The sequence below is a fragment of the Marinobacter xestospongiae genome (genome assembly GCF_023156385.1).
GTDB classification, from domain to species: domain Bacteria; phylum Pseudomonadota; class Gammaproteobacteria; order Pseudomonadales; family Oleiphilaceae; genus Marinobacter; species Marinobacter xestospongiae.
Map to the genome: position 1 here is coordinate 1 of NZ_JAKZAK010000023.1, position 54,617 is coordinate 54,617.

The 54,617-nt window shown below is 57.4% G+C and carries 61 protein-coding genes (1 of these 61 running past the window's edge); 38 read left to right on the forward strand and 23 right to left on the reverse strand.

Annotated elements, in window-relative coordinates; genetic code table 11:
* The 3 genes from MLD24_RS16105 to MLD24_RS16115 form a co-directional block, all read left to right on the forward strand.
* The coding region (locus MLD24_RS16105) for a hypothetical protein (protein WP_248167975.1) at window positions 1-469 on the forward strand (469 nt) is incomplete at its 5' end.
* Window positions 470-785: 316 nt separating this feature from the next.
* A complete protein-coding gene (locus MLD24_RS16110; protein WP_248167977.1) occupies window positions 786-2,048 on the forward strand; it encodes a dicarboxylate/amino acid:cation symporter in 1,263 nt (420 codons plus the stop codon).
* Window positions 2,049-2,383: 335 nt separating this feature from the next.
* Window positions 2,384-3,637 (forward strand): tetratricopeptide repeat protein, encoded by a 1,254-nt coding sequence (locus tag MLD24_RS16115; protein ID WP_248167978.1) that lies wholly within the window; start codon window positions 2,384-2,386, stop codon window positions 3,635-3,637.
* Window positions 3,638-3,940: 303 nt separating this feature from the next.
* Here the strand turns inward: MLD24_RS16115 and MLD24_RS16120 are convergent, their stop codons facing one another.
* From MLD24_RS16120 to MLD24_RS16135, 4 genes are all read right to left on the reverse strand, one after another.
* Window positions 3,941-4,192, reverse strand: coding sequence for a hypothetical protein (locus tag MLD24_RS16120; protein WP_248167979.1), 252 nt, complete (start codon window positions 4,190-4,192; stop codon window positions 3,941-3,943).
* A gap of 213 nt (window positions 4,193-4,405) precedes the next feature.
* Window positions 4,406-4,720 carry a type II toxin-antitoxin system RelE/ParE family toxin gene (locus MLD24_RS16125; protein WP_227174564.1) on the reverse strand — a complete coding sequence of 105 codons (315 nt, stop codon included), beginning with the start codon at window positions 4,718-4,720 and terminating at the stop codon, window positions 4,406-4,408.
* Between the two features lie 2 nt (window positions 4,721-4,722).
* A complete protein-coding gene (locus tag MLD24_RS16130) occupies window positions 4,723-4,959 on the reverse strand; it encodes an addiction module protein (protein WP_227174566.1) in 237 nt (78 codons plus the stop codon).
* A gap of 368 nt (window positions 4,960-5,327) precedes the next feature.
* A complete protein-coding gene (locus MLD24_RS16135) occupies window positions 5,328-5,969 on the reverse strand; it encodes an NAD(P)-dependent oxidoreductase (RefSeq protein WP_248167981.1) in 642 nt (213 codons plus the stop codon).
* Window positions 5,970-6,081: 112 nt separating this feature from the next.
* On the opposite strand from MLD24_RS16135, the gene MLD24_RS16140 reads away from it, so the two are divergent.
* The 3 genes from MLD24_RS16140 to MLD24_RS16150 all read left to right on the forward strand — a co-directional run bounded on the left by MLD24_RS16140 (window position 6,082) and on the right by MLD24_RS16150 (window position 8,482).
* Window positions 6,082-6,969 (forward strand): LysR family transcriptional regulator, encoded by an 888-nt coding sequence (locus tag MLD24_RS16140; RefSeq protein ID WP_248167983.1) that lies wholly within the window; start codon window positions 6,082-6,084, stop codon window positions 6,967-6,969.
* A 254-nt stretch (window positions 6,970-7,223) separates the two neighbouring features.
* Window positions 7,224-7,616: a hypothetical protein gene (locus MLD24_RS16145; RefSeq protein ID WP_248167984.1), complete on the forward strand. Its 393-nt coding sequence runs from the start codon at window positions 7,224-7,226 to the stop codon at window positions 7,614-7,616.
* Between the two features lie 197 nt (window positions 7,617-7,813).
* A complete protein-coding gene (locus tag MLD24_RS16150) occupies window positions 7,814-8,482 on the forward strand; it encodes an HAD family hydrolase (RefSeq protein WP_248167986.1) in 669 nt (222 codons plus the stop codon).
* Between the two features lie 37 nt (window positions 8,483-8,519).
* On the opposite strand, the gene choX is transcribed toward MLD24_RS16150, so the two are convergent.
* Complete coding sequence (choX, locus tag MLD24_RS16155; protein ID WP_248167988.1) at window positions 8,520-9,467, reverse strand: choline ABC transporter substrate-binding protein; 948 nt, start codon at window positions 9,465-9,467, stop codon at window positions 8,520-8,522.
* A gap of 416 nt (window positions 9,468-9,883) precedes the next feature.
* Here choX and MLD24_RS16160 point away from each other — a divergent pair, with 416 nt between their 5' ends.
* The 3 genes from MLD24_RS16160 to MLD24_RS16170 all read left to right on the forward strand — a co-directional run bounded on the left by MLD24_RS16160 (window position 9,884) and on the right by MLD24_RS16170 (window position 12,427).
* Window positions 9,884-10,762, forward strand: a complete 879-nt coding sequence (locus MLD24_RS16160; protein ID WP_248167990.1) for a hypothetical protein — start codon at window positions 9,884-9,886, stop codon at window positions 10,760-10,762.
* A 227-nt stretch (window positions 10,763-10,989) separates the two neighbouring features.
* A complete protein-coding gene (locus tag MLD24_RS16165) occupies window positions 10,990-12,078 on the forward strand; it encodes a hypothetical protein (protein WP_248167992.1) in 1,089 nt (362 codons plus the stop codon).
* Window position 12,079: 1 nt separating this feature from the next.
* Window positions 12,080-12,427, forward strand: coding sequence for a hypothetical protein (locus tag MLD24_RS16170; RefSeq protein WP_227174590.1), 348 nt, complete (start codon window positions 12,080-12,082; stop codon window positions 12,425-12,427).
* Between the two features lie 145 nt (window positions 12,428-12,572).
* On the opposite strand, the gene MLD24_RS16175 is transcribed toward MLD24_RS16170, so the two are convergent.
* The 3 genes from MLD24_RS16175 to MLD24_RS16185 all read right to left on the reverse strand — a co-directional run bounded on the left by MLD24_RS16175 (window position 12,573) and on the right by MLD24_RS16185 (window position 14,017).
* On the reverse strand, window positions 12,573-13,064 hold the full coding sequence (locus tag MLD24_RS16175; RefSeq protein ID WP_248167993.1) for a hypothetical protein: 492 nt from the start codon (window positions 13,062-13,064) through the stop codon (window positions 12,573-12,575).
* A gap of 139 nt (window positions 13,065-13,203) precedes the next feature.
* Window positions 13,204-13,653: a hypothetical protein gene (locus MLD24_RS16180; RefSeq protein WP_248167995.1), complete on the reverse strand. Its 450-nt coding sequence runs from the start codon at window positions 13,651-13,653 to the stop codon at window positions 13,204-13,206.
* 91 nt (window positions 13,654-13,744) lie between these two features.
* The gene (locus MLD24_RS16185; RefSeq protein WP_248167996.1) at window positions 13,745-14,017 is read right to left on the reverse strand and encodes a hypothetical protein; all 273 of its coding nucleotides are present in this window, start codon (window positions 14,015-14,017) and stop codon (window positions 13,745-13,747) included.
* A gap of 146 nt (window positions 14,018-14,163) precedes the next feature.
* On the opposite strand from MLD24_RS16185, the gene MLD24_RS16190 reads away from it, so the two are divergent.
* The 3 genes from MLD24_RS16190 to radD are packed head-to-tail and all read left to right on the forward strand — an operon-like array spanning window position 14,164 to window position 17,315.
* On the forward strand, window positions 14,164-14,583 hold the full coding sequence (locus MLD24_RS16190) for a MarR family winged helix-turn-helix transcriptional regulator (RefSeq protein WP_248167998.1): 420 nt from the start codon (window positions 14,164-14,166) through the stop codon (window positions 14,581-14,583).
* Window positions 14,584-14,604: 21 nt separating this feature from the next.
* Entirely contained in the window at window positions 14,605-15,489 is an 885-nt protein-coding gene (locus MLD24_RS16195) for an alpha/beta fold hydrolase (RefSeq protein ID WP_227174599.1), read from the forward strand.
* Window positions 15,490-15,533: 44 nt separating this feature from the next.
* Complete coding sequence (radD, locus tag MLD24_RS16200) at window positions 15,534-17,315, forward strand: DNA repair helicase RadD (RefSeq protein ID WP_248168001.1); 1,782 nt, start codon at window positions 15,534-15,536, stop codon at window positions 17,313-17,315.
* A 100-nt stretch (window positions 17,316-17,415) separates the two neighbouring features.
* Here the strand turns inward: radD and MLD24_RS16205 are convergent, their stop codons facing one another.
* Window positions 17,416-17,823 carry a hypothetical protein gene (locus MLD24_RS16205; RefSeq protein WP_248168003.1) on the reverse strand — a complete coding sequence of 136 codons (408 nt, stop codon included), beginning with the start codon at window positions 17,821-17,823 and terminating at the stop codon, window positions 17,416-17,418.
* Between the two features lie 145 nt (window positions 17,824-17,968).
* On the opposite strand from MLD24_RS16205, the gene MLD24_RS16210 reads away from it, so the two are divergent.
* Window positions 17,969-18,751 (forward strand): helix-turn-helix domain-containing protein, encoded by a 783-nt coding sequence (locus MLD24_RS16210; protein ID WP_248168005.1) that lies wholly within the window; start codon window positions 17,969-17,971, stop codon window positions 18,749-18,751.
* 1 nt (window position 18,752) lies between these two features.
* On the opposite strand, the gene MLD24_RS16215 is transcribed toward MLD24_RS16210, so the two are convergent.
* Window positions 18,753-20,375, reverse strand: coding sequence for a sterol desaturase/SRPBCC family protein (locus MLD24_RS16215; protein ID WP_248168007.1), 1,623 nt, complete (start codon window positions 20,373-20,375; stop codon window positions 18,753-18,755).
* A gap of 156 nt (window positions 20,376-20,531) precedes the next feature.
* Here MLD24_RS16215 and MLD24_RS16220 point away from each other — a divergent pair, with 156 nt between their 5' ends.
* The 3 genes from MLD24_RS16220 to MLD24_RS16230 all read left to right on the forward strand — a co-directional run bounded on the left by MLD24_RS16220 (window position 20,532) and on the right by MLD24_RS16230 (window position 22,640).
* Window positions 20,532-21,578 carry a helix-turn-helix transcriptional regulator gene (locus MLD24_RS16220; RefSeq protein ID WP_248168009.1) on the forward strand — a complete coding sequence of 349 codons (1,047 nt, stop codon included), beginning with the start codon at window positions 20,532-20,534 and terminating at the stop codon, window positions 21,576-21,578.
* A gap of 84 nt (window positions 21,579-21,662) precedes the next feature.
* Window positions 21,663-22,145: an FKBP-type peptidyl-prolyl cis-trans isomerase gene (locus MLD24_RS16225; RefSeq protein WP_227174613.1), complete on the forward strand. Its 483-nt coding sequence runs from the start codon at window positions 21,663-21,665 to the stop codon at window positions 22,143-22,145.
* A 27-nt stretch (window positions 22,146-22,172) separates the two neighbouring features.
* Window positions 22,173-22,640, forward strand: a complete 468-nt coding sequence (locus MLD24_RS16230) for a P-loop NTPase family protein (protein ID WP_248168011.1) — start codon at window positions 22,173-22,175, stop codon at window positions 22,638-22,640.
* A gap of 16 nt (window positions 22,641-22,656) precedes the next feature.
* Here MLD24_RS16230 and MLD24_RS16235 read toward each other — a convergent pair whose 3' ends face one another.
* The gene (locus MLD24_RS16235; protein WP_248168013.1) at window positions 22,657-23,229 is read right to left on the reverse strand and encodes a hypothetical protein; all 573 of its coding nucleotides are present in this window, start codon (window positions 23,227-23,229) and stop codon (window positions 22,657-22,659) included.
* Window positions 23,230-23,448: 219 nt separating this feature from the next.
* Between MLD24_RS16235 and MLD24_RS16240 the strand changes: the two genes are divergently transcribed.
* The 6 genes from MLD24_RS16240 to MLD24_RS16265 all read left to right on the forward strand — a co-directional run bounded on the left by MLD24_RS16240 (window position 23,449) and on the right by MLD24_RS16265 (window position 30,163).
* Window positions 23,449-24,426 carry a Solitary outer membrane autotransporter beta-barrel domain gene (locus MLD24_RS16240; RefSeq protein ID WP_248168015.1) on the forward strand — a complete coding sequence of 326 codons (978 nt, stop codon included), beginning with the start codon at window positions 23,449-23,451 and terminating at the stop codon, window positions 24,424-24,426.
* A gap of 61 nt (window positions 24,427-24,487) precedes the next feature.
* Window positions 24,488-25,447 carry a lysozyme family protein gene (locus MLD24_RS16245; RefSeq protein ID WP_248168017.1) on the forward strand — a complete coding sequence of 320 codons (960 nt, stop codon included), beginning with the start codon at window positions 24,488-24,490 and terminating at the stop codon, window positions 25,445-25,447.
* Entirely contained in the window at window positions 25,447-26,178 is a 732-nt protein-coding gene (locus tag MLD24_RS16250; protein WP_248168019.1) for a hypothetical protein, read from the forward strand. Before MLD24_RS16245 ends, MLD24_RS16250 begins: the two co-directional genes overlap by 1 nt.
* A gap of 146 nt (window positions 26,179-26,324) precedes the next feature.
* Window positions 26,325-27,908, forward strand: a complete 1,584-nt coding sequence (locus MLD24_RS16255; RefSeq protein ID WP_248168022.1) for an aldehyde dehydrogenase family protein — start codon at window positions 26,325-26,327, stop codon at window positions 27,906-27,908.
* A 234-nt stretch (window positions 27,909-28,142) separates the two neighbouring features.
* Window positions 28,143-29,108, forward strand: a complete 966-nt coding sequence (locus tag MLD24_RS16260; RefSeq protein WP_227174627.1) for an ABC transporter substrate-binding protein — start codon at window positions 28,143-28,145, stop codon at window positions 29,106-29,108.
* 104 nt (window positions 29,109-29,212) lie between these two features.
* Window positions 29,213-30,163 carry an adenosine deaminase gene (locus tag MLD24_RS16265; RefSeq protein WP_248168024.1) on the forward strand — a complete coding sequence of 317 codons (951 nt, stop codon included), beginning with the start codon at window positions 29,213-29,215 and terminating at the stop codon, window positions 30,161-30,163.
* Between the two features lie 9 nt (window positions 30,164-30,172).
* Here MLD24_RS16265 and MLD24_RS16270 read toward each other — a convergent pair whose 3' ends face one another.
* The 5 genes from MLD24_RS16270 to MLD24_RS16290 all read right to left on the reverse strand — a co-directional run bounded on the left by MLD24_RS16270 (window position 30,173) and on the right by MLD24_RS16290 (window position 32,939).
* Complete coding sequence (locus tag MLD24_RS16270) at window positions 30,173-30,439, reverse strand: hypothetical protein (protein ID WP_227174630.1); 267 nt, start codon at window positions 30,437-30,439, stop codon at window positions 30,173-30,175.
* An 11-nt stretch (window positions 30,440-30,450) separates the two neighbouring features.
* Window positions 30,451-31,641 (reverse strand): RtcB family protein, encoded by a 1,191-nt coding sequence (locus tag MLD24_RS16275; RefSeq protein WP_248168025.1) that lies wholly within the window; start codon window positions 31,639-31,641, stop codon window positions 30,451-30,453.
* 330 nt (window positions 31,642-31,971) lie between these two features.
* A complete protein-coding gene (locus tag MLD24_RS16280; RefSeq protein ID WP_227174634.1) occupies window positions 31,972-32,148 on the reverse strand; it encodes a DUF1328 domain-containing protein in 177 nt (58 codons plus the stop codon).
* Window positions 32,149-32,412: 264 nt separating this feature from the next.
* Entirely contained in the window at window positions 32,413-32,703 is a 291-nt protein-coding gene (locus MLD24_RS16285) for a hypothetical protein (protein ID WP_248168027.1), read from the reverse strand.
* 50 nt (window positions 32,704-32,753) lie between these two features.
* Window positions 32,754-32,939 (reverse strand): hypothetical protein, encoded by a 186-nt coding sequence (locus MLD24_RS16290; protein WP_227174638.1) that lies wholly within the window; start codon window positions 32,937-32,939, stop codon window positions 32,754-32,756.
* Between the two features lie 132 nt (window positions 32,940-33,071).
* Here MLD24_RS16290 and MLD24_RS16295 point away from each other — a divergent pair, with 132 nt between their 5' ends.
* From MLD24_RS16295 to MLD24_RS16320, 6 genes are all read left to right on the forward strand, one after another.
* On the forward strand, window positions 33,072-33,323 hold the full coding sequence (locus MLD24_RS16295) for a hypothetical protein (RefSeq protein WP_248168029.1): 252 nt from the start codon (window positions 33,072-33,074) through the stop codon (window positions 33,321-33,323).
* Window positions 33,323-33,871, forward strand: coding sequence for a substrate-binding periplasmic protein (locus MLD24_RS16300; protein WP_248168031.1), 549 nt, complete (start codon window positions 33,323-33,325; stop codon window positions 33,869-33,871). Before MLD24_RS16295 ends, MLD24_RS16300 begins: the two co-directional genes overlap by 1 nt.
* Before the next feature lie 61 nt (window positions 33,872-33,932).
* The gene (locus MLD24_RS16305) at window positions 33,933-35,579 is read left to right on the forward strand and encodes a Na/Pi cotransporter family protein (protein WP_248168033.1); all 1,647 of its coding nucleotides are present in this window, start codon (window positions 33,933-33,935) and stop codon (window positions 35,577-35,579) included.
* A 249-nt stretch (window positions 35,580-35,828) separates the two neighbouring features.
* Window positions 35,829-36,842, forward strand: coding sequence for a DctP family TRAP transporter solute-binding subunit (locus MLD24_RS16310; RefSeq protein ID WP_248168035.1), 1,014 nt, complete (start codon window positions 35,829-35,831; stop codon window positions 36,840-36,842).
* A gap of 60 nt (window positions 36,843-36,902) precedes the next feature.
* Window positions 36,903-37,397 (forward strand): TRAP transporter small permease, encoded by a 495-nt coding sequence (locus MLD24_RS16315; protein WP_227174645.1) that lies wholly within the window; start codon window positions 36,903-36,905, stop codon window positions 37,395-37,397.
* Window positions 37,387-38,691 carry a TRAP transporter large permease gene (locus tag MLD24_RS16320; RefSeq protein ID WP_227174647.1) on the forward strand — a complete coding sequence of 435 codons (1,305 nt, stop codon included), beginning with the start codon at window positions 37,387-37,389 and terminating at the stop codon, window positions 38,689-38,691. The genes MLD24_RS16315 and MLD24_RS16320 overlap by 11 nt, the downstream gene beginning before the upstream one ends.
* 140 nt (window positions 38,692-38,831) lie before the next feature.
* Here MLD24_RS16320 and MLD24_RS16325 read toward each other — a convergent pair whose 3' ends face one another.
* The 3 genes from MLD24_RS16325 to MLD24_RS16335 all read right to left on the reverse strand — a co-directional run bounded on the left by MLD24_RS16325 (window position 38,832) and on the right by MLD24_RS16335 (window position 42,467).
* Window positions 38,832-39,500, reverse strand: a complete 669-nt coding sequence (locus MLD24_RS16325; RefSeq protein ID WP_248168037.1) for a glutathione S-transferase family protein — start codon at window positions 39,498-39,500, stop codon at window positions 38,832-38,834.
* A 10-nt stretch (window positions 39,501-39,510) separates the two neighbouring features.
* Window positions 39,511-40,473 (reverse strand): DUF6635 family protein, encoded by a 963-nt coding sequence (locus tag MLD24_RS16330; protein ID WP_248168039.1) that lies wholly within the window; start codon window positions 40,471-40,473, stop codon window positions 39,511-39,513.
* 254 nt (window positions 40,474-40,727) lie between these two features.
* Entirely contained in the window at window positions 40,728-42,467 is a 1,740-nt protein-coding gene (locus MLD24_RS16335) for a beta-propeller fold lactonase family protein (protein ID WP_248168040.1), read from the reverse strand.
* A gap of 155 nt (window positions 42,468-42,622) precedes the next feature.
* Here MLD24_RS16335 and rrtA point away from each other — a divergent pair, with 155 nt between their 5' ends.
* The 3 genes from rrtA (at window position 42,623) to MLD24_RS16350 (ending at window position 45,415) form a co-directional block, all read left to right on the forward strand.
* Window positions 42,623-43,324, forward strand: coding sequence for a rhombosortase (gene rrtA, locus MLD24_RS16340; RefSeq protein ID WP_248168042.1), 702 nt, complete (start codon window positions 42,623-42,625; stop codon window positions 43,322-43,324).
* Window positions 43,325-43,447: 123 nt separating this feature from the next.
* Complete coding sequence (locus tag MLD24_RS16345; protein WP_248168044.1) at window positions 43,448-43,879, forward strand: DUF3010 family protein; 432 nt, start codon at window positions 43,448-43,450, stop codon at window positions 43,877-43,879.
* 153 nt (window positions 43,880-44,032) lie between these two features.
* On the forward strand, window positions 44,033-45,415 hold the full coding sequence (locus MLD24_RS16350) for an FAD-binding oxidoreductase (protein WP_248168046.1): 1,383 nt from the start codon (window positions 44,033-44,035) through the stop codon (window positions 45,413-45,415).
* A gap of 99 nt (window positions 45,416-45,514) precedes the next feature.
* Here MLD24_RS16350 and tenA read toward each other — a convergent pair whose 3' ends face one another.
* Entirely contained in the window at window positions 45,515-46,183 is a 669-nt protein-coding gene (tenA, locus tag MLD24_RS16355; RefSeq protein WP_248168048.1) for a thiaminase II, read from the reverse strand.
* A gap of 76 nt (window positions 46,184-46,259) precedes the next feature.
* Here tenA and MLD24_RS16360 point away from each other — a divergent pair, with 76 nt between their 5' ends.
* Window positions 46,260-46,994 carry a ZIP family metal transporter gene (locus MLD24_RS16360; RefSeq protein ID WP_248168050.1) on the forward strand — a complete coding sequence of 245 codons (735 nt, stop codon included), beginning with the start codon at window positions 46,260-46,262 and terminating at the stop codon, window positions 46,992-46,994.
* Window positions 46,995-47,002: 8 nt separating this feature from the next.
* On the opposite strand, the gene MLD24_RS16365 is transcribed toward MLD24_RS16360, so the two are convergent.
* Together MLD24_RS16365 and MLD24_RS16370 are read right to left on the reverse strand one after the other, a co-directional pair.
* Window positions 47,003-47,512 carry an MOSC domain-containing protein gene (locus MLD24_RS16365; protein ID WP_248168052.1) on the reverse strand — a complete coding sequence of 170 codons (510 nt, stop codon included), beginning with the start codon at window positions 47,510-47,512 and terminating at the stop codon, window positions 47,003-47,005.
* 24 nt (window positions 47,513-47,536) lie between these two features.
* Window positions 47,537-47,908: a VOC family protein gene (locus tag MLD24_RS16370; protein ID WP_248168053.1), complete on the reverse strand. Its 372-nt coding sequence runs from the start codon at window positions 47,906-47,908 to the stop codon at window positions 47,537-47,539.
* A gap of 342 nt (window positions 47,909-48,250) precedes the next feature.
* On the opposite strand from MLD24_RS16370, the gene MLD24_RS16375 reads away from it, so the two are divergent.
* The 4 genes from MLD24_RS16375 (at window position 48,251) to MLD24_RS16390 (ending at window position 50,876) form a co-directional block, all read left to right on the forward strand.
* Complete coding sequence (locus MLD24_RS16375; RefSeq protein ID WP_248168055.1) at window positions 48,251-48,649, forward strand: hypothetical protein; 399 nt, start codon at window positions 48,251-48,253, stop codon at window positions 48,647-48,649.
* A 205-nt stretch (window positions 48,650-48,854) separates the two neighbouring features.
* Window positions 48,855-49,628: a crotonase/enoyl-CoA hydratase family protein gene (locus MLD24_RS16380; RefSeq protein WP_248168057.1), complete on the forward strand. Its 774-nt coding sequence runs from the start codon at window positions 48,855-48,857 to the stop codon at window positions 49,626-49,628.
* Window positions 49,629-49,690: 62 nt separating this feature from the next.
* Window positions 49,691-50,425, forward strand: coding sequence for a spermidine synthase (locus tag MLD24_RS16385; RefSeq protein WP_248168058.1), 735 nt, complete (start codon window positions 49,691-49,693; stop codon window positions 50,423-50,425).
* A gap of 61 nt (window positions 50,426-50,486) precedes the next feature.
* Window positions 50,487-50,876, forward strand: coding sequence for a DUF2750 domain-containing protein (locus MLD24_RS16390; RefSeq protein WP_227174679.1), 390 nt, complete (start codon window positions 50,487-50,489; stop codon window positions 50,874-50,876).
* 65 nt (window positions 50,877-50,941) lie between these two features.
* Here the strand turns inward: MLD24_RS16390 and MLD24_RS16395 are convergent, their stop codons facing one another.
* A complete protein-coding gene (locus MLD24_RS16395) occupies window positions 50,942-52,123 on the reverse strand; it encodes an AAA family ATPase (protein WP_248168061.1) in 1,182 nt (393 codons plus the stop codon).
* 436 nt (window positions 52,124-52,559) lie between these two features.
* On the opposite strand from MLD24_RS16395, the gene MLD24_RS16400 reads away from it, so the two are divergent.
* Both MLD24_RS16400 and MLD24_RS16405 read left to right on the forward strand, forming a co-directional pair.
* Window positions 52,560-53,396: a formate/nitrite transporter family protein gene (locus MLD24_RS16400; RefSeq protein ID WP_227174683.1), complete on the forward strand. Its 837-nt coding sequence runs from the start codon at window positions 52,560-52,562 to the stop codon at window positions 53,394-53,396.
* 23 nt (window positions 53,397-53,419) lie between these two features.
* Window positions 53,420-54,617, forward strand: partial view of a bifunctional protein-serine/threonine kinase/phosphatase gene (locus MLD24_RS16405; RefSeq protein ID WP_248168128.1) — the 5' portion only. The gene runs 554 nt beyond the window's last position; 1,198 of the gene's 1,752 nt are visible here — the first part of the coding sequence; the start codon lies at window positions 53,420-53,422; its stop codon lies beyond the right edge, outside the window.

The following is a 54,617-nucleotide window of genomic DNA, read 5'->3' on the forward strand; positions in this document are numbered from 1 at the left end:
GGATGCGGAATCAAACAGCGCAAGCAGGTTCAGTTCGGCAATCTGGTCGGGTGAAAACGGCATGGCATGTCCTCTGTATTGTTTTGGCTTGGAATTGTTATTGGTTCCTCGTTATCGAGGTGGGTTTACAACAGTTGTATACGAGGCAGCGGCATCAGACAAAGTTTATTTACGCTGGTCCTGCCCGCTGATGCCCAGGTTCCAACTGAACCGAACCAAGCAGATCTATTTTTCAGACCAGTTTTTGACCAATTTGGACCCTCATCCCGGCAGGATTCAAGTGAGCAGCCAGAATAGCGCCTATCTGGCTGGGAATGGATTCTGGGCTTTCGCTCTGCAATGGCAAGGAGAACCCAATGCCCCGTCAGGCTCGGGTTATCGTGCCCGGTCTCCCACATCCACATTGTTCAACGTGGTCGTAATCGTCAGCCGGTGTTTGTTGAGGATTACGGAAAGCGCGACAAAGTAGAAATAGGCCTGTCACGGTTTTTAATGGCTAAAATTCCTTTCTCCCTCAACTGGCGTTTGTATGACTTCAGAGATCAATCATTCATATACATATAGCCGGCACGCATAGCCGGTTTCTTTGCTGAATCTCTCTATCCATTGTGCCACAAGAGATCTGGTCGTTTGTCTCTGGGCTTCCAGCAACATTTCCTGCAGTTTCTCTGAGTAACGTACGTGGCAATACCGGTTTACCTCGGTGCTGGTGGTCACCAGAATCCTCGTCTTTGACGTTTTTGAACGCCTGTTCATGAACGAGCCGAAATGGAGTGGGGGCCTCGATGAGAGCTTTACTAAATGCCTATCTGAATACTTCTCTGGTGTTGCGCATTGGCATTGCGCTTGTACTGGGTCTGGTTGTTGGGCTGGTGGGTGGGCCCGCCGTGGTCGGGTGGCTGGCCCCTCTGAGTGAGTTGCTGCTGCGGTTGTTGAAATTTCTGATCGTGCCGATTGTGCTGTTTACCCTGATGGTGGGGATCAATCAGGCCAACCTGGGCAGCATGGGGCGCGTGGGTTGGAAACTGTTGGGCTTTTACGTGCTCACCTCGGCCCTGGCCATCTCGGTGGGTCTGCTGGTGGCTACCGCCTTCTCTCCCGGTAGTGGCCTGGAGCTGACCTCGTCGGAAACGGTGAAGGTGCCGGAGAATCCGGGCTTCATTCAGGTGCTACTGAACATCGTGCCTACCAACATTGTTGGGGCGTTTGCTGAGCCCAACCTGTTGGGGGTTATTTTTACGGCGGTGGTGTTTGGCATCGCACTGATGAAGTTGCGGGAATCCGAGGCTCATGGCGAAATGGCCGAGCGGCTTTATGGTGTGGTCTCTGCCCTGAACGAGGTCACCATGAAAGTGATGGCCGGCGTGTTGCAATATGTGCCGATAGGTGTGTTTGCCATTGTGGCCCACACCGCTGGTAAACAGGGTACCGCCACGCTGTTGGCACTGGGCGACATGGTGATGGTGTTGTACATCGCGCTGGCGGTGCAACTCGCGGTTTATGCGGTGCTGATGCGTCTGAATGGTGTGAATCTGGTGAGCTTTGTGCGGGAGGCCCGGGTGCCGGTGGTCACAGCATTTGCCACCCAGAGCAGTTCAGGTACGTTGCCGCTGACCCTAAATGCGGCTCGCCGGCTGGGCATTCCCCAGCGTATCTATGGTTTTAGTTTGCCACTGGGTGCAACCATCAACATGGACGGAGCCGGCATTCGTATCGCCATTTCAGCGGCCTTTGCCGCCAACGTGGTCGGCGTGCCGCTGGATGTTGTCACCATGCTGGAGATTGTTCTGATCGGGACGCTCGCTTCCATCGGGACTGCCGGCGTTCCCGGAGCCGGTATTGTGATGATTGCCACGGTGTTTGCCCAGGTTGGGCTACCGATCGAAACGGTTGCTCTGCTGGTGTCTATCGATGCCCTGGTGGGCATGGGGGCAACGGCCATGAACGTGACCGGGGATCTGGTCTGTACCTCGGTGATCGCCCGCTCCGAAGAAAAGTACGAAGCGGGCGAGGATCGCTTGGCCATACCGTCAGAACAACATTCCTAGAAAACGGACCGAAACAGGGCAAGGTTTCCGCCTGGCCTGTTTCGGTCCTGCTCCTTCCTCATTCCCGCCACGTGCCCCCTGCGTACCCTGAATTAGCGCCCAGCGAGCTACTGGAATGCGCTTCTGTGCCTTGGCACAGAGTCCGGACTTCAGTTTTTGCCGACGGCCCGGGCTCCCCAAATTTTTGCCTCGTTTCTCCGCCAATACCGCGAATTGGGTCTAATCTAACTCGGGAGGCATTTGGATGCAGTAGGATAGTTAACCGGCCCCGGTGGCTTGAACGGTGCCTTAACCCGTTATGGATTCAGAAAGAGGGAGCTTTGATGGTTAAGGCAATGACGTTCCTGCTGCTGGTATTGCAGGGCTTTAGTCCGGTATTCGCACAAAATCAGGATATTGATGAGTCGGAAAGCCGGCGTGGCCAGTTTCAGTTTGCCCTTCACTACGATAATGAAATCCGCTATGGCGGTTCCAAGACGCCGTTTACGGCCGGAAGTGAATTGTCCCACGGAGATAAAGTTGTTGTTGTCACCCATGTAAATGGCAGTCCCTCCCGGACCAACGGCGGGCACTTCACCTATAAAAAGCTGGCAGAGCAGAATCTCAGTGTCACCAGGTCGATTGTGCGCAATCTCGGTGTGAGTATTGATCATTTTGTTTTCTATACGGAAAAGGACGATGGTCGATCCAGCTATTACGACCCATTTATGACGGTGTTGACGGCGTTCAACGAAGACCGCGAATCGGCCCTGCCTACCGAGGAATTTGATGTCATTGCCTCGGTTTTCTTCAGGTCGGAGCATGTGGGTGATATTGCCAGCCTCAAAGGCCAGACGACGGAGTGGACGCCAGACCGGTACAGAAACTTCCTCATATCGAGCTGGGCCAGGGATGTTCTGATCGATATGGCAGTCATGGCGATGAGGAGCGGTGACTACGAGTTGTCGTCCCGCTTGCTGGAACCTGCCATTTCGGTGGATCACCCACCCGCGATGTATTTGATGGCGGCCATACAGGACAATCTTGGAGATAAGGCAGGCTCGGTAAGCTGGTTAAAGAAAGCCAGTGATGAAGGGCATAGGCAAGCCACGTACATGCTGGCCCTGAGACTGGAGTCGGGTGCTGGTATTCCCCAGAACCACGACGAATCCATCCGCCTGCTGACGGTTGCGGCGGAGGCTGGCCACAGCCAGGCGGCTTTCCGTTTGGGCAGGCATTACCTCGACGGCAAAATTGTGGAGCAAAACTCAGAGGAAGCCGCTCGGTGGCTGGCGGTCGCGGAGGCGGGCGGAATTGGTGAGGCGTCGCCGTTTAAAGGAAAAGCCGAGCATCTCTTGGACCTCGAACGTCAAATGGGGACCCTGAGAGAGGAGACGGATCAGCTAACGGAGCAACTCGCGGCACTTAATGAAGCTTCGGCTATTCTTGAGGTCAATAGCAATCACCCTCTGAACCGTCTTTCCCACGATCAATGGAAGGTGCTTACCATAAAAATGCAAGAGAACAGGAGTTATTACGACGACGTTGAGGGCATTGTTTATTGGCGCAGGGTCGAGGCACTTGCCCGTCAGCTGGGGTTCTTTGAATAGGACAAATGGGGCCGATGTGTTTGTCGGTGGAAATAGGTCTGTTTAGGTTTTTGCCGATCTGCGTCCTTCCTGGGTCCCTCCTCGAGTTAATTAACTATATGAAATATAAAACAATATTAACGGGTTGCATCAAGTTTACGTCTGATACTCTCGAGCGGATCATAGAGCTGACAAGTGCCTGATGGGACCGAGGCGATGGCTTCATTCTCGTCATGCTGGGTCAGCCAGACCACCTGAATGAGGGTATTCAAATTGATGAATATGAAGTTACTGCTCGCTTTTCTATCTCTGATTGGGTCCACCTCAGTGCGCCTCCAACAGCATCACCCGCCATTGGTAACTGTCTTCATAGTCGCCGTCAGCCTTGATCACAGCAGAAGCAAGGAGCGTATCCTGGTCATCGGGCAGCACCTTGCAGGCTGATGCGACCAGGTATTCAACGTTTAATTCCGTCTTGAGAGAATTGAGTGCGCCAGGTGGGCAGGGCTGTTCCTCGCCGGCGTGGCCCACAAGAGCGGTGCCAAGCAGTACAAGCAATACGATAAGCTGGTTCATCGATGTCCTATTTGTGGCTTACAGGATGCCAATGCCTCTTTATCTCGGCTGGTCAATAAAGAATCGAAATGCCCGGTGAGCCGGAAGAGGGTGAGTTTCCAGATTCATTTCCCACCGTCCACTCTAGGGCTGTGAGTCTGAGTTGTCGTTGCGTGTTTCGGAGAGCGTGATTATTAGCTGATGAGTCTCCAAGCCGGGTATAAGCCCAGAAACCTAAAGCATGCTGCGTTCTCGCCAATAGCCAGGCTTTCTGGACTGATGAGCAACGGCGACTATGATGGTTTCCTCGAGCATCTCAATTGCAACGATATCGTACGGAAACCGGTCAATAATCAGTCGTTTTGCACCAGTATCGTCAGCTTGTTCAGGAAGGGGAGATAGGGGGCTCAAGTTTTCTTCAATAATATCAATGGCGGCATCCACGGCAGCGAAAAACTCCGCGCCGAGACCCGGCTGTCGATGCTCATACCATTCTGCGGCTGCGATCGCTTCCTGCGCGGCCTCTTCCAGTATCCTTACTGTTCGCACTTTTACTCGCTTAACCTTGCTCGCATCTTTGATCGGAATTCATCACGGCTTAGCAGTGTGGCTTCACCGTTTTTGACCTTTAAGACACGTCGAACAATTTCGTCGCTCCAGGCCTGCTCGACAGAGCCGTCGCGAGGGCCGTCCAGGCTCATGATAAGCTCGCGGGCTAACGCCGCGCGTTCCGATTCGGAAAGAGTAGAAATCTGAGAACGCAGGTTTTCTAGTGTTTCGGTAGTCATAGGGCCTCCGCGAGTGCCGATACAGTCATGCTATCCCGATTCAAAGGCCCCAACAAGGTTGTGCCGGTTTGGCGGATTTTTGCGGGCCGCATTGATCTTCGTGTGGAACTACTGAGTGGCCCTGGATGGCCCAGACGTGAGAGACAGACATATCGTGGTGCTCTTACCTTCTTGCTAAGCAACGTCATTGCGGGCTGCAATTGACGAGGCCGTCAGTTCGCTCACGTCCACATGACCGAATATCGGCTCCAGATCCCGCCCGACCAGATGCCTGGGCCGGGCCGGCGTCCTCACTGATTAACGTGGTCAAACGAAAAGCGAGCGGGGGCTTTTCAGTGAATCCCCCGCAGTGCTTTTGTGGTATCGCCTCAAGCGTAGGCAAGGGTGAAGCGGGCATTCTGATGAGCCGGTTCTTCCAACTCATCGATCATGGCTTTGGCGTAGTCTTCCACCGAGATCCGGCTCTCGCCGTTCGCATCCGTCAGTAACTGGTCACTTCCCAACTGGTACTGGCTGGTGCGTTCACCTGGCGCGATCATGGCCGCCGGTGACAGCATGGTCCAGGCAACGTCGTCCTGCCCTTGTAGTGCGTTCAGGGCATAGCGTGCGCCTTCGGCGGTTGCTTTGTACTGGGCTGGAAAGTCGGGGGTGTCGATCAGTTGTTTGCCGGGCGCCACCTCCAGGGAACCGGCACCACCCACGACCATCAGACGCTTGACGCCTGCAAGCTTGGCGGCGGACAGAATGCTGTCGAAGCCCTTGGCGAAATAGCCGGCCACGTCTTCCTGGGCGTGGCCAGAGAAGGCGCTGAGCACGGCATCAAAGCCCTGGAGCTGGTTCGCGAGGCGTTCGGTCTGCTGCACATCGGCTTTCTTTACGGTTAATCCGTCTCTGGCTTCCAGGCGCTCCGGACGGCTGACCAGGGCGGTTACCGTATGGCCCCGGCTCAGGGCTTCGTCTCGCAGGGCGGAACCGATAAATCCGCTGGCACCGATAATTGCAATGTTCATGTTGTCGTCCTCATTGAATGGTCATCGATGAGGTCTATTGTGTTCGGGATGATTGATTTGAAGAACAGGCCAATTGATAATTCATTGTTATTGAATCCATAACAATGTTTCCATGATTAACGACGTCGACCTCAACACACTGCCGCTGTTCATCGCCACCGTTGAAGCCGGTTCCTTCACCCGTGCGGCCGAGCGTCTGGGGTGCACCAAGACCAAGGTCAGCCTCAATATCCGGGCGATGGAAGATCATCTGGGGCTGGCCCTGTTCACCCGTACCACCCGTCAGGTCACCCTCACGGAGGCGGGTCAGCAGCTTTACCAGGCGTGCCAGCCCTTGTTGCTCCAGTTGGGCGAAGCCCTGAGCGACGCTGGCACCAGCGCCCGTACCCTTAGTGGCAACCTGCGGATTACCGCGCCGGCGGACCACGTGGCGCAAAGCCTCGCGCCCGCAGCGGCGGAGTTTGGAGAGCGTCACCCGAACCTGCGCATCGAGCTGCGAAGCGGCGATAAGGTGTCGGATCTGGTCAGCGAGGGGATTGATCTGGCCATCCGAATGGGCTGGCTGAGAGATTCCAGCCTTCGCGCCCAGAAACTGGGGGAGTTTCAGCAGAGGGTGGTGACATCCCCCGCTTACCTCGAAGCTATGGGGACGCCTGCCCACCCAAGTGAGCTCAGCCAACATCGATGGATCGAGTTCACACCCCTGCCCAGCGCATTGACCTGGACCTTCGAGAAGGACGGAGAGCGTATTCAGGTGCAGATGAACAGCCATCTCAAGGTCGACAGTACCAGCGCGATACGCAGTCTGATGATGAAAGGAGCGGGCCTCTCGGTACTGGCTGGTAATGTCAGCCAGCAATACCCGGAGCTGGTGTCGCTGTTCCCGGACTGGCAACTGCCCTCGGGCGGAATCTACGCGGTATTCCCGCCTGGTGCATTCATACCTGCCAAGGTCCGGAGCTTTGTGGATTTTTATCGGCAGTGGCTGGCGGTTGAGTAGGTTAGTGTCCCGTCTGGCTAAACTCGCTAGAGAGCACCGGTAATCAGAACCGTTCTATTTAGGTAGTTCGCTTTGTCGTCCAATAGGTCTGGGGTAACGGGTATCGCGGCCAGGGTAAGGCCTCAAGTGCAGTTGGGGTAAAGTGTTTTCTGAAAGCCGGTGCAGATTGTGCTCGGGCTGAAGGGGACGGCTATGCTGCTCTGATAAGGCGGGCACTAAGCTGCTCTATCGATTGAATCTACAAGGATCTTGCTATGGTCACCTACCTTTACTGGTTCATTGTTCTGGCTCTCGTGTGTGGCGCCCTTTTCGGAATCGGCGTACGGCTGGGAAAGTGGCAGCCGGCTGTGATTCTGGCGGTCGTGATCGCGGTGGTTGGCTCTACGGCTTATTACTTCTGGTTGCAGCAGATTTTCGTGAAGCGCTACGGCGGCGTGATGAGTATTAGCATTCCTCAGGGTCTGCAACACATCGGCGCCACCTGGAAAGGCGACAACCTGTGGATTGAAGACTACAACCCGAAAACCAATGAGTGCATTTTCCGCGAGTATTCCCGGGGCGATTTGCTGCAAGGGCGTGTGGTGCTGAAGAGCTGCCATCCTTTGGGGGCCAGCAGACCGGCACCCTCGACGCCCGTCGCCGAGTAATGCTAGAAAACCGGGGGTTAGGTGTCTTTCTCAACCCCGTTTTGCCAAGTCCGATCCCAATTCAAGAAAGAGGCCTGGCTATTAATGTTTGGAGTGGCAGGCTAGATCGGCTACTGACATTTGAGCGTGCAGGCAGCATACAGTCCTCAGCTGAACTACACTGAGTGATCCTACACCGGTATAGGGAGGCTCTTGTGATGGCTGTCCGACCGAACGTAGTGTTCTTTGATGTTCTTGAAACCCTGATCAACCTGGCCCCATTGGCTGATCGCCTGGAAGAGGTCGGTCAGCCGGGGATCATTCTGGAGCCCTGGTTCCTGCGCTTTCAGCGCGATGCCATGGCTCCTACCCTTGCCGGAGACTCGGCACCTTTTGACGCGGTTGCACGGGAAGCGCTCCGGACGGAGACCAGGCTCACGCTCAGTGAGCGGGAGATTGAGTATGTGGTTGACGGTTTTTCCACACTGCCCACCTTTGACGATGCCGTGCCTGCCCTGAAGAAGATTGCGGATGCCGGCGTGGCTGTCGGTTGTCTGACGGTGAACAGCCCTGAAAGAACCCGCCGTTTTCTAGAGGGAGCGGGGCTTATCGGGTTTGTCGATCATATAGTGACCGCTCAGGACGCCGGGGTTTGGAAGCCCCATCCGGATATCTATCGGTGTGCCGCACAAGTTACCGAGACGCCGATTGAGCGTCTGGCCCTGGTTGCCGTGCATGCCTGGGATTGCCACGGTGCGAAGCGGGCCGGGGCGGTGGCAGGCTGGTGCGCTCGCCTTGAGTACGAGCCTGGTGATGTCTTTCTGCCCGCCGACGTGATGGGGGAGACGCTAGTGGAGGTCGCCGACAAGCTGATGTCACTGAACTGAAAGCCCCAACCGGGGCTTTACAGCCATGCCGAATCGCTTAGTTGGGCAGGGTCAGCTTCATGGAGTCCGCTATGGCTCTGGCATCGACCTCACTGCCATCACGATGCGTAACGTCCTGCAGCCACGCTTCCACGGCCTCCGGGTTTTGATTCATCCAGTGACGAGCGGCTCGGTCCTGAGGAACGAACTGGTTCAGGATCATGTCCATCACCTGGCCTTCCATTGCCAGTGAGAATTCCAGGTTATTCAGGAATGTCGCCACGTTTTCACAGTCGTCCGCAAAGCCGGCGCGCGTGTTGGTGTAAACCGTTGATCCGCCCTTGTCGGGGCCAAAGTAATCGTCACCACCCTCCAGATACGCAATATCAAACTGCTCATTCATTGGATGCGGTGCCCAGGCCAGGAAGACGATCCACTTCTGATCACGAATCTTGCCGTTTACCTGAGCCAACATAATGCGCTCCGAAGTCTCAATCAGATCAAAACGTCCTAAGCCGAAGGCATTGGCATTGATCATATCGAGAATGAGTTGATTACCATCATTGCCGTTCTCCAGACCGTAGAGCCTCTGCTCAAACTTGTCTGGGAACCGGGCGATATCAGAAAAGCGCCTGACTCCGGCCTCGTAGACATACTGTGGGACTGCCAGGGTGTACTTTGCGCCTTTGAGGTTGGCACGTAGCCGCTCGATCTTCTGGTCATTAATCAGCGGATCTGCCACGGGCGCCATACTTGGCATCCAGTTGCCCAGAAAGACGTCGATGTCGCCTTTCGCCATGGCGTCGTAGGTTTCGACGACCGATTGATCGGAAATGGCCACCTCGTAGCCAAGCGCCTGCAAGAGTTCGGATGCCACGGCCGTGGTGGCCCGGACGTCCGTCCAGTCCACAATCCCGAAGCGTACCTGGTGACACTGCTCGGCGGCATGGGCTGCCTGTCCAACCATAACCGTCGCAAAGACCGCCAGAATCAAAATCGTTCGCATATCAAACCTTTTAATTGAACGTTCAATCAATGTTTGTGAGCGGATGGATGGTACATAAAGCTGGTCGAGAATGATATTTGAGTTGCGGGTTTTGCTGGTTGCTTTTTGAGCGAGTTGTTCGCTTTTTGTTATCGCTTTGTTGCTTAAATGAAACCTCCCCTTGCGCCTGGCGTATCAGGCCTGGGTTAGGCGAGGAGGATCGTTCGGAGTAGTACCGCGCTGGCAGGGGGGGCTGATCACCGATTATTGTCCATTGCCATTCATAAGCTTTCTAACACAGATGCCGTTCTGGGGCCGAGCCGAGCTGGTCGGAGATGCCAGTGTTTTTCCGCCGGATTGCCATTGTCTTCGTTTGGCTACGAAATGGCGCTTTCGCCTACAATGGTGGGCCGTTCCATTTTGCTGTAGGAAGCTTTATGTCGTTATCCCAATCCGAGGGTGGTCGCCGAACCAGAGCCAACTCGGTACTCAATGTGCTGGGGACTGTTGTGCTCATCGTTGGAGCGGTTGCACTGTTCGCCCCCTCATTCGTTCAACCGCTGTTGCCCACAGGGCTGGCCGGGCCGCTTGTGGAGCATGCCAAGCTACTGATTGGTCTTGGTATCGCGTTGAAGGTGGTAGCAAGCGTGGTGCGGGCCAAGAAGATTGTCGGCGCGGGCTACCGACTTGGACAACAGCAACAGGCCGCCGAGCCCAATCAGCGCAGTGAAGGTGACGACATCGACTGGACGCCCCTCAAAAAAGGCGGTTCCAACTTCAAGACCCATCACCTGGTCCAGGTCAGCCCCAGTCGACTGGAGGTCCGCCCCAGTATCCAGATGATGCTGTTCTGTGCTCTGTTCATGGTTCTGGGGGGCGGTGTAGGCAGTGTGTTTGTTGTCGCGGGTATTCGCGACGGTGATCTGATGAATGCCGTTATTCCCGGGCTGATTGGGCTGGTTTTTGTGTTGGCTGGCGCGCTAATGCTGAAATCGGCCAGTAAACGCCGGGTGTTTGACCTGTCCCTTGGCGGCTATTGGCGCGGTTCCGCCAAACTGAGTGATCCTCGGGCCCTGACGACCCAAACAGACTGGGTCAGGTTGCAGGACATCAAGGCGATTCAACTTCTGCGGGAAGGGGTTACCAGTACCAGCGACAACGGCCGCCGCAGCTCCTACTGGAGCTACGAAGTGAACCTGGTGTTAACCGACGGCCGCCGTATCAATGTCATGGACCACGGCAAACAGGCCTCCATCCGTCACGATGCCGAGGTGATCGGCCGGCTTCTGGGCGTGCCGGTGTTGGACCGAAGTTAGTGGGTCGAGTGACCATGGAGGCCAAAAGGGGGCGCTGATTGAGGCCCTGGGCGGTCGTGGAGTGAAAAGCCCGCTCCGACCTTACAGTCGTTTCGGTGCTCGTAGCGACCAATAAGTTCGGGGAGAGCACATGGCGAAAGAATTGTCCTGGACACTAATTGATCGATTCGATAAGGTCAGCAGCAGTAAATTGGAACTTACTGTCAATATTATCAAGGATTGATAACATGCCCGAGATATGCTTTTCGTCCCGTCAGTGTGAAGTTAGTGATGTTGTTGGAAACGATGTTAATTTAATTGAGAATTTTCGTCGTCTCAATGGATTGCAAGCTAACTCTCTTATCTCGCCCTGCCAAGCCTATTCTACTGATTATGAGGACCCTTTAGCTGCCGTGTTAGTCGGGCAGTTAAACTCAATGGGTTTTCAAGATCGGAAAGTACTAGCATGGTGTGCAGCCAATTTTGGTGATGATGTCCATGGAGTTGCCGCATTTTGTAAAGAGAATCTCAATAAAGATACCTTGAAACAGATTGCTGGTTTGATGGGAGCTTCATCAGGTGCTGCCAAAGCTAGGTTGAACGGGTTTCAGGAAGCGTTGCTGGAATACCAGGAAGCATTACTGGCACTACAGCAACGCAAGCAAATAACTGTCAAGGGTGTTTCAGTAACTTCATTTGTAGCCGAGAACCGGGTGCGCGATGCTTATAGAGCCCTTGAAAGCGAATTTGCCTCGGAGTTGAGTGTTTACGTCGCAACGGGGAGCCGTGGTAAAAACAAAGGTACGGCTCTATCAAACGCCGACCGCGGCGTACTTTTGGCTAGACGTAGTGAATCGGGAAAAGCAGATCATCGATTATTTGTGGCTGATTCGATTCAGGGAGGAAATCTGCGATGGTTTGCTGGCTTTTTCAGGAGTGTTGGGTATGGCGCTACTCTCTTAGACGCGTTCCTGCGTTACAGTGAAGTAAGAACAGTTCAGACGAATGGAGAAGACTGGGTAAAAGAAAGTGTTAAGCAGACGGTTGGTATGGGCATGGGCATGGTTGCTGGTGGTGCCGCTGGCGAAGCCATAGTTAGCCATGGGAGTCGCCTTGGAGGGCAACTGTTAGTTACTGCTGGCCGACGCTATGGCGGACAGCTAGCCATCCGAGCTGGTGTGGCGGCAACTGCCGGCCTTATATCTGCTGGACCGGTTGGGTGGGCCATTTTAGGAGTAGTTGTTTTTACTGGAGTCTATGTGGGGCTGCTAGTTGGTAGTGGGTCTGACTCTGTTGGCCAGGCTGCTGTAGACAAGTTGTACGGACGGGTAATGTAAGATGCCTTTTTGGTATGCAGTACTGGTAAGTGTGCTTTTTATAGTGAGTGGGCTTTCGTGGATTTTATTTGGGCGTTTAACTATGGGGCGTATAGAAAAAGATATCCGAAAGGAGAATCTCGAGCTTTCTGCCCGTTGGGATGCTTTAGGCTATCGTATATTCGGGTTTGCCAGGGCTGTTGTCTTTAGCGAGCGGCGCTTGCCGGGCAAAAATGAAGTTATGGTGGATGCAACACTTATTAGGCGTTTCGCAAACCCTCGTGACCGCTTACTTGGTATAATTTTTATGGTTTCAGTATACAGTCTTTTAGTCGTTGTTTTATTTGGAGTATTTTTATTTGATCTCTAGAGCGAAGCGGCTAGTAGATTCTGTTATTTGCCGGACTATTAGAAGGATTTTAGCCGAGTAGTGGATCTGACAATTCTGGTCGACGGGCAGTAGTGTCTATTAAAAAATGTAGTTGCCATTAAAGATGGGAGCCATTCGGCTCCCATCACCACTCACACTGTTCAAACACTTGCTGCTCCGGATCGACATCCCGCGACGCTTCCCGGGCAACAGCCACCAACTCTTCGGTGGCAGGAAAAATGGCTCCGGTGCCTGGCCATTGGTATCCCTCGTTTCCCTGACAAAGGGTAATAATCACCCACTCTGCTGGAGCCGCATCCGACTCACCGGGTTCCGCAAACAGTGCGTATGTCAGACGATCGATTTTCGGCCCCCGAAATACGTCACGGACTTCAACGTGGTGCAGAAACACAAGCTCACCCTCACTTGCCTCTGAGGCTTGACGTTCGGCCGACACGTGGCGGACGACGGCGGCAAAGGGTGTTTGATCGACAGCATCGATCAGGGCTTTCTCAACAAAACCGAAGCGGCCAACGGGTTTGACTTCTTCCGCAGTGTACGCCTGACAGCCTCCCATCAAAACCATCGAAACGAAGAGCACAATTATTTTGCCGGATTGGGGCTTACTAGTTTTCATCTTTTTGATTCCGCACAACGGTGTAACCACGATACATCGGTAAGCTGTCGCACAGAGGTGTGCTGATCAGAAGCATAAATAACAGCGTTGGGCCCTGAACAGATATGTGTAATGACAGCAGGCACACTCGGTTTCTCACTCAGACGAAATTGAGCGCCAGGTATCGCTTCCTTATCCCACCAGGTCGACGGACTCCGGGCGTTACGGCCAATGGCTTTTCCCAGCCGCTCTCATCTTTAACGGTTAACCTGCAGCGTTTGAGATGGATGAAGCTGAACTCAATGGTTTGCTTGTCGACGATGTGGAGGTCTTCCAGCGCCCCGGTAGCCAGATAGCCCCCGAACTCCAGCGAGTCCAGAATCTCGGCATCACGGTTGATCAGATAAAGGCGTAAGGTTTCCTCGTACGGCACGTCATCCGTGACAAACAGCAGGTGGCGTTGTTCGTCAACCTGATACTGGGCCTCAATCAGAGCGCCTTTTAGCGGTTCGCCGAATGGCTGATTGTCCCTTAGCAGTTGAAGGTGAGGACCAGGGCTGTCGTCGGAGCTGTTGAATGGTCTGAATGAAAGTTGATCGGACTGTTCCATGGGGTGTCTTTGGGATTCCTTTTGCGAGAGAAAAGAATCGCTTTGAGTCAGCCATTCTCCTGGTCCGCCCTCTCTGCTGATTCCGGTACTTTCAGGTTCTTAGATAATACTCGATGCCTACTGCACGGGACACTGGATGACCTCGGATCAGCGCTTCCTCAAACAATCTCAGCCACTGGGGCAGGCGCCGGGTGCGGAATTCTCGCCATTCCTCATGCGTCCACAAACTGGAGCCGTTGTATCGGCAGAGCTCCATCAGCAGGTCGTTGCAGTCCATCAGTACCTTCAGGCTGAGCGCGGCGGTGTAGGGGTCTTGGGGTGTCAGGTCCAGTTCCTGTGCGGCGTAATGGACGATGGCGGGCATCTGGCTGAGGGTGTGGCGTTTTGTTAAAGCCCGAAAAGCCCCGTGCTTGATGTGAGCGGGTTACTGGTTGCGATCGAGTGCTTCAGTTGACAGAGTTAATAGTTGCTATATCCTTGAGTAGTCAATTATCTCGCAAGGTTAACGCTATGTCCCTTTCCCAGCACGCCAGCAACCTCCTCAAGCTGGCGACGTTCCAGACCAGGCTCCAGAAGAAGCAGGACCAGTGGTTGGCGGCCCACGGTATCAGTTTCAAGGAATTCACCATCATGTATCACCTGCACCAGTCACCCACCAAAAACATGCGCCGCGTTGATGTGGCCGAGGTGGTGGGGCTCAGCGCGTCGGGGGTTACCCGGTTGCTCAATCCCATGCAGAAAATCGGGCTGGTGGAGAAAGAAGAAAGCGCCCGTGACGCCAGGGTGAGTCTGGTTCGCCTGACCGAAGCGGGCGAAGCCCTGTTCAAGGACGCGGAGACCTCGGTGAATGAGCGGGTCGAAGCCTTCATGGACCTGCTCACCGACGAGCAGCAAGCAGCCCTGCAGGCGCTATCCGAGACAAGGCTCTAGAAACGAACTGGAAGGAAGCCAATGAATTATCGACAGCGATTGATCGACCGCATGGGCGTCCCGGTGAGCCAGGCGCAGGTGATGGCGGGGGCAGTGAATACGGCCTATCTGGAGGCTGGTGACGGGCCGCCGGTGATCTGTCTCCATGGGGCAGGTGCCGGCGCGGTGACCTGGTACCCAACCGTCGGGGCGCTTGCGCAGAACTATCGGGTGATTGCGCCTGACATTGTCGGCTATGGTGAGTCTGACAAGCCCGATGCCGCCTACGACCGGCCCTTCTTTTCGGCGTGGCTGAAAGACTTCCTCTCTGCCTTGGCGATTCCCCGGGCCCACATTATCGGCCTCTCCCAGGGCGGGGCAATTGCCCTGCAGTTCACCCTCGACCATCCGGAGATGGTCGACCGGCTGGTGCTGGTGGATTCGGCCGCACTCGGCGCCCGACCAGAGATCTTGCCCCTCGCTGGAATGATCTGGCTGAATGCCCTGCCGTCGTCTCTGGCTAACCGGTTTTTCTCCCGCTATCTGTTGGTTAACCCCAGCAACCGGAACCCGGACCATGGCCGCTATTCCGTTCAGGTGCTTCAGCGGGCCGGCGGCAAGAAGGTCTTCAGTCAGGGCCGGGGAGCGGCGGTAGCCGCCATACCGGAAGACGCCCTGCGCCAGATCCATCACCAGACGCTGATTCTGTGGGGCGAGAATGACCGGCTGTTTGCCATCGAGCATGGCGAGGCCGCGGTGCGCACGCTGCCCAACGCCCGGCTATGCCGGCTTCCGGAGGCCGGTCACTTGCCCCTGATGGACCAGCCCCAGGCGTTTAACGATGCGGTGATCGGGTTCCTGGATGGGGCCGGCAAGGGGGATCATCGGAATTCGGCCCCAAGCTCTGTGATCGGCCAGGGCGTTTGATAGTATGGCCGACCTGTTACCCTTCTGACGATCAAGCCCACAACATGACTGCTCCTTTCACACTGCGCCCCTACCAGCAGGAAGCGGTTGATGCCACGCTGAGGCACTTCCGCCAGTCCGACGCGTCCGCGGTGATCGTGTTGCCGACTGGTGCTGGCAAGAGTCTGGTCATCGCCGAGTTGGCCCGGCTTGCCCGGCGCAAGATCCTGGTGCTGACCCACGTGAAGGAGCTGGTGGAGCAGAACCACGCCAAGTATGAGAGCTATGGCTTGGAGGGTGGGGTTTTCTCCGCCGGGCTGAAGCGTAAGGAGAACCACCACCAGGTGACCTTTGCCAGTGTGCAGTCGGTGTCGGCGAACCTGGATCAGTTCCGGGATGAGTACTCGCTGGTGATCATTGATGAGTGCCATCGGGTCAGCGGAGACGAGAGCAGTCAGTATCAACGGATCATCGACCTGCTGCGGCAACAGAACGACTCCCTCAAAGTGCTCGGCCTTACCGCTACCCCTTACCGTCTGGCCATGGGCTGGATCTATCGCTATCACTACCGGGGCTTTGTTCGCGGCGCCGGCGACGAGCAGGACAAACCCTTCGCGCACTGCATTTACGAGCTGCCGCTGAGCTACATGATCAATCGTGGCTATCTCACCAGACCAGAGCTGGTAAACGCGGCGGTGGCGCAATACGACTTCTCCGCGCTGACTCGGGATCGCTTTGGTGAGTACGCCGAGAAGGACGTTAACGAGCTGCTCGGGAAACACCAGCGGGTAACCCGTGCCATCATTGAGCAGGTGACGGAACTTGCCGCCGACCGTAAAGGGGTGATGATCTTTGCAGCCACGGTAGACCATGCGCGGGAGATCACCGGCTATCTGCCGCAACAGCAGACCGCTCTGGTGACCGGCATGACCGAGCTGCAGAATCGGGACCTGCTGATTCAGCGTTTCAAGCAGCGGCAGCTGAAGTTCCTGGTGAATGTGTCTGTGCTGACCACGGGCTTTGATGCGCCCCATGTCGACCTGATTGCCATTCTCCGGCCCACCCAGTCCGTCAGCCTGTATCAGCAGATCGTGGGTCGAGGGCTTCGGCTGGACGATGGCAAGCAGGATTGTCTGGTCATCGATTACGCGGGCAACCATGTGAACCTGCATCATCCTGAGGTGGGGGAGCCGAAACCGGACCCCGACAGTGAGCCGGTACAGGTGTTTTGTCCGGGGTGTGGCTTCGCCAACATATTCTGGGGTAAAACCGACGGTGACGGTCATGTTGTCGAGCACTATGGCCGCCGTTGCCAGGGGCTGCTGGAGCCTGTGGAAGAAGACAAAACCGGGGTACAGACGGAGCGTCCGCAACAGTGCGATTATCGATTCCGCTTCAAGGAATGCCCACACTGCGGTGCTGAAAACGACATCGCGGCCCGTAACTGCCACCAGTGTCACAAGGCCATCATCGACCCGGATGATCAACTCAGGGATGCCCTGAAGCTGAAAGACGCCATGGTGATCCGGTGTGCCGGGGTAACGGTGAGTGTTGCCGGCAGCCGGCTGAAGCTGACTTATCACGGTGAGGATGGGGAGGAGCTCGGCGAGTCGTTTGATTTCGGCAAGCCTGCGCAGCGGGCTGTTTTCAACCGATTGTTCGGTCGCCGTTTCGCCAACGGCCAGGCGCCGAAAACGTTTACCCGCGTGGATGAAGTGGTGGAGCGGCAGACGGTGTTGCCGGCGCCGGATTTCGTGATTGCTCGCCGGCACAAGCACTATTGGCAGGTGCAGGAACGGATCTTCGATTATCAGGGACGTTACCGGAAGGCCAACGAGGCTCCCTGATAACCCAGCGCCACAAACGGCTTCGCTCTCTTACTGGCGTCAAACGCTGGTGTGGCTGGCAGAGCGCACGGCCACACCGAGGCAGGTTTGAACCGTATCATTACCGGAGCGCAGGTTGGGGGGCATCCTCGCCGGCAACCCGCTTCATCCACGCCATGTCCAGCGGTACCAGCACATTCAGCGCGAAGAGTACCCAGCCCAGAGGCTGCAGGCTCGGGGCAAACCACACCATTAGCGCCAGGGACAGCAGGCCCCAACTCACATCCACCACAATCATCAGGTGGTAGTGCCTGGCCAACCATCGCTCATTGATGGCCATTGCCGCCATGTCCATGCACCACAGCAAGGTCAGAATGCCGGCCACCAGATAAAAAGTGGCGCCAGGTCCGCCGGCCCATTGGGCAATCGGTTCGGCGGCCAGAATGAGTACCAACGCCATGGGTGTGGAGAGGAAGACGTCGGTCAGGACGATCTGTTTCACACTGAACTGTCGGATCATGTTTTTCATGGGATCACCTTGATTGGGTTTCGCAATGGTTTGGGGTGCGCTACAAAGCTTCTACCCGGGTGGTGATGGACTCAATTACCTGTGAGGTAATGGTTTGGCTTACCCCCAACCGCAATAATGTCCGAGAACATTGACAGGAAACCCTATGAGCGCCTTCGGTACGCTGGTCAGAGAAATGCGGCAGGGCAAGCGCCTGAGCCAGATGGAGTTCGCCCTGGCCTGTGAGGTGTCGGCAAAGCACATCAGCTTCCTGGAAACCGGCCGCAGTAAACCCAGCAAAGGCATGGTTCTGCATCTGGCGCAGATGCTGCAAACGGACCTGGCCGGCACCAACCGGCTGTTGTCCGCAGCGGGATACAGCCAGGTCTATTCCGACCAGGACTTGAGCTCGCCCGGCATGGCCATGATCAGGGAAGCGCTGGAGCACCTGTTACAGGGCCACATGCCTTACCCGGCGGTGGTGTTCGACCACGAGTATTATCTGCTGATGGCCAACCAGGCGATGCAACAACTGATGCAAACAATGGCAGAGCTGGGTGCCCGGTTTCCGGCGCGGCCAAACTTTTTGCTGTCGTTGCTGGATGACGAAGGCATCAAGCCTTTCGTGGGTGATTGGGAAACCATAGCCTGTCATATGCTGCAACGTGTCTACCATGAGCATCTCGCCGGCCCTTTTCGGGATCAGCCCAACCGGTTGCTGGAACAGGCGCTAAGCAACCCTGGCGTTCCGGAGAACTGGAAAGGCCACGTGGTGGAGCACCTGGACTACCCCGCGATTCCGTTCACGCTGAACCTGGGAGACCACCAGCTCAGCATCTTTTCCACCATCGCAACCGTCGGCACGCCCCTGGATGTCACCGCCCAGAACCTGCGGATTGAGCATTTCTTTCCGATGGATGAGGCCAGTAAGGCGTATTGGCAAGGATGAGCTAATCCAAGCCTCCTTTGTACTCATCGCCTTCGATGGCCGTTTTCAGTTGCTGGAGGGCCTGTTCTGACTTCTGCTCTATGGCAGCTTTGAAGTGAAGGGCATTGGCAGCGACCAGGGGGAAATTCGGCATGGTATACGCAAGGGTCCGCTCAAACTCGCTGATACCAGGGGCGATGCTCGTGACTCGGTAGGTCAGGTCAATTCTCACTTCATTGTCGAGATTGTTGCCGAGGACACGCCAGTCGTTGCCCTCAGAATAGTTGATGACTTCCCAGCTGACCCGGTTTGCTCCCATCGGGGTATCGATCACTTCGTTGAAGCGATCTCCGGCTTTCAAAGGCCCCAGGCTGGTCACATCGATCTGTGTGGACTGCGGGTGCCACTCCGGCCAGCGGTTGACCGAACTTGCGTATGCAAGTGTCTGAGCTGGGGAGCGTTCAATGATGATGGTATCGACGATCCGGGTGGTGACCGGCAATGTCCAGAGGCTGACGGCGAACCACAACATCAGCGGCATGCGTACCAGCTCTGTCCACCAGTAACGACGTCGGTTTTCCAGCAGATCATTGGCAATGACGAGCCCGCTGACGGTGAGCAACACACCTGCTACGAGCTGCATCGATGACAGTTGCGGCGAAAGGAAGATGAACAGAGTGCAAACCACGAAGGTAACCGCCATGGATATCGCGACGTAAGCCTTCTTGCCCGGGGTGCTTTGAGGGTCGTACTTGGGTCGCTCGGCGCTTCCGTGTTTCTGCATACCCGGAACATTGGCATCCAATACCCGGCAGTCCTCTGGGCGCCAGCCCGTGGGGCGAAACCAAAGCGACAGTTTGTCCTGCCAGCGTGCTGTTGTCAGGGTATCCCGTGCCAGCATCGACCAATGCTGGAGATTGGCCCTGATGGGGTTGAGGGTATCAAGTGGACGAGTTGTGCCGTAGTGGCAGGGAGTTGAGGCCAGTTCTGGCTGCCAGGTGCCAAACACCCGATCCCAGATGACCAGGGTGCCGCCGTAATTGCGGTCGATGTAGATCGGGTTTTTGGCGTGGTGGACACGGTGGCTGGATGGGGTGGACATGATCCCTTCAATCAGGGGAATGCGGTTGATGCTCTGGGTATGAAGCCAGAATTGATACATCTTCAACACGATGAACTGAATAACAAAGACCGCTGGCGGACATCCCAGTAGCGCCAGGGGCAGATAGAACACCCAGGAGAACCCATACTGGAACGCGCTTTGGCGCAGTGCGGTGGTGAGGTTGTATTCCTCGCCCTGGTGATGGCCAACGTGCGCACCCCACAGGATATTGATTTCGTGGGCGATACGGTGAAACCAGTAATAGCAGAAGTCGACCCCGAAAAAGAACACAACCCAGGTCAATGGATCGCCGACAGCGAAATCGAAAAGGCGATGGTTGTCCCATAGCCAGATAAAGACCGCAAAGGTATAGGCTTTGAGCAACGCATCGGATAGCAGCAACAGAATTCCCATGGACAAGCTGTTCACGCTGTCATTGAAGCGATGAAGGCTGCGACCCTGAACACGGAGAAGCAGGTATTCCCCCAGCATCAGAATCATGAATAGAGGAATGGCGAGGCCATTGATGTTGTATCCGCTCATGCCGGTACTCCTTTTTATTGTTTATCCATTATCGGAAGGCCGGCCGTGCAGGTCAGTGACGGGTGGCGACGATTGGTGACAGAAGGCGACATGTATTTTGGGCTATATTATTCGCCTTATGTCTCAATGTGCCTTTAGACCAGATCAGGAGCGACGATGAGTCATCTGTCCATTGCCAACGTCTGGGTAAACTCGCTCTTACGTACCCTGCATAAGCAGGGTCTGGATGTAAGTGCAATCGTCGCCGGCCTGCCGGGGTTTGAGCAGGGTGCGCTCAGGCATCGGGGGCGGCTCGACCTGATCTCGGCACGACAGCTTTGGCACACTGCGGCCAGAATGTCTGACGACTCTGTCCTGGGCGCGCGGGTTGGTCTGCAGCAGGATTACAGAAGCATTGGCGTGCTCGCACCGTTGTTGTGGCACTGTCCATCCGTGAGGTTGGCCCTGGAGCACGTGGCTACCTTTCAAACGCTGATCAGTGAGAACGGTGTTTTCCACTATGACCAGCAGCGAACGAACATCGCTGCGCCCGCGATGCTCCGTTGCCGGTATGAAGAAACCCCCGCTCCACTGGCGGCCAACCCGCAGCAAATCCTGTCGGTGGTCGCCGGTACTATCCAGTACATTCGCAACCTGTTTGACCAGCAGGTCGTTGTGCGAACACTGGTTCTGCCAGAGGGGGTGGCACTGGACTGGCGAGAGCTGAGTGACCTGTTGAACCTCCCTGCCAAGGTATCCGGTGATCGCTTTGGCTTCGATCTGGACATCACCCACATTGACTCGTCCATCGCAGGTTGTGATGAGACCCTGTACCAACTCAGTCTCAATTACGCTTGCCAGCTGCTCAACTCGAAACAGGCTGGGTCGGAGCGGTTGCTCAGGATACAGGGTTACATCGCTAACCATGGCCTTGCCCAGGCTAGACTGGAATCCTGCGCCAGGGCACTGAACCTACACCCGCGAAACCTGCAGCGGCAATTGGCCGAGCAGGGCGCCAGCTTTCGTCAGCTAAAGGAGGAGGTGTTGAAGGGGGTCACCATTCGCGAGCTGAACCTGAAAACCCCGCCAGAGCAGATTGCCGCTCAGCTCGGTTATTCTGAAGCGAGCGCATTCTACCGAGCCTTCAGGAGCTGGTTCGATGTGTCGCCCAGCCAACTTGCCCAACACACGCGTTTGGACTCCCAGGCACATTCCGAACCGTGACGGCTGAGACCGCGTGAAACCCTGACTGAAGTCGACACCATCGCTGGCTATAATGGCGGACTTTAAACCGTCTCAGAGAATCCTATGCCTATCGAAAAGAATCAGGTGGTGTTGTTTCACTACAGTGTCCGTGATGAACAAGACCGCGTCGTTGAAAACTCCCGTGGCGGTGAGCCAAATGCATACCTTCATGGCCATGGCGGCATTATCAAAGGGCTGGAAGAGGCTCTGGAAGGTCGCGACGCCGGCGATGTCTTCAGCGTGACCGTAACCCCTGATAAAGGCTACGGTCCGCGTCAGGCCGATGCGGTGCAGCGCGTGCCGATCAAGCATCTGGTCGGCGCCAAGCGCTGGAAACCGGGCATGATAGCTCAGGTACAAACCGACCAGGGCCCGCGTCATGTGGTCGTTGCCAAGGTGGGCCATAAGTTTGCCGACGTCGACACCAACCATCCCATGGCCGGTAAAACCCTGACCTTCGATATCGAGATTATCGACGTTCGCGCCGCCGACCCGGAGGAAATCTCACACGGCCACGTGCATGGGCCGGGTGGGCACCACCACTAGCCAGGGAGCACACATAAGGACCATATGGTGACCTGGCAACGAATCATGATTGTGGGCGGCCCTGGCGCCGGCAAAAGCTGGCTCGCTGGTGAGATTGCCCGTCGAACTGAGCTGCCATGGTTCTGTGTGGACGACGCGGTGTGGCGGGCGGATGGCACGTTGCGCCCGGCGGAGGCCATGGACGACCAAGTCAGAACATGGGCTCTGCAGTCCGCCTGGATCATTGAGGGCGGGAACAGCCGTACCTACCAGGAGCGGGCATGTCGTGCCGACGTCCTGATCGTTCTTTCCCCACCTCGCTGGCTGAGGGTGTGCCGGGTGTTGCGGCGGTTGCCGTCCCGTGCCCTCCTGCAAGGCACGCTGACCTACGACCGCCTATTCCTGCAAAAAAATCTGGGCTTAAAGGCCGCTCTGCCTGAGCAAAGCGCATTCTATTGGCTGCGCTCCCGACAACAGGTGAGGGCGTTCCTGGATGGTTTGCCCATGAACGGCTGACCTCATCGGGGCGGTTCTATTCCACCCAGGTCTCCTCAAACGTCATCCCCAGAGACGATTGATCAACTCTGAAGGTGGCGACAAACGGCTGGTCTGGTAGCTGATTCCAGAACGTTTTTGGAACGCACAGCTCGAAATACAGCGGGTCCAGCTGGTCACTCTGTATCTGATAGGTACAGGAATAGCGACCACCGCCCCGGTATCTGGAGACCTCGTAGCTGATCACGCGTGGTTCGCTGTGGATCATTGTCCAGAGGCGAGGCAGGGCGTAAGCGAACGACAGGTGGTTTACGCCCCAAAGCAGCAGGGGCATGCCGATCACAAGCAGGCACTTGCGGGTCCGACCGTAAGACCTCCACACGGATTGGGGATCGAGCGTACCTCTGCGCACGTGACTTGCGGCCCATACCGAAACACCCACCGCCAGCGCCGCAGACAGGAATACAGAAACCCTCGCGACCTGCGCATCCGGAAGGAAGTTCTTGGGAGAAAACGTGTAGATCACTGCGATCACAAAAAGCGGGAGCTGCGTGAAACACAGGATCTTCTGCTGCCGATTCATGAGAGGTTTTGAAGCAGTTGTGCTCATTCAGCATCCTTTACAGGGTCTGGTTATGCAGTCCTTGCAATTGTTCAGCATGTTACCAGCTGGAGTCGGGACCATAGACCCCATTTAGGGCGTGATCAGTGGGTGATGCGCTTGCTCATGCGCTAACTATTGGTTCTGGGTGCGCCTATAGTATGAGTGAGCCCTCGGCTTTTCCATGATTGAGCAGCCATTATCTGAGCCGCCATGATGCGACGTTGCATGCGTACCCTTTCAGGTTTCCTGGCCACCTCGGTTGCTTTGACGGCTTCGGCTGCGAGCGTGGACGAAGTGGTTCAGAACCAGTTGTCCCAGTCCTTGGTGACCAGCAGCCTGTTGACTAATGGCGATGCCGTCCGGCTGGGGTTCTGGAATTTCAATCCCAATGAGTTTGTGAATCTGGAAGACGACGCCTTTGGTAATGAGGAGTCTGCTCAGCTGCGGCAGCAGATTACAGTCATCTCGCTACCCTATGAGTGGACACTCGCCGCTTCGAATGGCCGCGACGAAGTGGGTTTTGTGGCCAAGGCTGCGTATCTGGATGTGAAACAGGACGTTCAGCTGGTGGTGTCTGACGAACCTCGTAAAGACAGACTGGACGATTCGACCACTTCGCTCTCTCTGGGATCTGCCTGGCGCCACTACCTCGACGATCACTGGAAGCTGACCGTTCGGGGCTTTGGCCACTGGATGCGGTACCGCAATCAGGCCGAATTCCGGACTCAGGCTTCAAGGGACATTGCTCCCGTGCTGGATGGCCTGCTGACCAACATCACTGTCGATGCGTTGCTGGCGGAACCGAGCGTCCAGCTCAGTTATGACACGGTTTTTCACCGCACCCAATGGCAGTTCTTCAGTGACTACCATTACATGGCCGGCGACACCTACCATACTGATCGCCGTGCCCACGATGCCAACCCGGAAGCCTGGTTCTGGTTTAATGGCGCCCATATGACCAACCCGTTGCTGTCTGAATGGCTGCCAGGGCAGACCATCTGGTTTCGGATAGCTCGAGTGGATCTGGGGGGCGACCTCGCCCAGTCAATTGGAAACCGGCATTATTATGAGGCTGGCATCGCCTGGTTGGTGGATACCGGTGATTATGTCTCCGTGCTAGACAACATCGGGATAGGCATCAACTTCAACTACGGCAGCGTGTTACGGGGTGGTAGTCTGGTGCTGATGCTCAATGAGTTTTGATCGGCGTGTTTGGGGTTGACCAGAGCTGAGGCACATTGAATCGGACTCGCGTTTTGAGACTTTGCGCCTGTTACCGGCCTTCAGAATTGTAAAAACGCACGGTAAGATCGAGCTCTCCCAACTTGCGATAAGGAAGTTCGCAATGAGCACTATGACGCTTTCCGGAGCCGTCGGGATTGGCGGTAAGAATCAGCCCTCCGACATCCGCTCTGTTCAAACTGCACTGAACCAACTGAATGCCCTGATTGTACCAACCCGTCGACTTGCCGTGGATGGAAGTCTGGGGGCGGTGCCAGCCCGCTCCAATACCGTTGCGGCCATCGAAGTTTTCCAGAAAAAAGTGGTTGGCATGATGCGCCCGGATGGCCGTATCGATCCCAATGGCCGAACCCATCGATTAATGAACCAGAAACTGGCGCAGGCAGCCTCGTCGCAGGCCTCACCGTCACCGAACCTGATTGCTACCCTGATGAAGCGCCTTGAGCAACAGGAAGGCCGGATACCTCATATGTATCTGGACACCCGCGGTTATGTGACGGTAGGTGTGGGCAATATGATCCCGGATGCCAACCAGGCTGCGGCGATCTCCTTTGTTCATCGTGATACCGGTAGGGCTGCGACAGCAACTGAGATTCGCGAGGAATACAACGCCATCAAGCAACGGCCCTATGGCCGGCGATATGGCGCCAGTGCATTCCGCCCCTATACGTCACTGGAACTGACCAACGCCACCATCGACCAGCTGACCCGCAAGCACGTTCAGAGCTTTACCGGCGAGTTGCAAACGATCTACGGTAAAGCGGCTTTCAACGCCATGCCAGACAAGGTGAAACTGGCTCTGTACGACATGATTTTCAACCTCGGTATGACCAAATTGAAGAACGAGTATCCGAATTTCAATCGGCATATTGGCAACAGCGACTGGGCGGCTGCTGCGAGGGAAAGTCGACGGGGTGGTATCAGTGATGAACGCAATCTGTACGTTCGGAACTTGCTCAATCAAGCCGCAGGAACTCCCTGATGATGCCCGCACATCGTTCCTTTCTCCTCGCTGCAGCACTGATGCTGTCAGCCTGCAGTAGTGCCGCGCAACAACCGCAGGCGCTCAGTCCCGAACACCCGATGCTGGCAACCCTTGAACCGGTGCCGTCACCGGATGAGGTCACTGCGGACGGGTTGATGTCGGCGCGCTGGCAGTTTCCGCTCATGCTGACGAAGTCGGGCGGTGATTCGAGGTCGGTGGAGAGCTGTCGAGCCTTACTCGAAGCCCATAACGATGGCTTCGGGCCGGCCCAGCCGTCCGATTACGGACTGGTGCAGGCCAACCTGGCACTCTGCCTGGCCACTGAGGACAGTGGAGCTCTGAAGCCCTCGATCAACAATCACCTGCCTGCGCCGCTGCTGGGGCCGCATTTTCCTGAGGTCGCACCAGCGGAGCTGGCCGTGGCGATTTCCGACTACCAGCGGGCGCGGGTGAAGGAGAGCCGCTCCTGGCAGGATTTCAGCGCCATCAGGGACCACCAGTCCCGCAGTCCCTATGAGGCCACCTACGTGACGGAAGACGGCGCGATCCAGCGTGTTTTTCTGGTGGCCACCGGGGATTTCAACGACGATGGAGCTCGCGATGCCATCCTTTACCTGGAAAGTGCGCTTGAGGAAGGGACCTACGGTACGGCGCGCTACCTGATCGTGACGCGGGAAGAGGACGATGGACCCATGCGGGTTCTGAAGAGCGTTTGGCCGGGCGAATAGCCCGGTCACGCTGGAGGAACCTGCTGCCACTGGGGATGGCGGCGGCGTTTTCCGGTTTCTGATGCCAATGGTTGGCTCTGCCAACGGTCGTATTCTGGTTCGCAGAACGATCACCAGCAGATCCATTGCCAACCAGGAATCTGACCATGAGTAACGTAGCCGCCTTTCCTCAGAATGCAGAAACCCACGCGTTGAACCCAGCGACTGGCGAGACGCTGGATTCCGTGGCGAATACCCCGGAGAAGGACATCCCCGGGATCTTCCAGCAGGCCCGCCAGGCCCAGAGCATCTGGGCTGCGAAATCATTCTCTGAGCGCCGCAAACACATTTTCAAGATGCGTGATTACATCCGTGACAACGCGGATGAGCTGGCGCGCATTGTCAGTGACGGCAACGGCAAGACCCGGCTGGATGCGCTCGCCACCGAGGTGCTGCCATGTCTGCTCGCCTGTAACTGGTATGGCAACAACGCAGCCAAGGTGCTCAAGCCCGAGAGCCGTGAGCCGACCAGTCTGTTGTGGCTCGGCAAGCGCTCCGAAGTGCGCTATGAGCCGCTGGGGGTTGTGGGCATCATCAGTCCCTGGAACTACCCGTTATCAATTCCGTTTGGCGAGATTGTCATGGGTCTGATGGCCGGCAATGCCATCATCCTGAAAGTGGCAGCGGTGACGCCGCTGGTTGGTAAGGCCATTGAAGGCATTGTGGCCGCCGGCGGCCTGCCAGAGGGGCTGTTCAGCCACATCATCGGCTCCGGTGGGCAAGTCTCCACGGCGATGTTCAAGCATGGCATTGACAAACTGTTCTTTACCGGTTCGGTACCTGCCGGTAAGACGTTGATGGCGCAAGCCGCAGAGACTCTGACGCCGGTGTCTCTCGAACTGGGCGGCAAGGACCCGATGATTGTGCTCGACGATGCCGATCTGGAGCGGGCGGCCAATGGTGCGGCCTGGGCCGGGTATCAGAACGCGGGACAGTCCTGTGGCGGGGTGGAGCGTATCTACGTCCACGAATCGGTGTATACCAGGTTTGTGGATCTGCTGGCAGAGAAAACACGGGCGTTGCGTCATGGGGTTCCCGGCGACCACTGCGGGGTGGATCTGGGTTCCATGACCACGCCCAAGCAGCGTGAGACGGTGGCCAAACAGTTGGCGGAAGCGATCGCCGATGGTGCTAGGATTGTGGCCCAGTCCGAGCCGGTCGGCAGCCAGGACGGACACTTTCACCCTGCGACACTGGTCACCGATGTGCACCATGACATGACGCTGATGCGCGAGGAGACGTTCGGGCCGATCATCCCGGTCATGTCGTTCAAGACCGAAGACGAAGCCGTTGCGCTGGCAAACGACTGCACCATGGCCCTGACGGCGTCCATCTGGACTCGCGACACCGGGCGAGGCAAGGCGTTGGCCAATCGCGTCAAAGGGGGTGTTGTTGCCATCAATGACCACCTCTATACCCATGGGATGTCTGATTTGCCCTGGGGTGGCCCCGGGGAATCCGGCATCGGTCGTACCCACGGCCCGGAAGGGCTGATGGAAATGAGCAAAGCCAAGGTGGTGAACTGGGACTGGCTGCGGGCGAAACGAAACCTGTGGTGGTATCCCCAGGACCGCCAAAGCTACGACGCCCTGCGCAACGCCATGCACATGGAGGCCCCAACATCTCCGGTTGATTTCATTCGGGCAGCTGGGAAGGTGGTTCCCACGATGATCCGAAAGATGTACTTCTGAAGCCTGCAAGCCGGCGGCAGGCCACGACCTGCCGCCGGCCCCGAGCGCGAACACACCGCTTACCTGTCCTGAGATCCAGACACCGGCTGTCTGGATAACCGTACATTCAAGCCTTTACCCCCTCTCAAAACTGTCCGCCATAGCGCTCAACAGTTTATAAATCAATGCCTTGTGGATGTGGTGTGTTATTTGTATGGCTACCTGCCCCATACCAATAACAACAAGGACCCAGGCATGCGTTTCCTGTTACTTGCTTTGCTGCTCGTGAGCCCCCTGTGCTTTGCCAAGACCGTGGTTGTGATTGAGAGCTACCACGACGCCTATCAGTGGGATGCCGATTACATCGCTGCGATCCAGTCGGAGCTGGGCGAAAGCCATGAGATTCATGTCCTGGCTTTGGACACCAAACGATTGCCCAAGTCCGAATGGCCCCAGCAGGCGGCGAGCGTGCAGGAGCGGGTTGCAGCACTGCAGCCAGACCTGGCGATTCTGGGGGATGACAATGCCTTTTCGCTGATGGCCGGGTATCTGGTGCGCCGGCAGATTCCGGTGGTGTTTCTTGGCGTCAATGGCGGCCCCAATCAGCATCCTGAGTTGGCGCACCCTCTGGTGACCGGCATTCTGGAGCGTCCTTTCTTTGCCGAGAACGTCCGTCACCTGCGCAAGGTGCTTGGCCAGAGCGACCGGTTTCTGATCCTGATGGACGATTCTCCCACCATGCGCAATGCGGTGACGGAGTACTTCGGCGAGGAACGTGAATCGTCTCTGTATGGGGCGAGCCTGGATATTGTACTCACCAACGACCGGGACACCTGGCTGCAGAACGTGTTTACCGCCCATGAGCACTACGACGCCATCATCGTTGGCACCCATCACACCATTCGGGACCAGGCGGATCGCTACGTGCCGCCTGCCGAGCTGATGAGCCGGGCGTTTGCCTATGCCCAGGTACCGATCTTCTCGTTCTGGGACATCTTCATTGGCAAGCAGCAGAGCGTCGGTGGGTTCACCGTGTCTGCCCATCAGGAAGGGATCACGGCTGCCCGGCTGGCATCGCTGATTCTGAGTGGCGTTGCCCCTGACCGTATTCCACAGATGCGCTCCCTCAGCGGGCACTATGTCTACAGCCGCAGTGGTATGGCGCACTGGAATCTGGAACTGTCGTCACTGATTTCCAGCCAATCGAGCTTTGTCGAGTAGCCAGAGGCGTCCTGGCCCTGGCGAGCAGGCGGGCGAAAGTTGCCAGCTCCACGACTCTCTAGGATGATTTGTAGATTGACGATACAACGACCCCGGAGACTGTGATGAACGACGCCTGGCTGAACGCCCTGCCCAAAGCCGAGCTGCACCTGCATCTGGAAGGCGCTCTGGAGCCCGAACTGATGTTTGCGCTGGCCCGGCGTAATGGCATTGAGCTGCCATGGAAGGACGTGGACGCCCTGCGACAGGCGTATTCCTTCAACAACCTGCAGGAATTCCTGGATCTGTACTACCAGGGCGCCAATGTGCTTCGCACGGAGCAGGATTTCTACGATCTCACCTGGGCCTACCTGCAGCGGTGCCAGGCCCAGGGAGTGGTGCACGTTGAGCCTTTCTTTGATCCCCAGACCCATACCGGCCGGGGCATTCCCTTTGAGGTGGCCATCAACGGCATCAGCGGCGCGTTGCGTGACGGTCGTGAGCAACTTGGTATCAGCGGAGGGTTGATTCTCAGCTTCCTGCGGCATCTGTCGGAAGACGATGCCTTTCGAACGCTGGAGCAGGCCATGCCGTTCCGGGATCAGTTTTTTGCGGTGGGGCTGGACAGCTCAGAGCAGGGGCATCCCCCCAGTAAATTTGAGCGGGTGTTTGCCAAGGCGCGAGCCGAGGGCTTGCTGGCGGTGGCTCACGCCGGCGAAGAAGGGCCACCGGAGTATATCTGGCAGGCGCTGGATCTGCTCAAGGTGAACCGGATTGACCACGGTGTGCGTGCCGCGGAAGACCCGAAGCTGATTGACCGGCTGGTGGACGAGCAGATGCCGCTGACGGTTTGCCCATTGTCGAACATCAAGTTGTGTGTGTTTCCGGACATGGCCCACCACAACATCCTGGAACTGCTGGATCGTGGTCTCAATGTGTCGGTGAACTCGGACGACCCGTCCTATTTCGGTGGGTATGTGCTGGAGAACTTTCAGGCCCTGCGGGAGGAATTGGGGATGACGGAGGTGCAGGCTCGCCGGCTGGCCCAAAACAGCCTGGACGCCCGCCTGGTGTAAGGCGAGAGCTTAAGGTTTCGGCGCCGTCGGCTGGCGGTGTGCAGTGACAATAAAATGTGCAGTGACCATAAAAAAAGAAGGGCTCTGGGGCCCTTCGTGATTGTCGGTTGAGTCGGGTTCTGACACCTCATCCTGCCAGTCCTCGAATTCGTCCAGTGCCTGGCGCCAGTCCAGACGGGGACGTTGGCTGAGTTTCGCCTCCTGATGGACGCCGCCCTTGCGCATCAACGGGTCGCAGGCGGCCCAGTTGTGCATGGGTTTTGGTGCTTTTGCCATAACGTGTCTCCTTATCCTTTTACGCACACAACCTGTTTCAGGGTGTGCACCACTTCGACCAGATCGCTCTGGTTTGCCATCACTTCATCAATGTCTTTGTAAGCGCCCGGAATTTCGTCCAGCACTCCCTTGTCCTTACGGCATTCCACGCCCAGGGTCTGGGCCTCCATGTCGGCGCGGTTGAACTGCCGCTTGGCCTGGGTGCGGCTCATAGTGCGTCCGGCACCGTGGGAACACGAGCAGAACGACTCGGCGTTACCCTTGCCACGGACAATGAACGACTTGGCGCCCATGCTGCCGGGGATGATGCCCAACTGGTCCTCGGCAGCCGCAATGGCGCCCTTGCGGGTCAGGAACACCTGTTCGCCAAAGTGGGTCTCCCGGGCCACATAGTTGTGGTGGCAGTTGATGGCCTCTTTGCTCACCTGGAACTCCGGCAGGTGAGGGCGGATGGCGTTGACCACCAGACGCATCATCTCGCGACGATTGACCAGGGCGTATTCCTGGGCCCATTCCACCGCCTGCACATAGTCGTCAAAGTGATCGGCCCCCTCCGAGAAGTAGGCCAGGTCCTTGTCCGGCAGGTGCAACTGGTGGCGCTGGGCATCTTTCTTCGCCAGGCTGATGAAGTAACGCCCAATAACATTGCCAATGCCACGGCTGCCGGAGTGCAGCATGATCCACACATCCTGGCTCTCATCGATACACAGTTCGATGAAGTGGTTGCCGCCACCCAGGGTGCCAAGCTGCTTTGCCCAGGTATGGGGTTTCTGCATTTTCAGCAGCCCCGGGTGTTTGCCCAGAATGTCATCGAGCTCTGCGTCCAGCTGCGCGACGGACTTGCGCTGGATGCTGGGCCGGCTGTGCATATTGAAGCCCACCGGTACCGTGGCCTCGATGGCGCTGCGGATCTTACGCAGGCTCTCCGGGAGTTGGCTCGCTTTGAGCGTCAGCCGTACCGCATTCATACCACAACCGATGTCGACGCCGACAGCGGCGGGGATAATGGCGCCGAGGGTGGGGATCACCGACCCCACGGTGGCGCCGATACCCATATGGACATCCGGCATAGCGGCAATGTGGCTGTGCACAATGGGTAGCTGGGCGATGTTGGCCAGTTGATTGAGGGCGCCGTGCTCCACCTGGTTGGTGTAGATCTTGACGGGCACCCGGCCTTTATTGATGGTTCTCCGAATCGGCATAACAAATCCTTTTTATGGGACCTCGAACGGGTGTCGAGGTTCCCAAATGCTGTCTGCCGACGCACCGCCCATACGAAAAAACCCTGGTGAACAGGGTCCACCAGGGTTTCTATGCGTTATGCATACCACTGCGCCGGAAGACCTTTATGCCTTCCAGCCGACTAGGAGGAAGGCAGTATCAGTTACTGGATACCTGCTTGAGTTGTGACATGTGTTTTCCTCCTGTTGCGTAGCGCCCCGCGACAATGTCGCAAGGCTTGGGTGAATTCTTGGTGGGCAAGCATACGCCGGTTGTTTGGGTTTGCCAATATGCCTCGCCGCCAAATCCTTCTAAAGTTTAGGCCCCCGGCCACGGAGCACATTGACCACAACCGATACAACCATCAGGATCAGGAAAATAAAAAATAGAATCTTCGCAAACCCGGCCGCGGTGCCGGCAATGCCGCCAAAACCGAGAACGCCTGCAATAATAGCGATGACCAAACAGACAATAGCCCAATAGAGCATTTCCTATCCTCCTATTAACTGTGTCGGTATAACCGTGGCAGTAGGGCCAGTTATGTGCAACGGTTTGCTGTATCTGTGACGGGATGGTAACGGGGCGTTCATTACCTTCCGGTTCCATTTCTTATTCGCGTATATGGTTCCGTGTGCCTGGATGAGTTTCTGATGTCATGACGTTAAAGCGTGCTGCAAACCTAATCCTGGCAATGGCTATGCTGCTTTGTGCCTGGTTTCTGCTTTCGGGCACCAGTCCCAGGGCGCTTTGGTTCAATCTGTCGGGAAGTACGGCCGCAAGAGAAGCGGCGCTGGATGACCGCTATGGCCTGCAGGTTCACTATGAAAAGGGCACGCCGGCGTTACCTGCACTTTGGCAACTGCCGCCAGTGTCAGGCACGGCCGTTCCGGCTGATGCCAAGTGTGTGGCTGCGCCATCACCTGTTCATAGTGTTGCAGTTCGTGGGCGAACCTTGCGTTGGCCTGTCCTTGGGTGTCTGCGCCAATGGCCGAACAGGCCGACAGCAACAGCAGTGTTGCGACACCGAGGCTGCTTCCTTTCATGCTGGATTCCTTGTGGCCCCGGTGTCATTAACACCTTAAACAGAAGCCGCTCAGTGGCGCGGGTTGCGGTTGCCTGAGGTGGGCTCGTTGTCAGAGGCATTGTCGTCCGATGTGAGGTAGAAGTCCTTCTCTTCCACGGTTTTCACATCCGGGTCCTCAATGCTGTTGCGTCGACGACCCTGGCTCAGCCAGTAGGCAACCACGGCAATGACGATGGCCAGTACGATCCACTTCATGCGCCTATCCTCCGCAAGGTGATGGTCTATCTATTCAGGCACTCGATGGGGCCATCCGTCAATATTGCCGTCGCAGATTTCTCGACATCTATACTGATGGTCATGAACCCCTGACCGTGGAGGTCCCGGATCGTGTTTTTTCGCCAGCAATCCCGTGTCGGCCGGAGTTTGGGCGGCTTTATTGCCTGCCTGTTGTTCTGCCTGCCGGTTCAGTCGGAAAACCTGGTGATCGCCACCGGGGAGTGGCCGCCTTATGTCTCAGCGCATCTGAAACACCAGGGTGTGACGGCGCACATTGTGCGGGAGGCGTTTGCAGCGGTGGGTGACACCGTGGAGTTCCAGTTCTTTCCCTGGTCGCGGACCATGCTGATGTCTGATGTCTGATGTCTGAAGTCGGGGAGGTGGCGGCAAGTTTTCCCTGGAGCTACCAGCCTGACCGGGCGCAAGAGCATCTGTACAGCGACGCCATTGGAGAGTACGGCTACGTTTTTTTCCACCTGAAAACGTCCCACTTTGACTGGCGTCAACTGGACGACCTGAGGGGGCTGACGATTGGTGGTACCAACAGTTACAACTATGGCGAGGCATTCGTGTCGGGCGGGGAGCAAGGGCTTTTCCGGCTCGAGTGGGTCAGCTCCGACAAGCTGAACTGGCACAAACTGCTGGCGGGCAGGATCGACCTGTTTCCATCGGACATTGAGGCGGGGTACGCCGAGCTGCGCAAGCTGTTTCCGGCAGAGACGGTCAACCAGGTGACTCACCACCCCCATCCCCTGAAACCGCTGACCACCATGCACCTGCTGTTTCCCCGGCAGGTCCCGGAAAGTGCAGACCGTCTCGCCCGATTCAACGAGGGGCTGCGACTGCTCCGGGAGGATGGGCGAATGGACCAGTACCTGCAGCGGTCCCGCCAGGGGGGCTATCAGAACTGAACCGCGGGATTGCGGGCAACTTGATGGCCCGAAGGCCACCCCTCAAGAGGAATCAGGACGTATGGCATTGGAAATGCTCGGCGCTATGATCGGTGGCCTGGGGCTGTTTCTGCTTGCGGTCGGAATGATCACCGACGGTTTGCGTATGACAGCCGGCGACGCTTTGCGGGATCTGCTGGGACGCTGGACGAAAACGCCGCTTCGTGGCATTGCATCCGGGGCCCTGATCACGGGCATCGTGCAGTCCTCCAGTGCGGTTACCGTGGCCACCATTGGCTTCGTCAATGCCAACCTGCTGACCATGCATCAGGCCCTGGGGGTGGTGTTCGGAGCCAACATCGGCACCACCATGACCGGTTGGCTGGTGGCCGCGGTGGGATTCAATATCAAGGTAGAAGCCTTCGCGTTACCGATGATCGGTATCGGTATGATCCTGCGTCTGACCGGCGCCGGCAGTCGGCGCGCGGCAATTGGCGGCGCCTTGGCCGGTTTTGGTCTGTTCTTCATCGGTATCGATGTGTTGCGTGGGGCCTTCGAGGGGCTTGCCCAGGGTGTGGAACTGGCTGCACTGGCGTCGGAATCGCTGCCGGGGCTGATGATGTTTGTGGGTGTTGGCGCCTTCATGACCTTGATGACCCAGTCCTCCAGCGCGGCCATTGCGATCACCCTGACCGCCGCCACCGGTGGCGTGATCGGGCTGCCGGCCGCTGCAGCCATGGTGATAGGCGCGAACGTTGGCACCACCTCTACCGCGGTGTTTGCCGCCATTGGTGCAACGGCGAACGCCAGGCGCGTTGCAACCGCCCACGTGATCTTCAATCTGGCAACGGGCGTGGTTGCCCTGATGCTTCTGCCGGTGCTGCTGTGGCTGGTGCGGCAAGCCGGGGATGCGCTGGCCCTGGAGGCGGTGCCAGCGGTGATCCTGGCGTTGTTCCATACCCTGTTTAATGTGCTCGGGGTGCTGTTAATGTGGCCTTTCACGGGGCGCCTTGCCGGGTTACTGGAGCGCCGCTTTGTGACGCCAGCCGAGGATCTGTCCAGGCCTCAGTACCTCGACCGGACCACCAGTTCGACACCGCTGTTGGCACAGGATGCCATGCGTCTGGAGTTGCGCCGGGTGCTCGGGATGAATCGGGAGCTCGCTCTGGCGGCCTTGCAGCCTCCGGTGGATGCGCGCCAGTTTGAAGGTCGCCAGCAGGCGGTCATGTTGTTGTGTGACCGGATTGATGCCTCGGTGGCGCATCTGGAGCGCTCGGGGTTATCCGCCGATGAGTCCGCGGCGCTTCCTGTTGTGCTCCGCCTGGTTCGGCGTATGCGGGAGATCGCCTATGAGGCCAGTCAACTGGTGAAGCAGGGGTTGGATTGTCCCCAGGCCCGGCCCCTGGTCAGTGAAACCATCACCGTACTGAAAGCTTGGCAGCCACAAGACGACCTCTATTCATCGACGCTTAGCGATCAGTTCCACGAACTTCATCATCGGTACGAGCGGGCCCGAAAGGACGTGCTCAAGGCCACCGCGACCGGGCTGTTCCAGCCAGTTCAGGCCAATGCATTGCTGGATCAGCTGCGGGCTTTGGGGCGGTTGAACAGCCAACTGGCAAAAGCCGGTCGGCAATTGCAAAAGCAGCTTCGTGATGAGGAAACAGTGACGGAGTCACCACACCTGCCCTCTGGCGCCCTGGTTGGGAACCCCGGAACGACACAGTAGATCAATGAATCTACCAGGCGGGACACAAGCCAAACGGGGCACTTGTCTTTGCAAAGCTGTCCGCTTTTTTGGCGGATTTTCACCGGGAAATGAATGGGTAGCGGAGCCATGCGATATTCTCATGATTGAGAATTCAGCGGATCCGGCCTCTATTGCCTCCCCATAACTCCATTCCTATAATCGCCTGTCGGCCCATTGGCAGTTTGCCTCCCGCTGGTCCGCACCACTCCAATAAAAAGGAAAAACACTATGTCGAGACGTCATGCATTTCTGACTGCCATTGCGACGGGTATGTTCCTGTTCAGCGCCGTATCCCATGCCCAGTACAAGGACGAATACACCGTTTCGACGGTTCTGCCATCTGCCTTTCCCTGGGGCCAGGCTGCTGATAAATGGGTGGAGCTGGTAAATGAGCGCTCGGAAGGGCGCATCAACATGAAGATCTACAGCAACTCCCAATTGGTCTCTGGTGACCAGACCAAGGAGTTTTCCGCCATGCGTTCCGGGCTGATTGATATGGCGGTCGGGTCCACCATCAACTGGTCGCCGCAGGTGCCCGAACTGAACCTGTTTTCACTGCCATTCCTGATGCCGGATTACGCGGCCATTGATGCCATCACCCAGGGGGAAGCCGGCGAGGCGATCTTTGCCGCGATCAAAAAACGGGGAGTGACGCCATTGGCCTGGGGTGAGAACGGTTTCCGCGAGCTCTCCAATTCCAGCCTGGCGATTGATGAGCCGGCGGACCTGGACGGTCTGAAAATTCGAGTGGTCGGCTCGCCGCTGTTTCAGGACACCTTTTCTGCCCTGGGCGCCAACCCGACCCAGATGAGCTGGGCCGATGCCAAACCGGCGTTGACCACCGGCGCCGTGGATGGTCAGGAGAATCCGCTGTCGGTATTCGATGTGGCGCGCATCGACCAGGTTGGCCAGACCCACCTGACCCGATGGCACTACATGGCGGACCCACTGGTGTTTGCGATCAGCAATCGGGTCTGGGACCAGTTCAGTCCGGAAGATCAGGCACTGCTGAAACAGGCGGCCATTGATGCCGGCCAGTGGGAGATCGAAAAGTCCCGCAGCGAGGTTGATGGCATTCTGGCCACCATCAAGGAACGGGGCGTGAACGTGACGGAACTGACGCCTCAGCAGCGGGACGCTTTTATTGAGGCTACCCACTCGGTGTATGAGAAGTGGACGCCGCGTATCGGTGAAGATCTGGTCCGGCAGGCCCAGGACGCGGTCAGCAATCGCAACCCGTAATACCGCGCGGCCCCTGCGCCCGCCGCTACTGGCGGGCGTTCTTCCTGACCCGGAGTCTCCATGTCGTCCCGTCCCCCCAAGTTCCGTCCTGATGCCTGGCTGGCCACCCTTGCCCTGGTCGCAATCTGTGGAATCAGCCTGGGCAATGTGATCGTTCGCTACGCAACGGATGCGTCGTTTGCCTTTACCGAAGAGTTCTCGGTGTTCTGTCTGGTTGTGCTGACCTTTGCGGGTGCGGCGGTTGCCGCGCGTCACAATCAGCACATCCGCATCGAGCTGATTGAGCACTACCTGCCATTGTGGGCACGTAAAGTGGTCTACGTGCTGCAATGGCTCGCCGGCCTGGTGGTCCTGGGGATCATGACCTGGTACGGCAGCACCTTCGCCCTGCAGGAATACCAGTGGGAGTCGCTGTCGCCTGGGCTGGGCCTGCCCAACTGGATCTATGTGGTCTGGCTGCCGCTGTTGTCGGTGGCCATCATGATCCGGATGACCCAGAGCCTAATTGATCGTCTGCGGGGTCGGGAAGCGCCGGAGGTGGTTCATGAGTCCTGATCTGTTGATGATTGGCAGCTTCCTGCTGGCATTGCTGTTGGGCGTGCCGGTGGCTGTGGCGTTGGGCGTTGGCGGCGTGGTCGGTATTATCGCCGGGCTGCCGCCAGCGATGTTGGGGACGTTCGGTACCAATACCTACAACAGCGTGGCGAAGTATCCGCTGATTGCGATTCCGCTGTTTATTCTCACCGGCCTGATCTTCGAGCGGGCGGGGGTGGCGGCCAGCCTGGTCCGCTTTGCCCAGGCCATTATTGGTCCCCGACACGGCGGTCTGACGGTGGTGGCCGTGCTGGTCTGTCTGATTATGGGGGGGATGAGCGGTTCTGGCCCTGCCGATGCGGCGGCGGTGGCGATGGTGATGCTGCCAAGCATGCGTAAGGCCGGCTATCCCCAGCCGTTCTCCGCATCGCTGATAGCGGCGTCATCGTCCACGGCGATTCTGATTCCACCGTCCATTGCCCTGATTCTGTATTCCATTGTGGTGCCCGGTGTGGATCTGCGTGCGCTGTTTGCGGCGGGGTTGTTCCCCGGCATCCTGGCGGGTGTGTCGCTGTTGGCACCGGCACTGTACTTTGCCAGAAAGTATCGCTGGGAAGACCCGGATACGGTCGAACGCCCACCGCTGTGGCCCAGCTTCAAGGCGGCACTGCCCGCGCTGTTTGCGCCGGTGATTATCCTGGGTGGCCTGCGTTCGGGGCTGTTCACACCCACCGAGGCGGCGGTGGTTGCGGTCACTTACGGCGTGCTTGTGGGTTGTCTGCTGTATCGCAACCTGGGCCTCAAGGACCTCTGGAACCTGATGACAGAGGCCGCCGTCACCTCTGGGGTGGTGATGTTCATCATCGCACTGGCCGGTATCTTCGCCTGGGCGGGAACCACCCTGGGTACCTTCGAGCATCTGGCCGATGGGTTGCTGTCACTGTCTGAGAACGGCTGGGTGCTGCTTGGGCTGGTGATGGTGCTGGTGCTACTGGCTGGCATGCTGCTGGATGCCATTTCGATCTACCTGATCCTGATCCCGATCGTGCTGCCGTTGATGAACCACTTCGGTTGGAACCCGATCTGGTTTGGTATCCTGCTGGCCATGAACATTGCCATTGGCCAGTTCACACCACCGGTTGCGGTTAACCTGATGGTGACGACGCGGATCGCCAACATCCGCCTGGAGCACACCATTGGCTGGGCGCTGGTGTTTATTGCCGCCATGGCCGTCAGCCTGGCGCTGGTCATGCTGATGCCGGGCATTGCGTTGTGGTTGCCTGAGCAACTGGGGTACGTGGTCGGACCGTGGTAACCAGCGGCGCCGTTTTGGGACTCTTGGCCGGTGTTGTCAGCGCTTGAGGTGGCGCTTTGGCCAGGAGCCCCAGAGCGACGCAGCGGGTCCGGGTCATCGAATGGACCGAGCGGGACATTGGGATGCTGCGGCTGACCGGATCAGGCGAAGTCGTACTCACCGCCCTGTTCCAGTGCTCGCTGGTAGGCGGGGCGCGCGTGTACCTGTTCGACCCAGGCGATGATATGGGGGCGATGCTGACCGACGATACCCTGGGCCACCGACGCTTCCAGTGGAAAGCTCATCTGGATGTCAGCCGCGCTGAGGTTGTCACCCAGAAACCAGGTGTTCTTCGCGAGGTGGGCCTCCACAAAGTCCAGGTGGGTCTTGATCATTGGGCCAATAAAGATGGCGTTGGTCTTGTCTGAAATACCCTTGGCCACAGGCTTGATAAAGAACGGCATCGGACTGGTTTTCACCTTTTCAAACACCAGGCGCATCACCAGCGGAGGCATCAGGGAACCTTCGGCGTAATGCAGCCAGTAGGTGTAATCCAGCCATTGTTGGCCTCCGGCTTGTGGCAGCAGGGTGTCCTTTCCATAGGTATGGGCCAGGTATTCGATGATGGCGCCGGACTCGGCTACCACCAGGTCGCCATCGGTGATCACCGGCGATTTCCCCAGCGGATGAATCTTCTTGAGGCTGTCGGGCGCCAGCATGGTCTTGGGATCACGCTGGTAGCGCTTTATCTCATACGGCACGCCCAGTTCTTCCAGCATCCAGAGAATGCGCTGCGAGCGGGAATTGTTGAGGTGGTGAACGGTAATCATGTAAAGCTCCCTAGATCAAACCCGATTTGATCATGTCAAAGGTGTCCAGAATTCTCGCCAGGTACTGGTCTTTGGGGCGAAAACTGCTTTGGGTGCTGAGCGCCAGGTCGCGCTCCAGGTGGTCCAGCAACTTGAGCAGGCGCCGCCGGTGTAAACCGATCGCCGCCTGTACCGGATCAGAGATCACGCCGGACAGGGCGGCAAACGCTGCCAGCGCGGTCATCACGGCGACCATCACGGCAGCGGTTGTGGCCAGTGACGGCTCCGGAGGGAATACGCTGTAGTACCAGTGGCCGATTGTTTCTCCGAGAAAAAAATCTCTGGCCGCCAGGAATTTTGCGACCATGGCGGCGACCACCACCCCGAGACCGATACCACCAGGGGTAAACTTCTGGAACGCAAAGGCCCCCAGCACAGTACAGGAAAGGCTGTTGGTGATGTCCGCCGACGCTGTCCGGGTCACCCGGTATTGGTGAAGGGCGTCGGTGATCAGCGGCGCCATCAAGCGGCAGAATTGTTGGTGATCGACGGGCTCGTGGCTATGGCGTGTGTAGACGGCTTCAAGAGCATCGATCAGGTAGTCTTCCAGTCTTTGACCTGGCTCGCCCAGAGCAAGCAGCTCCTGCTGGATCAGCATCGAGACGTGCGTTTGGACCCGGGTGGTAAACCCTGCCGGCACCTGGCCGGCCATCGTATGCAGCCATCGCAGACTGGCACGCTGGCGGGTCAGGAGTTTCACCAGACTGGCGATGGCGTACACGGGCGCCCACAACAGGTTGAGCGGCGCCCGCAACATGTCCCAGCCCCACGCCATCCGGTTGGTGGCGACGGCTCCCGGGTAATGGAAGTGGTGATCAATGAACGCCGGTACCCGCGCTCGACAGTCGGCAAAGTAGCGCTCAGTGCCCGTACGGATGGCCTGTGCTATTTCGGCTTCGGAGATTGTATGCTCGGCGGGAGGGACAGTACTCATGGCTGCATGATACATCGGACGTTTAGGGGGAGCGGAGAGGTTACACCGTCGGAGCAGGAATAGGGACTGCCGTTGGTCATGGTGACCAAAACAAAGTTGGCCGATGGGGAATGGTGAATACCGAGATGGGGAGGTAGCGGGCCCCTGCGAGGAGGGAAACTGACAACTTGGCCAGAAGTGTGACCGCTCGTAAGGAGGAGTTCGCCACACTATGTGACGAACTCCTCCTGTCGGGTGGCGTGGATGGTTAGGGCTCAGGTACGTGATCGAACCTGTCGTGGCCGGCGCAGGCATGCCAGTGCTGTCAGCATTGCCAGGAACCCAAGGCCGGAGCTACCGCCGCCGCCATCGCTGTCATCAGTGTTACCATTATCGTTATCGCCCGAGTTGTCAGCGGGTGTTCCGCCAACCTCTATGGCTATGGCGTTCTCGTTGTTGCTCTCGTCGGGGTCGATTTCGAACTGGGTAACCAAAGCCGCCAGAGTCACCTCGCCGGCCTCTTCTGGAGCGCGCAACGTCAATCGGATTTCTTCGGCTTCGCCATTCTGCAGTCGACCTACGTTACAGGTGACTCCCTGCGCTACTGCGGTGCATGTGGTCGTATTGCTGAACGGGTCAGCGCTCACGAACGTCAGAGACTCGCCGGTCTGAACGTGAACCTCAACGCCGTGGGCAGAGGCTCCGCCCAGGTTAATCAGATCAAGGTCAACGGCGAACTCTTCCGAGGGAGTCGCAGTACTTGCTGCAGATAGCGTCAGGTCCGTATCGGCGGAGAGCTCGAAGACTGACAATCCATACGGCGAAGGTACATGGGCGAAGCGCTCATCTGGTGTGATTTCAATCGTGGGCACCTGGGAGAGCGTTCTTCGGTTATCTTCCTCTTCAGCAGCAAGGAATGTCAGGCTGCCGTCTACGTCAGAAGTATTCCAGAGCTGGAAGGTACCTCCACAGTGGTCCACAAAATACAACAGGTGGTCGTTGGAACTGATGTTCAGGCTCGTGGGGCAAAAAAACTTCTCATCCGGATGGTTGTCGGGGATAGTCGCCGTATCCACGAACGACAGTGAGCCATCGTCAAGAACATCAAACTGCCAAAGTTCGGTGCCATCGCTGCTGAGAGTGCTGTCGTTGAAGGCATACAGGTAGTCGCCATCGTTACTGACCGCGAGTTCATCGATTCTTCTCAGGTCGGTTGTGCCAGCTGTTTTGGACGACACCTCTCCAACGTAGGTTAGTTTGCCGGTTGTTGCGTCCCGTGACATCGTTACAATTGCGCCAAAATGGTCAGAGCCAACGCTAACAAACAGTTGATTCTCGTCAGGCGAAAGGGCCATTGCCGGGACATCGAAGTATCGTTCTTCTGCGGTGAGTTCATTGTTGAACTGCACTTCTGACAGCAGGCCATTGGCTGTTCGCTTCAACACGGCGACAGACTTTGTCTGGTTGCTTGCAACGTATATGTACTGACCATCTTGGGATATCTGAGCATGTACTGGAGAAGTCAGGCCCTGGCCGTCATAGATCTGGCGCTCCGTCAGGTAGCCTGTGTCGAGATCACGCTCGTAAACGAACAGGGCACTACGAAAATTGTTTGACGAATCGCCTGGCTTTCCTGTCATACCCATCACGTATACATACTTTCCGTCCGGGGACATAATAACCTCGTCCTCGGGGCGGAGGCCTACGCCGGTTTCCTTATTGGCAATCAGGGAATCGACCAAATTCAGGGAGCCTGTCTCGATATCACGGGAAAAGACGTTGAGCGCATTATCGCAATAGGCAATAGAGTACACAAAACGCAGATCTGGGCTGGTTGCGCTGTTTTGGCTGCAGCGCATGGTATCAATGCCGTTTACGCCATCCTGAATCCACTGCATTTCCTTAAATGGTTCAGCGGCTGCTGGCATAGCTGAAAACGCGGCCATACCTAAGACACACAAGAGGTTGGCGCGATACCTCGATGATTTTTCCATTGGGATGTTAGAACCGGACATAAAATTGCTCCTTGTCGATTGCTTCCTTCACGTACAGACCTGCTTGCCGCGATACTCAAAGGGTTTGGTTTGGGACGGCTTTGCATCCGCTCCTAAACATTTCGAGCGACTTGGGTGGTTGAATCCGTCAGAAGATTACCCGGCAGTAACTTAACATGCAAGGCACTGTATTTAATGTGGACAGAAAGCCGATCCAATCTTCTTTTATATCAGCACCCGAGCAGGAGAACTTTGTGATTTTTCGTTGTATTCACTTCCCAGGAAACGGGGAGTTGGTTCCCCCAGCTTTATTGTTTGTGCTTACGATCGCGCTGTGGGCGTTTGGTTTGGAAGACGTTTTACGTTATGAGCGCCATGCTGTGCTTAACGGCGAGATCTGGCGTCTTTTTTCCGCCAACTTTGTGCATTTGGGGTGGGAACACCTGATGTTGAATCTGGTGGGGCTTGTATTGGTTTGGTACCTGGTTGGCAGAGTGCTCTCGGTTACAAACTGGCTCATCGTTGTCGTTATGTGTTCTGTCTGTGTCACCGGGGGGCTGTGGATGACTGAGGCTGACCTGGCTTGGTATGTCGGTCTGTCTGGATTGCTTCATGGTATTCTCGTCGCCGGCGCTCTGTTACTGGTGTGGAGTGATCCCAGGTTTGCCTTCGGGATACTGGCCATCGTAACCCTCAAGGTTGGCACGGAAGTCATCGGTGAGTTTCCATCGCCAGTTGAAGGGATCATTGGCGGACAGGTTGTGTCTATGTCTCACCTCTATGGAGCACTTGGTGGGATTGTTTCCTGGCTGGGGATGTGTGTTGCCAGCAAAGTTCACGTTCATTTTGACATGGACTCCTCCAAGAGGCAGCGCTGAATCGCCCGTATTATTTGACCCGGAACATGCATCCAGGGTGGCTAAGATTCACTGGGTGGCTCCGGATTATGAAGTGTTATGGCTGACATGGCGCTTGGTCTCGTAGGTAATGAGGAAGATCGGATGATGATTTGTGGTGTTGAACTGACGGGCAGCGACGCGGTGCTGTGCTTCCTGCATCTGGACCGGGGGCAGTTCAGTCTGCCTGATTGCAAGGTGCGCAAACTGTCGTTGCCCAAGAACCACACACGGGAAGACCTGATGCAGTTTCAGCGTTCGTTTGCGGAGCTGATGACTGAAAAAGGGGTGAGCCGTGTGGTAATCAAGGAGCGGATGCCCAAGGGCAAGTTTGCCGGCGGTGCTGTCAGTTTCAAGATGGAAGCGGCCATTCAGCTGATCGACGGAGTGGAGTTTGAGGTCCGCCTGCTGCCTTCGGCGTTGATCAAATCGACCTTGTCGGCCAAGCCGCTGCCGGTACCCTTTGCAGATACCGGCTTGAAGGCGTTTCAGGAAACCGCCTTCACTGCCGCCTATGTGGGGCATGTGGCGAAATGAGTGCCGCTTGGTGTCGTGGTGTGTCCGGTTAAGCGACAGATTGTTGTCCGTGTATTAAGCTTACGGTATCCGATGTCGGACTTTTAAATCGGGTGTGCGAATACGTACCTCATGGCTCTTCCGCGATCGATTCTTCGTAAGAGGGGGAAGCACATGAACGGTCAATTGAATCCGTCCCACCTTGAGGCGCTCGGGAAGCAGTTCTCGGGTCAGCTCATTACGCCGGATACCCCCGGATATAATGAAGCTCGTTCCATCTATAACTACATGATTGATCGCCGGCCCTGTGTTATTGCCCAGTGTGCTGACGTCGATGATGTGGTCAGCGCGATCCGTTTTGGTCGTGACCAGGGGCTGGAGATCGCAGTACGTGGGGGAGGCCACAGTGTTGCGGGCAAGTCGTTGGTGGATGATGGTCTCGTGATCGATATGCAGGCCATAAACAGCGTGACTGTTAACGCCGATGCCGGGACTGTGAAGGTCGGCGGTGGTGCAACAATGAGCCAGCTCGACCGTGGCACCCAGCCCTTTAACCTGATGACAACCGGTGGGCGAGTGTCCACTACTGGCGTTGGCGGTTTCATTCTGGGTGGTGGCAGCGGTTGGTTGGAGCGTAAGTACGGTTTTGCCTGTGACAACCTGGTTGCTGTAGACCTGGTGACGGCGGATGGCAATCTGGTCCATGCCAGCGATGATGAAAATCCGGAGTTGTTCTGGGGACTTCACGGTGGTGGTGGCAACTTCGGGGTGGCAACCTCTTTCACGCTACGAACCCACTCCTTACCTGTTGTTACCGCGGCATTATTGCTGTGGCCGCCAGCAGCCGCACCTGACATCCTGAGTGCCTATCGTGATTTCATGGAGCAGGCGCCAGAAGAGATTGGTGGAGGTTCTCTGTTTCTCACCGGGCCGGCGGAGGATTTTGTTCCGCGGGCACTTGTTGGCAGGTTGGCTTATGCGGTCCTGCTGGTTTATGCCGGCAACCAGTCAGAAGCCCGGGAGGTTATTGCACCCATGCTGGCACTGGGGCATCAGGGAGAAATGATTGCTGACATGCCATATGCGGATTTCCAGTGTATGTTGGATGACCCTCCCGGCTACAGGAATTACTGGTCTGCAGAACACCTCAATGCCTTTCCTGATGAAGCCGTGGCCCGATTCTGTGCCCGGGCGCGAGACATGGTGGTACCGTCTCCGTCACAGCACATCATCTTGCCGTTGGGCGGCGCTGTTGTGACGGGTGGGGACGAATACCCATTGCCTTGGCGTCACGCGCCTTGGGTGGTACATCCGTTTGGGCTATGGGAAAACCCGGCAGATGATGAGCAGGCCATCCAATGGGCTCATGACATTCGGACAGATCTCAAGCCCTGGGCGACGGAGTCTGTCTACCTGAACTTTATCGGTGATGAAGGCGAGGAGCGGATTATCGCCAGTTTTGGGCAGGAGAACTACGATCGGCTGGCTCGCCTGAAGGCTCGTTATGATCCGGAGAATGTCTTTCACCATAACCAGAACATTCAGCCTGCAAGCTGAACGGAAGTGCCAGATTCGCGCAGCGGCAGACAAGACCAACGGAATGAGCGTATTTGGTACCAGTGCCAGGGAGGGCCTGACACTGGCGTGGTTCCGTGTTTAATCGCTCAGGTTCAGCCCCATGTTCCAGAAGTCGATTTCCAGTCGGGTCGCGTCGCGGAAGATTCGGGTCAGTTGTTCGAACCGGGCCGGGGAGACTTCCGCCAGGCGTTCGTTCAGCCACTCAACTTCGGCCTGCATGGCCTCCTGGAAATCGTCGCTTTCATACATTGCCATCCAGGCGTCGTAAGGGTTGCGGTCGCCTCTGATGGTGGTGCTTCGGCTGTTCAGCCAGTTGGCGATCTCGCCATAGCCAACCATGCACGGCGACAGGGCCACATGCAGATCCAGCAGATCGCCGCGGTTGCCGGTGTCGAGCACGTAGCGGGTGTAAGCCAGCGTGGCACGGGCTTCTGGCAGCTCAGCCAACTCAGCCTCTGATATTCCCCACTCGTCGCAATAGCTGATGTGCAGGTCGAGTTCGGTGTCCACAATCGCTTCCAGGCCTTCTTTGGCCTGTTTGAGGTCAGCCAGCGTCGGGCTCTTGTAGGCGGCCAGTGCGAAGGCCCGGGCGAACTGGATCAGGAACAGGTAGTCCTGTTTGAGGTAATGCTGGAACGCTTCGGTGGCCAGCGTGGCATCCCCGAGCTGTTGCACAAAGCTGTGTTCGATGTAGTCACGCCACTCGGTGGGGCAGCTCTTCTTGAGGTCTTCAAACTGGTAGGACATGGGGTCTCCTTGATCGCATTGCGTTAGCATCGTAGCAATAATTGGAGTCGATTCGGGAGAGAAGGTACGTGTGGGTATGATTCAGGCACTCGAAACCAATGGTCTGTTGCAGATTCTTTTATTGACGCTTATGGCCGGACTGGCGATGCCTCTTGGCGCTGCCATCGCCTCGGTAGAGCGGATTCGTCCCCGCTGGCTGGAAACCGAAGTTCGTCACAGTGTGATCGCGTTCGGCGGTGGCGCGTTGCTGGCCGCGGTTGCGCTGGTGCTGGTGCCCGAAGGCACGAGTAATCTGCCGGTTGCCGCAATTGTTGCTTGCTTTGCGGCTGGCGGTATCACATTCATGTTTTTGGATCGCTGGCTGGCTGCCAACGGCACCCCCGCAAGCCAGCTTGTGGCAATGCTTTCCGATTTCGTGCCCGAGGCTTTGGCGCTGGGGGCAACGTTCTCCATCAGCAGTGAGGGCGGTGTGCTGCTGGCCTGTATCATTGCGCTGCAGAACGTGCCGGAAGGCTTTAATTCCTATCGGGAGCTGGCGCAGGCCACTGGTTATCGTCGGCTTCAGGTGATCGGTGGGTTTGGCGCGATGGCGTTACTGGGCCCTGTAGCCGGCGCTGTTGGTTATTTCCTGCTGTCAGACTCGCCGCAAGTGGTGTCTGGCATCATGCTGTTCGCTGCCGGCGGTATCCTTTACATCATTTTTCAGGATATCGCGCCCCAGGCCAGCCTCAAGCGCCATTGGGCGCCCCCGCTGGGTGCATTGGCCGGTTTTCTGCTTGGGGTGATTGGTGAGGCTGTGTTGTCCGGGTAACGGTTCGTTCAGTCTCCTGACTGTACCCAATCTACTGAGTGTACCCAATCGCCCAGCGCCAGATTCCCAGACTCAAGCACGCGCGCTGTGATGCCACCATGTCCACGCATGGCGTTGTAGCCGCCAGGTCCAAGGATGGTCTCCATCTTGCTGCAGGGGTGACACAGGCCGGTGTATTCCAGCAGCGCATCACCAATGCGAAACTGTTTGCCTTTCAGGGCCAGAAGGTTGAGGCCGGAGACCACAAGGTTGCGTCGGAAGAGCGCCGGTTCCAGCGGCCCGCTTTGAAGGCAGGCGGCAATCACCGCCAGGTGTTCCTGCTGGATCAGGGTGACCTGGCGTTTACTGGCTGTACGGCCCCGGAATCGATCACCCTCCAGACCCTTACCCGGGCAGACGGTTACCCGTGTGAGCACGTTCATGGCCAGACCGCGGGCAGGGCGGACGCCAATCCACTCGACCCTGCCCTGTTGCGGCAAGGTTGCCATCAATGTGTGTAGGCGGCTGGATTCGGGCATTGACGTAGGCCTGGAGGTTGATGGTTACCCGAAGTGGAAGAACGCCAGCTTGTTGCCGTCCGGATCGCGGACATAGGCGCCGTAGAACTTGTCCGGCAGGCGCTGGCCGGGCTCGCCCTCGCAGTTGGCTCCCAGTTTGATGGCCTTCTGGTACAGGTTGTCCACCGCCTCTTTGGAGCCAGGCTGCAGGGCCACCATATTGCCGTTGCCGGGATGGTTCTGTTCGTTGTCGTAGGGAGTGCATACGGCCAGCATCGGTGCGGACATGCTCTGACCGATAAAGGCAATGCGGCCCATGTCCAGCAACACTCTGGCGTCCAGGTCGTCCAGCAGGTCTGAATAGAAAGCCTTGGCTTTTTCCATATCGCTGACGCCAATGGTTACGTATCCGATCATGTTATCTCTCCGTTTTTGTTGAGCCTCTGGCGGCTGTTGGTGAAGCGGCTAACGTTACTGCCACTCTCTCCGGAGTAGCCACTTCGAATTCAGCGTAGCTTCATCCCGCTCCGGTCTCGAGGGTGGGAACTGACAGTTGTGGGGTGATAAGTGTCACGATCTGGAAGGTATGGATGTCTGAAGTAGGGGGCTGGTGTGATCCATGGCAGCATCCGGCTCCGGTAATTTCTACATGGCTCTGCTACGATGGCTTGGCAGGGTTCCGGGAGAATTATCTTCGGTCCTTTTGGAATAACCAGAGAGCGTTTACTTGTTTCAAAGCATCCCAAAACGGAGGTTGCGATGCGATATTCAGGTGTGTGTCTGTTCTTCGTGATTCTTTCCGGTTGTGGTGGGAGCAGTGATTCCCAGGACAACAATGAACTCGTTCACGGAGATAGTTATGAGCTTGTCTACATTGATGATGGTGCCGTCCAGTGTGAAAGCGACGGCCTTCCCGCCGAGGACACTGCCCAGCGTATGATCAATAAGGGCATTGATGTCATTGAATCGCAGTGCGCCCGGCTCACCGGCGTGATGTTCCCCACTGAGTGTGGGGGTGTGGATGGCGGCATTCACGTCCATACCATCCACTCAGAGAATCTTCCCGATGCCCAGAAGCTCGGCTTCGAATCGGTGTCGACATTGCCCGAGCATGAAGGCGATTCTGGGTATGCCGTTGTAGAGTGCGCTGGTTGGTAAGCACTCGACGAGGTAATTCAAAACTCGCCACTAAGATTATCGCAGGCATTTACCTGTTCCAGATGCTCTGAATCAAAGAGACCCGGACAGCTTCGCCGGATTCTGCTGTTGTCGTTAATGGTCGTCGTCACACTGTCCAGTAGCTGCTCTCGTTCAGTTGTTGCTAGAGTGTCTCCATAACAGTAATAAAATCAGGAGACTCCACATGCCTTCCTCCCCGGTAAGGTCCGAAATCCAGGGCCCCGTCTGTACCATCATTCTGGATCGCCCCGCCAAGCGGAACGCCATTGATCGGCCTACGGCCAATGCCTTACGCGCCGCCTTCGAGCAGTTTGAGGCGGATGACCAGTTGCTGGTCGCGGTGCTGTGGGGGGCAAACGGCACCTTCTGTTCGGGGGCAGACCTGACCGCCATGTCAGACCCGGAAACCCGTAATGAGGTGGACGCCGAAGGGCGCGGAGCAGGGCCTCTGGGGCCAACCCGTATGACGCTTAGTAAGCCGGTGATTGCGGCGGTTTCCGGCTACGCGGTGGCCGGCGGCCTGGAGTTGTCCCTGATGTGTGATCTGCGTGTGGTGGAGGAGACGGCCGTTTTCGGTGTGTTCTGTCGTCGCTGGGGCGTGCCGTTGATCGATGGCGGCACCGTCCGGCTGCCGAGGCTCATTGGGCAGTCTCGCGCCCTGGATATGATTCTCACCGGCCGACCGGTGCACGCTGATGAGGCTCTGCAGATGGGGCTGGCCAATCGGGTAGTTCCCGCAGGGCAGGCAAGGCAGGCGGCGGAAGCCCTTGCTGAACAGATTGCCGATTTCCCACAGCAGTGCCTGAGGGCGGACCGCGCATCCGCTTACCGGCAGTGGGATCTGGCACTTGAAGATGCACTGCGTCAGGAAGGACGTGGTGGCTACCCGGTGGTGTTTGAGGAAGCGATCAAGGGTGCTGAGCGATTTGCAAAAGGGGAGGGCCGTCACGGGGCCTAATCCTGACCCGTCAGCGCTGATCCGGTACCATGGAGGTTCATTCAACCGCACAAGGATTCTCCATGGGTCTCCTGTTTGAGGAAATCGACTGTCAGCCTTCCCGACTGGGTGACATTTCCCTGCGACGACGTCGCATTCCGGCCCTGGGAGATCGGGACATCTATGAGGTGAAACTCGGGGATGAGTTTCTGATGTCCAGTCTGTTTGTTGAAGCCGAGAAGGAGCTGTCCAACCTTGGCCTGGCGGCCCTCGATGGCGATCAGTGGAAGGTCGTTGTTGGCGGTCTGGGGCTGGGGTATACCGCTGTGGAAGCGCTACGCAATGATCGGGTTGGCGAGCTGCTGGTGGTGGAGGCGCTGGACACCGTGATCCACTGGCACCAACAGGAGAAGGTACCGTTGGGGGCCGAGCTCAACCGGGATAAGCGTTGCCGCTATGTTCATGGCAGTTTCTTCGACCTCGCTGTCTCCCAGGCGGGTTTTGACCCCGACCATCCTGGCAGCCAGTTGGATGCCATCCTGTTGGACATTGATCACTCACCCCGGGCGCTGCTGAACGATTCCAACGCCAGTTTCTATACCCACGACAGTCTGCAGAAGATGGCCAGCCATTTACGAGCGGGTGGTATTTTTGGTCTGTGGTCCAACGAACCGCCGGATGAGGCGTTTATGGGCATTCTCCGAGCGCTGTTCACCGACGTGGAGGCGCAGGAGATTGCGTTCTACAACCCGTTCCAGAACCGGGAGGCGTACAACACTGTTTACCTGGCACGAAAGACCGCGGGTTCGGCGCACTAAAGCCTCGGGAAGGCCTTTGCGTTAGACTCCCCACCACACTCAGCAGCAAAGCAGACCCACCATGAGTAACAACCCGTTGGAACAGATCCTGGCGATGGATGGCGAGGAGCGATACGACTTTTTTCTGGATCAGGTCGTCGAGGAACGCGAGATCTGGATTCTGGTCAACGACGACCACCAATTCCTGAAGATCGTGGCGGAGGAGGACGGCGTGGCCTACCTGCCGGTCTGGCCGGCTGAGGCGTTTGCCAGCGACTACGCCAAAGGCTCAGACAATCTGTCTCCCAAAGCCATTTCGCTACCGGACTTCTTCCGGAAATGGGTACCGGGACTCAGCAAGGACGGCCTTGAGGTCGGTGTGTTCCCCGGTGCCGACAGCGAACTGTGGATCACCGGACCACAGGATCTGAAGGACGATCTGCAGGAAGTGTTGTCGAACACCGGGTTTTGAGCCTTCTCTGAGCGTCCGCCGGCGATCCGGAAGACAGGGTTTCAGGGCGTTGCTGGTGATGGGACTCAATCGGCCCAATGCCAGGGTGGTGCATCCAGCAGGCCCTGATCCACGATGACGGTTTCCCCGAGGTCTTTATTAAGGGCGATGGAGTTGCAGTCGTTGTTTGCTTCCAGGGTCGCTACCAGGCGTGGTGCGTGTGACACCACCCAGACCTTGGTTTCCCGGGCCGCGCGGATGATCAGTCGCCCCAGCGCCGGGAGCAGGTCGGGATGCAGACTGGTTTCCGGCTCATTCAGCACCAGCAGGGACGGTGGCCGGGGGGTCAGCAGAGCGGCCACCAGCAACAGGTAACGCAGAGTGCCGTCCGACAGCTCCGCCTGATTCAGTGGTCGCAGCAGGCCGTGCTGAAGAAACTGCAGTACAAAGCGGTTGCCGGCATCGGCCTCAAAGCCAATGGTGGCGCCCGGGAAGGCGTCTTCGATCGCGTCGTACAGGGCCTCCCGGTCGCCAATTTCGTGGATGGTCCGGAGCGCGGCTACCAGACTGTGGCCATCGTGGTCCAACACCGGTGTGCGTGTGCCGATTTGAGGGGTACGGATGATGGACTGGGGATCGGTACGGAACTGGTCATAGAAACGCCAGTTACGGATGGTTTGGCGCACGGCGTAGACCTCGGGTACAGCCACCGGGTCGCTGATCTCATTCAGTATGCTGTCGTGACTGCTGATATGGGCGTTGTAGACTTCCCACGAACGACCGGAGCGCACCTTCACGACCGGTCCCACCCGGTCGATAAGGCAACTGCTGGGCCGGCAGACGTCGCCTACCCAGATGCACTCGCGCTTGATTTCCGGATCGAACTGGAACATCGACGGTTCTTGATAGCCGGCAAACCCCTGGGGCGAGGGCATGCCCAGCGAGATTGCATAACCAAACTCTTCACCGGCGAATCCAAGTCTGAGACGGGTTTGCTTCTTTTTTGCGGTCCCCTGGACGGGGGCCCGACCGCTTCTCATATCCGACGTCAACGTCTCTGGCCCGGCCCAGAAGGTGTAATCGAGACCGCCCTCCCGGGCAATGGATGAGATCAGGTTGCCCTTTGCAGCCTCCGCCAGCAGTCGCAGGGCTTTATAGAGATTGGACTTGCCACAACCATTGGGTCCGGTGACGATGTTGAGGTTGGCAAGCGGTGAGACAACCTCTTTCAGGCTGCGATAGTTCGATACGGCGAAGGCGTTGATCATGGCGCAGGGTCGTTGAGTCAGCGGTCAGGGGAATGGGCAGTGTAACCATAGATGCCTTGGCAATCGACGACAGTGCCTGACGCCGTAGTATCATCGGCCACGCACTGCTATCGCTCATCCGCAGCGATGACCTCCCCACTTTAGCGCCGCCTAAGCAAACCGCCCTGCCGGTGATCTATATATAACGTTATGTATTTGTTGGCTTTATGTCTTTTTTCTGGGAGGCGGCATAATTATTGCCGAAGACCTGAGGAGTACAAGACATAAAGCTGCTTTCAAGCTTTATGGTGAAACATCACAAGGCAACGGCGCCTTCTCTGTCCTGGTTTCCAGGGTGGGGGAGGCGCCGTTTTTTTGTGCCCAGAACCCGTTAGAGGGTTTTTTCAGCCGGTGCGTGCGTGTTGAGAGGCCCCAATTCAGAAAGAGGAAAAGACGGATGTCCTACTTAGCTCCCTCCGAGTTCGTCACCAAAATGGTGGATGCCGGTGAATCCAAGATTCACATGTCCACCCGCGACACCCTGATCCGCGCCTATATGGCCGGCGCGATCCTGGCCCTGGCGGCAGTATTCGCGGTTACCGTGGCCGTCCAGACCGGGGTGTTCCTGATTGGGGCGATACTGTTTCCGGTCGGGTTCTGCATGCTTTACCTGATGGGCTTTGATCTGCTGACCGGAGTGTTCATGCTGACACCCCTGGCGCTGCTGGACCGACGCCCCGGCGTTACCCCCGGCGCGATTCTGAGAAACTGGGGGCTGGTGTTCGTCGGCAACTTTGCGGGTGCATTGACGGTCGCCTTCATGATGGCCTTTGTGTTCACCTATGGTTTCAACACCGAGCCGGGTGCGGTCGGTGCCAAGATCGCCAGTGTGGGAGAGGATCGGACCCTGGGCTACGCCGAGTATGGGGCGGCAGGTTGGGCCACCATTTTCATCCGGGGCATGCTGTGTAACTGGATGGTGTCCATGGGGGTGGTTGGCGCGATGATCTCAACCAACGTCGCTGGCAAGGTGATCGCCATGTGGATGCCGATCATGCTGTTCTTCTTCATGGGCTTTGAGCACTCGGTGGTGAACATGTTCCTGTTCCCATCGGCGATGATCATGGGCGGTGAGTTCTCCGTCATGGATTACATGATCTGGAACGAAATTCCCACTGCGCTGGGTAACCTGGTGGGCGGCCTGGCGTTCACCGGCCTGACGCTCTACACCACCCACGTCCGCACCGCCAAACGTAAGGCCGCCGTAGCGCCGATTGATCGCGCGGCCGCCTGATGTCGATGGCAACAGACTCCGGGATGCAGGTGGCCGGGCCCCGTGAGGGGCTCACGGCCCCTGGACTCAGGGTCTCTGTGGGGCAGTACTCCGACCGGGGCCAGAAGCCCTGCAATCAGGACTTTGCTGGCTACCGGTTGCCTCCGGAGCCCAGGCTCAGTCTCAAGGGCCTGGCGTTTGCGATGGCTGATGGCGTCAGTTCCAGCGACGTCAGCCAGATTGCCAGTGAAACGGCGGTCACCAGCTTTCTGGACGACTATTTCTGTACCTCCGAGGCCTGGAGTGTCAGGAGCGCGGCGGAGAAAGTGCTGGCCGCGACCAATGCCTGGCTGTATGGCCAGAATCGCAGAGGGCCGTACCGCTATGAACGGCACAAAGGGTATGTCTGTACCCTCAGTGCGTTGGTGTTGAAGGCCGCAACCGCCCACCTGGTCCATGTCGGGGATACCCGGATTTATCGCCTGCGGGAGGTCGGCCTGGAACAGCTCACCCACGACCACCGCCTGTGGATGGATCATGGCCGCAGCTGCCTGAGCCGGGCACTGGGGGCCGAAGCACTGGTCGAGATCGATTACCAGGCCCTGCCGCTGAAGGTGGGTGATACGTTCATTCTGGCGACCGACGGCGTGTATGAGCATATCCCGACCGGAGAACTGGTTGCGTGCATTCAAAGCCAGCAGGCGGATCTCGACAACGCCGCCCGGTGTCTGGTCCGGGAGGCCCTGACGCGCGGCAGTGACGACAACCTCAGCATCCAGATCATCCGGATTGACGCGTTCCCGAAGCACCCGGCCCTGCCTCTGCAGCAGGAGCTCGATCGTCTGCCTTTGCCGCCTCTGCTGGAACCCGGGCAATCGCTGGATGGCTATACCGTTGTGCGGGCGCTGCACGCCAGCAGTCGCAGCCATGTTTATCTTGCGGTGGATGAAGTCTCCGGGTGCCAGTTGGTGCTGAAGCTGCCTTCGACGGATCTGCGGGATGAGGACGGCTATCTGGAACGTCTGCTGATGGAAGAGTGGATCGCCCGTCGGATCAACGGTGGCCATGTTGTTAAAGCCGCCCCCCGCAGTCGGGAGCGCAATTACCTCTATACCGTCTCAGAGTATGTCGAGGGTCAGACACTGGCCCAGTGGCTGAAAGACCACCCGAAGCCGGAACTGGAGACGGTTCGCAACCTGCTGGAACAGGTTGCCAAAGGGCTCTACTCCCTGCACCGGATGG

Coding starts and splice junctions, on each gene's coding strand:
- MLD24_RS16110 (WP_248167977.1), top strand. CDS start 786: ATGAGAGCTTTACTAAATGCCTATCTGAATACTTCTCTGGTGTTGCGC.
- MLD24_RS16115 (WP_248167978.1), top strand. CDS start 2,384: ATGACGTTCCTGCTGCTGGTATTGCAGGGCTTTAGTCCGGTATTCGCA.
- MLD24_RS16120 (WP_248167979.1), bottom strand. CDS start 4,192: ATGAACCAGCTTATCGTATTGCTTGTACTGCTTGGCACCGCTCTTGTG.
- MLD24_RS16130 (WP_227174566.1), bottom strand. CDS start 4,959: ATGACTACCGAAACACTAGAAAACCTGCGTTCTCAGATTTCTACTCTT.
- MLD24_RS16135 (WP_248167981.1), bottom strand. CDS start 5,969: ATGAACATTGCAATTATCGGTGCCAGCGGATTTATCGGTTCCGCCCTG.
- MLD24_RS16140 (WP_248167983.1), top strand. CDS start 6,082: ATGATTAACGACGTCGACCTCAACACACTGCCGCTGTTCATCGCCACC.
- MLD24_RS16145 (WP_248167984.1), top strand. CDS start 7,224: ATGGTCACCTACCTTTACTGGTTCATTGTTCTGGCTCTCGTGTGTGGC.
- MLD24_RS16150 (WP_248167986.1), top strand. CDS start 7,814: ATGGCTGTCCGACCGAACGTAGTGTTCTTTGATGTTCTTGAAACCCTG.
- choX (WP_248167988.1), bottom strand. CDS start 9,467: ATGCGAACGATTTTGATTCTGGCGGTCTTTGCGACGGTTATGGTTGGA.
- MLD24_RS16160 (WP_248167990.1), top strand. CDS start 9,884: ATGTCGTTATCCCAATCCGAGGGTGGTCGCCGAACCAGAGCCAACTCG.
- MLD24_RS16165 (WP_248167992.1), top strand. CDS start 10,990: ATGCCCGAGATATGCTTTTCGTCCCGTCAGTGTGAAGTTAGTGATGTT.
- MLD24_RS16170 (WP_227174590.1), top strand. CDS start 12,080: ATGCCTTTTTGGTATGCAGTACTGGTAAGTGTGCTTTTTATAGTGAGT.
- MLD24_RS16175 (WP_248167993.1), bottom strand. CDS start 13,064: ATGAAAACTAGTAAGCCCCAATCCGGCAAAATAATTGTGCTCTTCGTT.
- MLD24_RS16180 (WP_248167995.1), bottom strand. CDS start 13,653: ATGGAACAGTCCGATCAACTTTCATTCAGACCATTCAACAGCTCCGAC.
- MLD24_RS16185 (WP_248167996.1), bottom strand. CDS start 14,017: ATGCCCGCCATCGTCCATTACGCCGCACAGGAACTGGACCTGACACCC.
- MLD24_RS16190 (WP_248167998.1), top strand. CDS start 14,164: ATGTCCCTTTCCCAGCACGCCAGCAACCTCCTCAAGCTGGCGACGTTC.
- MLD24_RS16195 (WP_227174599.1), top strand. CDS start 14,605: ATGAATTATCGACAGCGATTGATCGACCGCATGGGCGTCCCGGTGAGC.
- radD (WP_248168001.1), top strand. CDS start 15,534: ATGACTGCTCCTTTCACACTGCGCCCCTACCAGCAGGAAGCGGTTGAT.
- MLD24_RS16205 (WP_248168003.1), bottom strand. CDS start 17,823: ATGAAAAACATGATCCGACAGTTCAGTGTGAAACAGATCGTCCTGACC.
- MLD24_RS16210 (WP_248168005.1), top strand. CDS start 17,969: ATGAGCGCCTTCGGTACGCTGGTCAGAGAAATGCGGCAGGGCAAGCGC.
- MLD24_RS16215 (WP_248168007.1), bottom strand. CDS start 20,375: ATGAGCGGATACAACATCAATGGCCTCGCCATTCCTCTATTCATGATT.
- MLD24_RS16220 (WP_248168009.1), top strand. CDS start 20,532: ATGAGTCATCTGTCCATTGCCAACGTCTGGGTAAACTCGCTCTTACGT.
- MLD24_RS16225 (WP_227174613.1), top strand. CDS start 21,663: ATGCCTATCGAAAAGAATCAGGTGGTGTTGTTTCACTACAGTGTCCGT.
- MLD24_RS16235 (WP_248168013.1), bottom strand. CDS start 23,229: ATGAGCACAACTGCTTCAAAACCTCTCATGAATCGGCAGCAGAAGATC.
- MLD24_RS16240 (WP_248168015.1), top strand. CDS start 23,449: ATGCGTACCCTTTCAGGTTTCCTGGCCACCTCGGTTGCTTTGACGGCT.
- MLD24_RS16250 (WP_248168019.1), top strand. CDS start 25,447: ATGATGCCCGCACATCGTTCCTTTCTCCTCGCTGCAGCACTGATGCTG.
- MLD24_RS16255 (WP_248168022.1), top strand. CDS start 26,325: ATGAGTAACGTAGCCGCCTTTCCTCAGAATGCAGAAACCCACGCGTTG.
- MLD24_RS16260 (WP_227174627.1), top strand. CDS start 28,143: ATGCGTTTCCTGTTACTTGCTTTGCTGCTCGTGAGCCCCCTGTGCTTT.
- MLD24_RS16265 (WP_248168024.1), top strand. CDS start 29,213: ATGAACGACGCCTGGCTGAACGCCCTGCCCAAAGCCGAGCTGCACCTG.
- MLD24_RS16270 (WP_227174630.1), bottom strand. CDS start 30,439: ATGGCAAAAGCACCAAAACCCATGCACAACTGGGCCGCCTGCGACCCG.
- MLD24_RS16275 (WP_248168025.1), bottom strand. CDS start 31,641: ATGCCGATTCGGAGAACCATCAATAAAGGCCGGGTGCCCGTCAAGATC.
- MLD24_RS16280 (WP_227174634.1), bottom strand. CDS start 32,148: ATGCTCTATTGGGCTATTGTCTGTTTGGTCATCGCTATTATTGCAGGC.
- MLD24_RS16285 (WP_248168027.1), bottom strand. CDS start 32,703: ATGAAAGGAAGCAGCCTCGGTGTCGCAACACTGCTGTTGCTGTCGGCC.
- MLD24_RS16290 (WP_227174638.1), bottom strand. CDS start 32,939: ATGAAGTGGATCGTACTGGCCATCGTCATTGCCGTGGTTGCCTACTGG.
- MLD24_RS16300 (WP_248168031.1), top strand. CDS start 33,323: ATGTCTGAAGTCGGGGAGGTGGCGGCAAGTTTTCCCTGGAGCTACCAG.
- MLD24_RS16305 (WP_248168033.1), top strand. CDS start 33,933: ATGGCATTGGAAATGCTCGGCGCTATGATCGGTGGCCTGGGGCTGTTT.
- MLD24_RS16310 (WP_248168035.1), top strand. CDS start 35,829: ATGTCGAGACGTCATGCATTTCTGACTGCCATTGCGACGGGTATGTTC.
- MLD24_RS16315 (WP_227174645.1), top strand. CDS start 36,903: ATGTCGTCCCGTCCCCCCAAGTTCCGTCCTGATGCCTGGCTGGCCACC.
- MLD24_RS16320 (WP_227174647.1), top strand. CDS start 37,387: ATGAGTCCTGATCTGTTGATGATTGGCAGCTTCCTGCTGGCATTGCTG.
- MLD24_RS16325 (WP_248168037.1), bottom strand. CDS start 39,500: ATGATTACCGTTCACCACCTCAACAATTCCCGCTCGCAGCGCATTCTC.
- MLD24_RS16330 (WP_248168039.1), bottom strand. CDS start 40,473: ATGAGTACTGTCCCTCCCGCCGAGCATACAATCTCCGAAGCCGAAATA.
- MLD24_RS16335 (WP_248168040.1), bottom strand. CDS start 42,467: ATGTCCGGTTCTAACATCCCAATGGAAAAATCATCGAGGTATCGCGCC.
- rrtA (WP_248168042.1), top strand. CDS start 42,623: ATGCAAGGCACTGTATTTAATGTGGACAGAAAGCCGATCCAATCTTCT.
- MLD24_RS16345 (WP_248168044.1), top strand. CDS start 43,448: ATGATGATTTGTGGTGTTGAACTGACGGGCAGCGACGCGGTGCTGTGC.
- MLD24_RS16350 (WP_248168046.1), top strand. CDS start 44,033: ATGAACGGTCAATTGAATCCGTCCCACCTTGAGGCGCTCGGGAAGCAG.
- tenA (WP_248168048.1), bottom strand. CDS start 46,183: ATGTCCTACCAGTTTGAAGACCTCAAGAAGAGCTGCCCCACCGAGTGG.
- MLD24_RS16360 (WP_248168050.1), top strand. CDS start 46,260: ATGATTCAGGCACTCGAAACCAATGGTCTGTTGCAGATTCTTTTATTG.
- MLD24_RS16365 (WP_248168052.1), bottom strand. CDS start 47,512: ATGCCCGAATCCAGCCGCCTACACACATTGATGGCAACCTTGCCGCAA.
- MLD24_RS16370 (WP_248168053.1), bottom strand. CDS start 47,908: ATGATCGGATACGTAACCATTGGCGTCAGCGATATGGAAAAAGCCAAG.
- MLD24_RS16375 (WP_248168055.1), top strand. CDS start 48,251: ATGCGATATTCAGGTGTGTGTCTGTTCTTCGTGATTCTTTCCGGTTGT.
- MLD24_RS16380 (WP_248168057.1), top strand. CDS start 48,855: ATGCCTTCCTCCCCGGTAAGGTCCGAAATCCAGGGCCCCGTCTGTACC.
- MLD24_RS16385 (WP_248168058.1), top strand. CDS start 49,691: ATGGGTCTCCTGTTTGAGGAAATCGACTGTCAGCCTTCCCGACTGGGT.
- MLD24_RS16390 (WP_227174679.1), top strand. CDS start 50,487: ATGAGTAACAACCCGTTGGAACAGATCCTGGCGATGGATGGCGAGGAG.
- MLD24_RS16395 (WP_248168061.1), bottom strand. CDS start 52,123: ATGATCAACGCCTTCGCCGTATCGAACTATCGCAGCCTGAAAGAGGTT.
- MLD24_RS16400 (WP_227174683.1), top strand. CDS start 52,560: ATGTCCTACTTAGCTCCCTCCGAGTTCGTCACCAAAATGGTGGATGCC.